The sequence below is a fragment of the Roseburia sp. OM03-7AC genome (assembly GCF_003462625.1).
GTDB lineage: Bacteria > Bacillota > Clostridia > Lachnospirales > Lachnospiraceae > Roseburia_C > Roseburia_C amylophila.
Map to the genome: position 1 here is coordinate 115,344 of NZ_QTZJ01000005.1, position 45,153 is coordinate 160,496.

The following is a 45,153-nucleotide window of genomic DNA, read 5'->3' on the forward strand; positions in this document are numbered from 1 at the left end:
TTGGGTCGAAGGCTCTTGTCCGTGGGAGTTTTCTTCCGTCTCCTGAGTCAGATCCGAAAAAGAATCATCCATCGGACTGATGTTTGAGATTGTATAGTAGAATAATGGATCCGGAAGTTCATCCTTATATCCATTATCGTTTAATATAAACTGGAAGGTTCTGTTACTGCTTCCCTCTGCATCACTATAGGTTAAGAGGGAGGCCGTTACAAGATAACTTCCGTCCTCTTGTGCAATCCAGTCGTCAAGCTGTGCCTGCACCGTCGTATCCTCACCATAAGGCAGCTGAAATGCCCCTTTATCTATAATGTAACTCTTACTTTCATTCTCATAGCGGATTGCAGTAAACTTCCTGCCAGAAGAAAGGTAAGTAAAAGTGCGCCTTTTCTTCCTCTTTTCGTGGTTCTCATCATGCATTTCTCCTTCCGTATACATAAGTTGCAAAATAAATGATGGCTGCTACAATCACAATCATCGGACCTGTTGCAACATTGGTAAAATAGGAAATCAGCAAGCCGAGCAATCCCGAAAACAAGGAAAAGATAACAGAAAATAAATGATATTCCCGCATGTTGACCGAAATATTCCGGCTTGCTGCTGCCGGAAGAATCAGCAGTGCATTGATGATCAAAATTCCAATCCATTTAATGGAAAGCATTACAATTAATGCAATAAAAATTGCAAAAATATTTTCTATCAGCTTCACCCGGATTCCCCGGCTCTTTGCCAGTGCCCGGTGCAGGCTTACTGCATTTAACTTATTAAATGCCATGCCCCAGAAAATCAGTGTTGCTGCAAAAATCAGAATCAGATAAATAATTTCCTTTTTAGAGATGCTTAAAACATCACCTACCAAAAGGCTGGAATATTTGCTGAAATTGCCACCTTTCGATAAGATGGCCAGTCCCACAGCAATACACGCTGAAGAAAAAACGGAGATAATCGTATCTCTGGATGCCGATGCTTTACTGCTGATATAGTTTAGTAATAATGCAAAAATTACTGCAAAAATAATCATGGATAAGGTCGTATCTGCAACTCCCATCACAACGCCAAGAGCAATTCCCGTCAATGCAGAATGACCTAATGCATCTGAGAAAAATGCCATTTTGTTATTTACAATCATGGTTCCAAGGATTCCAAACAATGGTGTGATAATCAGGATTGCGATAAATGCATTCCGCATAAATCCATAAGACCACCACGCGGTAAAAAATTCTATCATCCCCGCACCTCCATATCTGTAAATACCTGTTTAAAAGCATCACTGTCATAGACTTCCTTCGGTGTTCCCTGGGTCAGCACTTTGCCATCTATGAGAACCACATGGTCTGCATATTTTCTTACATAATCAAGGTCATGGGAAATCAGTAAAACTGCCAGGTCAAAATTTTCCTTCAGATATTCGATATTCCGGTAAAATAACTCCATACCATTCTGGTCAATACCAGACACCGGCTCATCCAAAAGCAGCAGATTCGGTTCATCCATCACTGCCATGGAAAGAAGTACACGCTGTAATTCCCCACCGGAAAGATTACATACCTGCTTGTCAATCAAATGCTCGGCTTCAAACATTTTTAAGCTTTCTTTGATTTCCTGATATAGCTTTTTGCTCTTATATAAAAATACCGGCCGGTTGGACTGATAGCTTGCAATCATATCATAGACACTGACCGGAGTGGATTTCTCGATATTTAGATTCTGTGGTACATAACCAATCTTAAGCTTCTGGATATGACCATTTTCCCGGTCCTTAAATTCAATGCTTCCCGTGTGTGGAATGTCATTTAAAATAGCCCGGATCAGAGTTGATTTTCCTGCTCCGTTCCGACCAATCAGTACCGTCAGTGTTCCACAATGAATATGCAGATTCACATCTGACAATATCTGCTGTTCTCCAATAGTAACACCCAGATGGTTAATCCGGATACAATGCAGTCCACATGGTTTTACTATTTTTCTCATTCTGCAAAAGCCTCCTTCAGCAGTTCCATATTATGTCTCATTGCATCAAGATAGCTGTCCTTTTCATACTCCCCGCGGGTTAAGGTATCAAGATAACATACTTTCGCATCGGTCTCCCGTTCTACCGTATCTCCCATATCTTTGCCATAGAGTTCTTCTGCCAGCACCACTGATATATCATTCTTTTCAATGGCTCCCATCACATCTGCCACTTCACCGGCACTGACCTGACGCTCCTCATCCAAATCCATGGTATAGGAAATCTCCATATCGTAGTCCTCTGCCACATAGGCATAGGCTTCATGGAAAATAACAATATGCTTTCCTGCTAATTCTTCCTTTAAGGACTGCTGCTCTCTCTCTAAATCCTCAAGCTTTGCCAGATACTCCTTTGCATTGCTTTCATAGGCATCCTGATGCTTCGGATCTATCCTGCAAAGACCTTCTAAAATATTTTCCACCTGCTGTTTATATAACGCAATGCTCATCCATGCATGGGCATTCACATCTCCGTGATTGTGCCCATCTTCATGAGTATCCTCGGTATCTCCGTGGATATGCTCCTCTGCAGCATCTTCATGGGCATCTCCGTGAGCATGTTCCTCTCCTTCATCCTCTTCGGACAAAAGATTAAGTCCCTCGCAGGCATTTACAATGGAAAGATTCTTATAATCTGCTGCCACATCCGATAAAAAAGATTCGATTCCGCCACCATTTACAATAAACACATCTGCACCGGAAAGGAGCTTCATGTCTGCCGGAGTCAGCTGGTAATCGTGAAGGCAGCCGGTCTGCGGCTCACTGAGATTCTGCAAATCCACACCCGGAGTGTCTCCGATGACATTCATTGCTGCAATATACATCGGATAAAAGGATGTTACTACCGTAAGTTCACTATCCTGCTGTTTTGTCTCTTCTTTTACATATAATTGTGTCAGTCCTGCACCAGTCAATAAAAGTACCAGCAGAAGAACCGTTACAAATACATATTTATTCTTCATAGCCAACAGCCTCATCCATAATCTGCCAGATTTCTTCCCTGCCCTGCTTGGTTACTGCAGAAAACGGAACAATTACCGTCCCAGGTTTTACTTTCAGACCTTCTTTTACTGCCTTGATACATTTTGGCACCTGGCTTCTCTTCAGCTTGTCCAGCTTGGTTGCCACAATAACCGGATCAAAGCCCTGATGGATAATCCAGTCATACATCAGTTTATCATTGGCAGACGGGTCATGCCTGATATCAATTAATAAGAATACCCGGCGCAGCTGCTTTGAGGTATGCAGATAATTTTCAATCATTTTACCCCATTTTGCTTTCTCACTCTCTGCTACTTTCGCATAACCATATCCCGGCAAATCCACCAGATACATGGCATCATTGATATTATAGAAATTAATGGTCTGTGTCTTTCCCGGCTGTGCAGAGGTTCTTGCAAGGGATTTCCGGTTCATCAGTGCATTAATTAATGATGACTTTCCAACATTGGATTTTCCTGCAAATGCCACCTCCGGCAATGTATTCTCCGGAAGCTTACTGGTAACACCACACACCGTTTCCAAGTTTACTTCTTTTATAACCATTTTCTGCTCCTTTACTACTCTTTTACAAAAGCAACCTTTAAGATATCTTCGATGGTATCTGCATAGACAATTTCTAAATCCTTTTTAATCTCTGCTGAGAGTTCCTCAATATCTTTTTCATTTTTTCCCGGCACACAGACTGTCCGGATACCGGCATTTTTCGCTGCTAATGTTTTCTCTTTTAATCCACCAATCGGAAGCACTCTGCCGCGGAGGGTAATCTCTCCTGTCATGGCAACATCAGCACGCACCTTTTTCCCGGTAATGGCAGAAAGCATTGCGGTTGCCATGGTAACACCGGCGGACGGTCCATCCTTTGGTACGGCTCCTTCCGGAATGTGGATATGTATATCATGTCTGGTAAAGAAATCGTCCGGTATCTGATACTGCTCACTGACAGAACGGATATAACTGATTCCAGCCTGTGCAGACTCTTTCATGACATCGCCAAGCTGTCCTGTCAGTTTAAATTCACCTTTTCCCGACATTACATTTACTTCGATTTCTAATGTATCACCACCGACACTGGTCCATGCCAGTCCCCGGACAATACCAACCTCGTCCTTCTCATTCTTCTTATCAAAGGTATATTTCTCTTTGCCAAGATAATGTTCTAAGTTCTTTGTGCTTATAGTAACTTTCTTTTTCTTGCCCTCGTAAATCTCTCTTGCTGCTTTTCTGCAGATTTCACCGATTTTGCGTTCTAAGTTACGCACACCGGCTTCTCTTGTATAGCTGCGAATCAGCTGCTCAATTGCACCATTCTGGAATGCAAGCTCTGATTCCTTTAAGCCATTTTTCTCAATCTGCTTTGCTATAAGATGCTCTTTTGCAATGTGAGCCTTTTCATTTTCCGTATAACTGCTTACCTCAATCAGCTCCATACGGTCTAACAGAGGTCTTGGTATTGTCTGCACGGAATTGGCTGTCGCAATAAACAATACCTCAGACAAATCTACCGGAAGCTCCACATAGTGGTCCCTGAAATGGCTGTTCTGCTCATTATCCAATACTTCCAGCAGTGCAGAAGATGTATCTCCCTTATAATCACTGCTTACTTTATCAATCTCATCTAAAAGCATCAGCGGGTTCTTTACTCCGGCACTCTTTAAACCATTGATAATTCTGCCCGGCATTGCCCCCACATAGGTCTTTCTGTGTCCACGAATCTCTGCCTCATCACGGACACCGCCGAGACAGATTCTGACATACTTTTTATTCAATGCTTTTGCCACAGAACGGGCAATGCTTGTCTTGCCGGTTCCAGGAGGTCCCACCAGACAGATAATTGGACTTTCTCCTTTATGAGTCAGATTCCGGACTGCTAAGAATTCCAGCATACGCTCTTTTACTTTTTCCAGTCCGTAGTGGTCTTCGTCTAAAATTTTCTCTGCATTAGCTAAATCTTTATTATCCTTAGAAGCCTTATTCCATGGCAGTTCCAGTAATGTCTCAATATAGCCTCTGCTGACTGCACTTTCCGAAGAACTGGATGCAATATTCTTAAAACGCTCAATCTCTTTTTTAATTCTCTCTTTAACCGTCTTATCTGCCTTCAGTTTCTTTACTTCCTCTAAAAAGTGTTCCGCATCTGACTGTGTATTATCCTCACCTAGTTCTTCCCGAATCAGTTTCATCTGTTCCCGCAAAAGATATTCCTTCTGATTCTTATCCACGCGTTCTTTCACCTTCGCCTGAAATTCATTTTTCAGGGAAATAACTTCTACTTCATTCAGCAGAATTGCCATTAAAGTCTCATACTGGGAAGTGAGATCTACTGCCTCTAAGATTTTCTGTTTCTGGGTATAATAAAGCGGCAGATTGTATGCAACCTGCTGCATCAAAGTTCCAACGTCCTGCTGTTCTTCTACCTGACGTAAGAATTCTTTGCTCATATGTCCATTGGCTTTTTGATATTTCAGTACGGTTTCCCTGATACAGCGAAGCATTGCTTCCTTCGCTTCCGGCATCAGTTCTTCCTCTTCTGCCGTTTTTTCATCAAAAAGGATGACCTCTGCCATCAGATACTTCTCCTGTGACAGAAAAGAGGCTAACTCGCCTCTTTCCAATCCTTCTACCAAAACACGCACGATTTCATTTGGCATCTTTATTACCTGCTTTACTTCAGCAATAACACCAATCTGATATAAATCATCCCTGGCCGGCTCCTCTACGGAAGCATCCTGCTGTGTAATCAGGAATATTTTCTGGTCTCCAACCATCGTCTCTTCTATGGCATGAATGGAACGGTCCCTGCTAATATCAAAATGAGCCACCATTCCCGGCAGAATGGTCATTCCACGAAGTGCAACTGCCGGTAAATGAATTACTGTCCTGCTCATCTTTTTCTCCTCTTATTTATGCGTTATGATATTCTATCTCCGCTTTCTTGTCTTCTACCGTTTCTTTTGTAATGGTGCATTTTACAATACTCTCATCAGAAGGGATCTGATACATTAAATCCATCATGGTATCTTCCATAATTGCACGAAGTCCACGGGCACCGGTCTTACGGGCTAAGGATTTCTCTGCAATTGCTTCTACTGCATCATCTTCAAATTCCAGCTCTACGCCGTCAATTTCAAACAGCTTCTTATACTGCTTAATCAGGGAATTCTTCGGCTCCTTTAAGATACGGATTAACGCTTCCTTATCCAGCTGCTCTAAGGATACATTTACCGGAACACGTCCGATAAACTCCGGAATCAGACCGAATTTAATAAAATCTCCCGGCAGTACCTGCTTTAAGACTTCGCTCAGATTACGCTCGGTACGGTCTGCAATATCTGCGTTAAAGCCGATGGATTTCTGATCCATACGCTGCTCGATAATCTTCTCTAATCCATCAAATGCTCCACCACAGATAAATAAAATATTCGTAGTATCAATCTGGATTAATTCCTGCTGTGGATGCTTTCTTCCACCCTGTGGTGGAACGGAAGCCACAGTTCCCTCTAAGATTTTTAATAATGCCTGCTGTACACCTTCACCGGACACATCTCTGGTAATGGATACATTTTCGGATTTCTTCGTAATCTTATCAATCTCATCGATGTAAATAATACCGCACTGGGCGCGCTCGATATTGTAATCTGCTGCCTGAATCAGTTTCAGAAGGATATTCTCTACGTCTTCACCGACATAGCCTGCTTCTGTTAATGTGGTGGCATCTGCAATGGCAAACGGTACATTTAAGACTCTTGCCAGTGTCTGTGCCAGAAGGGTCTTACCGGAACCGGTCGGTCCTAACATCAGAATGTTACTCTTCTGCAATTCCACATCATTCATATCTACATCAGAAGTAATTCTTTTATAGTGATTATATACGGCTACAGAGAGGACTTTTTTGGCTTCGTCCTGACCGATTACATATTCATCTAAAAATTTCTTCATCTCTTCCGGTTTAATCAGGTTGATTTCTTCTAAATCTTCCTTTCCTTTTCCGGAAATCTCCTCATCTTCGAATTCCTCCTCTATGATTTCTGCACAAATGTCCACGCATTCATCACAGATATATGCACCGTTTGGTCCTGCAATCAGCTTGCGTACCTGATCCTGTGATTTTCCGCAAAAGGAACATCTGATTTTGTCCTCGCTATTTCTTCCTGCCATCTTTCCACCTCGATTATTTCCATTTATCTTTTCTAAATCCTTCGTAAAAAAGGTAAAGGCTGCCCGTAGTCGAATTCCGCATATGTGCTTCGGATAATCCGCCCAGAGACAGCCTCTTTCTTATTTCTCTTATCTTGCTGTAATTACACCGTCAATCAGGCCATACTCCTTTGCCTCTTCTGCGGACATATAATAGTCACGCTCTGTATCTGCGGCAATTACATCATATGGCTTTCCGGTATTTGCAGCTAAAATCTCGTTCAAACGTTTCTTGGTCTTTAAGATATTCTCTGCTGCAATCTGAATCTCAGTTGCCTGTCCTTTTGCTCCACCGGAAGGCTGATGTATCATAATCTCTGCATTTGGTAATGCAAATCTCTTTCCTTTTGTTCCACCGGACAACAGGAATGCACCCATGCTGGCTGCAAGTCCGATACAAATTGTAGATACATCACATTTGATATACTGCATGGTATCATAAATTGCCAATCCGCCTGTTACAATTCCACCCGGAGAATTGATGTATAACTGAATGTCTTTTCCCGGATCTTCGGACTCTAAGAATAAAAGCTGTGCCACTACCAGACTGGCTGTGGTCTCATTTACCTCTTCACCAAGGAAAATAATTCTATCCTTTAATAATCTGGAGTATATGTCGTAACTACGCTCTCCTCTGCTGGTCTGTTCAATGACATAAGGTACTAAACTCATATGATAACCTCCATTTCTACCATACATTCTGCTGCAACTTTATCTCTGGTTCAAGTGGTTTGCGTAAAACAGACCGACCTGATTCCAAGTCAGTCTGTCTCTTTACGTGCTTCTCTTATGCTTCTGCGTTAGCTGCTGCTTCTGCTTCTTTTTCTTTTTTAGTCTTAGCTTTTGCTCTTTCTTTTACATTGTCCATGATGAACTGAACTGCTTTTTCAATTGCAATATCACGTTTCATGGATTCTTTCTCGTCATCGCCAACATACTCTTTGAGCTTATCCGCTTCCATTCCGTATGCTTTTGCCATCTTCTCGATTTCAGCATTTACATCATCTTCTGTAATCTCGAAGTTTTCTTCTTTTGCAATCTGTTCTAATACTAAGCTGCTCTGGATTCTTGTTAATGCTTCCGGACGAACCTGCTCTTTCATCTTGTCCATAGTCATTCCAGAGAACTGCATATACTGGTCAAAGCTTAATCCCTGCTGGGCAAGTCTCTGAGCGAATTCCTGAATCATATTCTGTACCTGGGATTCAATCATTGCATCCGGGATTTCCATCTCAGATTTTTCGATAATCTTCTTGATTGCTTCATCCTCTTTGGTACGTTTTGCATTGTTCTCTTTGGTCTCTTCTAAGTTCTTCTTCACGCTCTCTTTGTATTCTTCTAAAGTTTCGAATTCAGAAACATCAGATGCGAACTCATCGTTTAACTCTGGAAGTTCTTTTGTCTTAATCTCGTTAATCTTAACTTTGAATACTGCTGGTTTTCCAGCTAAGTCTTCTGCATGATATTCCTTCGGGAATGTAACGTTTACTTCTACCTCATCGCCAGTGTTCTTTCCTACTAACTGATCTTCAAATGTATCGATGAAGGAATGGGAACCGATCTCTAATGGATGATTCTCTCCTTTTCCACCTTCAAATGCGACACCGTCTACGAATCCTTCGTAGTCGATAACTGCTGTATCACCTTCTGCAACAGGTCTGTCTGTTACAGTTACAGTTCTTGCATTGTTATTTCTTTCTCTCTCTAATGCTTCTGCAACTTCTTCATCAGATACGGATGTGTCAATCTTTGTTACAGTTACACCATTATATTTGCCAAGTTTAACTTCTGGTCTCTTTGCAACTTCTGCTGTGAAGATGAATGGTTTTCCTTTTTCTAACTGAACCACATCAACAGTTGGCTGGGAAACGATATCTACACCGCTCTCATCGATTGCTGCCGGATAAGCTTCCTGCATCATGATATTTGCAGCATCTTCATAGAAGATTTCCGGACCATACATTTTCTCTACCATAGCCATTGGAACTTTTCCTTTACGGAATCCAGGGATGCTGATTTTGTTTTTCTGCTTATTGTATGCAGCTTTCAAAGCCTCTGCCACTTTATCTTCTGCCACTTCAATTGTAAGCTTTACCATATTTTTCTCTAAATTTTCAACCTGTACACTCATTCTTGTTTCTTCCTCCTTATAACTATATATAAAATATACATGTACAAATATTTTCTTATCTTACGACTGCTCCCCTAAAAATAGGCATACTTAGAGCTACTAACAGTCATTTAGAGATTATAACACACCGTTTGTAAAATTACTAGCTTTTTTTTCGGTACAAGATTTCAATTGGTGACAGTCATGTAAAAAGCCCCCGGGAAATGCACTTTCGCGCTTTTCCCGAAGGCTTTTTGTCTTTCTTCTTATTTAGACATCTGCTCTTCCTGTCTCATGATCATTTTCTTAACCATTTCTCCACCGATAGAGCCAGCCTGTCTGGATGTCAGGTCACCGTTGTATCCCTCTTTTAAAGGTACTCCGATTTCAGATGCAACCTCCTGTTTAAAACGGTGCATTGCCTCTTTTGCCTGTGGCACTGCCATCTGGTTACTTGAATTAGAACTGTTTGTTCCGCTCATTTGTTTCTACCTCCATAGTTTCTTCTCTTTGTTATCTATTTTCAGATAAGCTTTTGTTAGTTGCTTATCCTGTTTTTAGTATGGCTTCCAGAGAATAAATTATGTTGGTAAGTTCTGGTTATTTTTATTTAAAATACATGATATTTGCTTCCATCGCATCAATATCTGCCTGTGGATCCAGCCACTTTACAATAGCCATGGCAAATTCAATGGCTGTTCCCATGCCCCGGCTGGTAACGATGTTGCCATCTACTGCAACTTTTTCTGCTCCGACCCTGGCTCCAAGAAGCTTTTCTTCAAAACCCGGATAGCTGACTGCATGTTTACCCTCTAATATTCCATTCTCACCCAATACGCTTGGTGCAGCACAGATTGCTGCAGTAAGTTTGCCGCCTGCAGCATAAGATGTAATCACTTTCTTTACAATTTCATGCTTTCCGAGATTTAAGGTTCCAGGCATTCCGCCCGGCAGTACAATTCCATCATAGCTGTCAAAATCAGCTTCCTCTGCCAGTACATCTGCTGCAAACGTAATTCCGTGGGCTCCTGCCACTTCTTTCTTTCCGGTAATGGAAATCATATCAATCGCAATTCCTGCTCTGCGTACCACATCCACTACGGTAAGTCCTTCAATCTCTTCACAGCCATCCGCCATAAAAATTCCGATTTTCTTCATGTTATCTTCCTCCTGTTTTCTATTCTCTTCTGATATTACATTTTCTGATATTAAATTTTCTAACACGAAATTTTTCAATGCTGTCTCTTATGTTAGCATGGTTACTGCGCTTTTTCAATTCCATGGTTGCAGTGGATTTTAAAATATTTTACAATAAATGTATCATTATTTTCCTGACTATATGGAGGCTATTATGGAAATTGAACGTAAATATTTAATTGATGAGATTCCTTTTGATTTAAAAGACTATTCCTGCAAAGTCATTGAGCAGGGGTATCTCAATACGGACCCTGTAGTGCGGGTGCGCCGCTCCAATGACAAATATATTCTTACTTACAAAGGCTCCGGTCTTATGGTGCGGGAAGAATATAATCTTCCTCTGAATGAAGAGGCTTACCGGCATCTGATTCAAAAAGCAGATGGTATTATCATTTCCAAGAAGCGCTATCTGATTCCATTGACTGGCAGGCTGACCATTGAGCTTGATATTTTCGAAGGAGACCTTGCTCCGTTAAAATTAGCCGAAGTGGAATTTGAAACAAAAGAAGAAGCTGAATCCTTCCTTCCACCGAAGTGGTTTGGGAAAGATGTCACCTTCTCCTCTGATTATCACAACAGCACTTTGAGTCGTGTGGGACTGCCTACCTAAGGCGGGTAGTCTCATAACGGCACATGGTTGCCACGCACTGCTTTAACTGTATATAACGGCCGGTTAAATCTCCTTCCGGAATCACCACATCCAATACTACGGAAAAATCATTAATCAGACGGTCTGTAATATCATTTTCCATCTCATTTAAAATCTTATATTTCTCCTCATAAGTATCTGCATCTAAGAAACGCAGCAGGAACGGATTCGCCTGTTCTTCGGATTCTGAAGTTTCCTGCGGCTGGGCTGTTGCCTGCGGCTGTGTTGTCTCCTGACTAACCTTTACCGCTTCCTGTGGAGTTGCTTCTTCCTGCAGTTTTACTTTTTCAAATCTGTATTTCTGCTCTGCTGCCGGATATTTCTCATGATCAACTTCGCTTACAAACATGGCAAGCGGTCTTGCATATACTTTATAAGCTCCGTAAAGTGCCTGATAAATCACCAGTTCTTCTCTTGTTTCGCTGTGTGTTGCTATGGCTACAATCTGATATAATTTTCCTTTAAAATGTCTGTAAATCTCCCCGGTTGCCGGTCTTCTGTCTTCCATTGCTGTCATCCTCCACTTATCTATGCTCTTTACTGTAATTCAAAACGGTTTAACATTTCAATTCCTTCTGCCACAAAATCTCTTTCAAAATTCAGATTGCCGCTGAAGCCAGTTACCATCAGCTCCTGCACTTTCTTCATATTATCACTTTGTGGAATATCATAAGTAAATTCCATCGGTTCTATTACTTCCATGGCAGACATTTCCTCTGCCGCTGCAGACTGATATTTTTCCGCCAGCCGGTTCTTTAACTGCTGCTGTGCCTGCTGTCTGTTCATCTGCGGATCAGGTGCCTGCTGATACATGGGATGCGGCTGGACTGGTGCCTGCTGATATGCCCGTTGTGGCTGGTTCATGGTCTGCTGATATGTATGCTGCTGGTTTGGCACCTGCTGATATGTACGCTGCGGCTGGTTCATCTGTGGACGATATATCTGCTGTGGCGGCCGCCCCATAGCCGGATTATTTCCACGCCTGTTTTGATTATTGCTTTGCTTTACACTCTGGGACAAAGCAACATATATGATAATAATGATAAATACAACAAAAAGTCCCATATAAAAACCTTCCTTTTTCTTTCCGAGTTTTTCTTTTCAAGTTTATCCTATTACTTTATTATACTCAAACAAACCAGCTAAGACAACAACTCATTCTATAATTTTTTCTTGCTGTCAGACTGTCTTTTCGTTGCTTTGACACAATCACAGGACTGTCTGTCGAGTACGGATGCAGATAAAGCCTGCAAAGGACACTACCTTTCTCCATTTGGCAATGGACAAAACGGAGTAGAATTACTATAATAGATAAATAAGAGTTATCGAAAATTATTTAAATCAGGAATAGGAATTTTATTATGTTTGGGAAATTTGAAAAACGTATGTCCGGTACACAGATGATAGCGCTTGGTTTTCTATTGCTCATCTTTATCGGAACCATACTTCTGATGCTTCCGGTTTCCAGCCGGAATGGTGAATGGACTCCATTTATAACTGCCCTTTTCACCTCAACCAGTGCTACCTGTGTAACCGGACTGGTTCTGGTTGACACCTTTACCCACTGGAGCATTTTCGGACAGCTTGTTTTATTAGTTCTGATTCAGATTGGTGGTCTTGGTTTTATCACCATTGGTATTACTGTTTCTTTGATGTTACGCAAGAAAATCGGGCTGAAACAGCGTGGTCTTATTAAAGAAAGTTTAAACACCCTTGAAATCGGCGGTGTCGTGCGGCTTGTCCGCCGTGTCATCGGAGGCACATTTCTTTTTGAAATGTCAGGTGCATTCATTCTTACACTGCGTTTTCTGAAAGACATGGATGTTTTACATGCCATCTATTATGGTATCTTCCATTCTATTTCAGCTTTTTGTAATGCAGGATTCGATTTAATGGGGCGTTACAGTCCATTTTCATCCATTACCAGATTCTACAATGATCCTGTAGTAATTCTTACCATCAGTGCCCTGATCCTGATTGGTGGTATCGGTTTCTTTGTATGGAATGACCTTAGGGAACACGGGCTGCATTGCCACCACTATGCTCTGCAGACCAAAATGGTTTTAAGTGCTACTGCAGTCTGCCTCTTTGGCGGCACGCTGCTCTTTTATCTTTTTGAGCATAACCGCTTATTTGCCGGTATGAGTTTCGGAGAACAGCTTTTGAATTCTTTCTTCTGTACTGTTACCCCACGAACTGCCGGTTTTAACGCTGTTGATAATGGTGCGTTAAGCGAAAGCAGTAAATTTCTTTCTATTGTATTTATGTTTATCGGTGGTGCCCCGGGTTCTACCGCCGGCGGTGTAAAGGTTACAACCATATTTGTTCTATTGTTATCCGTACGTTCCACCTTAACCCGTACTACCGGAACAAATATTTTCGGACGCAGACTGGAAGAATCTGTTATCACCAAATCAGTCGTCGTCCTTATGTTCCAATTGACGCTGGCACTCAGCGCCACACTGGCAATTACTGCTATTTCCGGTTATCCAGTCATTGATGTGGCTTTTGAAGCATTTTCAGCTCTTGACACTGTCGGAATGTCAACCGGTATTACAAGCAGCCTTAGTACCAGCTGTCATATCATTCTAATTCTGTTAATGTATTTAGGACGACTGGGAAGCCTTTCCTTTGCCTTATCATTTACGGATAAGAAAAGGATTGCGCATGTGATGCAGCCGGTAGAAAAAATCAATGTCGGTTAATATCAAATATCTTGATTATACTAGGAGGATTCTATGAAATCATTTTTAATTATTGGACTGGGCCGATTTGGCACTCACCTTTGCAAAGACTTATCCAAACTGGATAATGAGATTATGGTTGTGGACGAGAATGAAGCCGTAATGGAAGATGTTCTCTCTTTTGTCACCAGTGCAAAAATTGGCGACTGCACCAATGAAAAAGTACTTGCCACTTTAGGTGTTGGCAATTTTGACGTCTGCTTTGTCTGTATCGGAAGTAATTTCCAGAGCAGCTTAGAGATTACAAGCCTGCTTAAGGAAATGGGTGCCAGATATGTCGTCAGCAAAGCAAACCGTGATATTCATGCCAAATTTCTGCTGCGGAACGGTGCTGACGAAGTTATCTACCCTGACCGGGATATCGCTGAAAAAACTGCAGTCCGTTTCTCTGCCGACCAGGTCTTTGACTACTTTGAATTAGGCGGTGGCTTCTCCATTTATGAGATTCCGCCATTACCAGAATGGATTGGAAAGAGTATTAAGGATCTAAATTTCCGTGCCTGCTATCATGCCAATATCATCGGTATTAAAACAGATGGTGTCATGAGCCTGCTGCCGGATGCCAATTATATTTTTAAAGACACGGACCATCTGATGATATTAGGCCACAGAAATGACATCGATAAAATTTTAAAGAAACTGTAAAACTACAGAAAACATGCTTTACAAGTCCAGCGTTTTCCCACTACCCGCATAAGCATTGAAAGAAGAGGTATCCGATGCCCGAATCATCAGATACCTCTTCTTTCTCATATTCTGCTACAATATTGTTCCTAAGGCTCCTCTGCCTCACTGATTTCTAAATATGCTTTTACAACCTGTACCAGCTTCTCATAACTTAAGGATGTAGTGTCCAGACAGAAATCGTAATTTCTGGCATCGTTCCACTCCCTGCCGGTATAGTATTTGTAATAATCTGCGCGATACTTATCAATGGTGTCTATCTTCTTTTCAATATCCTTCTTAGTTCCACCATTCTGCTGCATGACACGTTCAATGCAGTCCTTACGCGGTGCGTAGAAAAACAGACTCTTTACATAATCACAATCTTTTAAAACATAATCCGCACAACGTCCGATAATAATACAGGACTCTTCTTTGGCTACCTCACGGATAATTTTCGCCTGATAGTTAAAGAGATTGTCGTTGGATACAAACTCATCACTATCCGGTGGAAGCACTTCCCCATGATATGCTTTCTTCGCAATACGAAACAGTGGCATCTTACGCAGTTTCTCATCTGCCTCTCCAAACAATGCCTCATTGATTCCGCTTTCATCAGAAGCCATTCTTATTAACTCACGGTCATAGCAATGAATTCCAAGTTCTTCTGCCAGCTTCTTACCCAGCGTTCTTCCGCCGCTTCCATAACTTCTTGCAATGGTTATTACCGTATGTTTCATATTTAACACCTACTCTCCTAAATATGCCTTTTTAATAGACTCATTATTCATAAGCTCTTTGGCATCACCGCTCAATACAATTTTACCTGTTTCCAGTACATATGCACGGTCTGCAATCGATAATGCTTTCTTTGCATTCTGTTCTACCAGTAGAACAGTTGTACCGGATGCAGATATTTCTTTGATAATGTTAAAAATCTCTTCTACAAAGATTGGAGACAATCCCATGGACGGCTCATCCATAAGGATGATCCTCGGCTTACTCATCAACGCCCGGCCCATGGCAAGCATCTGCTGTTCGCCACCACTTAAGGTTCCAGCCAGCTGATTCTTACGTTCCTTTAATCTTGGAAAGCTCTTGTATACACGCTCTAAAGACTCTGCAATTTCCTGCTTATCTTTTCTGGTATATGCACCCAGCTTTAAGTTCTCATATACAGAAAGCTCTGCAAATACACGTCTTCCTTCCGGAACATGTGCCATTCCCATGGATACAATCTTGTGTCCCGGAACCTTGGTGATATCTGTTCCTTCAAAAAGAATGCTTCCCTTTTTGGCACTGAGCATCCCGGTGATTGTCTGCAGTGTAGTTGTCTTACCTGCACCATTGGCTCCGATTAATGCAATGACTTCTCCTTCATTGACATCAAAGGAAATCCCTTTAATTGCCTGAATCACGCCGTAATATACTTCCAAATCTTTTATTTCAAGCATTGCCATTTTATCATCCCTCCTATTCGCCCAGATATGCCTTGATAACCTGTGGATTATTCAATACGTCACTGGTATTTCCGCTTGCCAGTACCTGGCCGAAGTTCAATACAGTCAGTTTCTCACAGATACCGGATACCAGTTTCATATCATGTTCAATCAGAAGAATGGTCATATCAAATTCATCCCTTACAAAGCGGATGGTATCCATTAATTCTTTGGTTTCATTTGGGTTCATGCCGGCTGCCGGCTCATCTAAAAGCAGAAGTTTTGGTTCAGTTGCCAGTGCTCTTGCAATCTCCAGTTTACGCTGTTTACCATACGGAAGATTGGATGCCAGATAATCTGCTTCATCCTCAAGACCAAATACCTTTAACAGCTCCATTGCCTTTTCATTCATCTCTGCTTCTACTTTAAAATACTTCGGAAGTCTTAGAATTCCGGTTAAAGTAGAATAAGTATGATGATTATGCAGTCCGACTTTTACATTATCCAGCACGGACTGGTCTTTAAAAAGGCGGATATTCTGGAAGGTTCTTGCAATTCCGGCTTTATTAATATCTATGGTTTTCTTTCCGGTAATATCTTTTCCATCCAGTACAATGCTTCCATCATCCGGTTTGTATACACCGGTAAGCATATTAAATACGGTTGTTTTACCTGCACCGTTCGGTCCAATCAGTCCGTATAACTGACCTTTTTCAATCTGCATTTCAAATCCATCTACCGCCCGGAGTCCACCGAAGGAAATTCCAAGATTCTTTACTTCTAACATTGCCATCTTATTGTACCTCCTTCGTTTTCTTTGCAAATAAATTCTTCAAAGAATGTGTCTGTCTCCAGGTAATTGCTGCCGGTGCCCAGTTAAAGAGCATCATTGCAATCAGAACTACCGCATAAATCAGCATACGGTAATCACGCAGTCCACGCAATACTTCCGGAAGCATGGTCAGTACTACGGCTGCAATAATGGAACCACGGAAGCTTCCCATTCCACCGAGTACGACAAATACCAGAATCATGATGGACATATTGTATCCAAAGTTTGCCGGCTGGGCAATCAGGCTGGAAAGGTTATGTGCATAAAGCACTCCGCCTGCTCCCGCGATTGCTGCAGAAATGGTAAATGCCATCAGTTTAAACTTTGTAATATTAATGCCAACGGATTCTGCTGCAATACGGTTATCACGGATTGCCATGATGGCACGGCCGCTTCTGGAATTAACCAGATTAAATACTACAAACAATGCAACCAGAATCAAAATAACACCGATTAAGAAAGTAGACTGTCTTGGTGTTCCGGTGATTCCCTTTGCACCATCGATAATCATTTCTCCGGTTCCCGACATATTAAGAGACTTGCTGTCATTGATTGCAAAATGCAGACCGTTTTCATCTTTGCCTACATAAAGAACATTGATGACATTCTTGATAATCTCTCCAAATGCCAGGGTTACGATTGCAAGGTAATCGCCTCTTAAACGAAGTACCGGAATTCCGATTAAGAATCCAAAGAATGCTGCAACAGCAGTTCCGATTAATAAAGCGATGATAAAACGCAGGGTTGGATTCATCGGTGAATTTTCCATGCATCGGGTAAAGAAAGCACTGGAAAATGCGCCGACACACATAAAGCCTGCATGACCAAGACTTAATTCACCCAGATAGCCTACACAGAGGTTCAATCCGATTGCAACGATAGAATAAGTACAAAGTGGTACCAAAAGTCCCTGCATCAGACTGGACATGCTTCCAGTTGCTACCAGAATCTGTACTACGGCAAAAATGACGATTACCATAGCATATGTAATCAAATTACTCTTTGTTGTCTTCTTCATTGTTTTTAAATTCATTTTACTCATTTCTGCCACCTACACTTTCTCATGGATTGGCTTACCAAGAATACCGGTAGGCTTAACCAATAACACGATAATCAATACGGCAAAAACGATAGCATCGGAAAGCTGTGAAGAAATATAAGCTTTTCCTAAGATTTCGATAATACCAAGAAGAATTCCTCCGATAAATGCTCCCGGAATGGAACCGATTCCACCAAATACAGCTGCAGTAAATGCTTTAATACCAGGCATAGATCCGGTATATGGAGTCAGTGTCGGATATGCTGAACACAATAACACACCTGCAATTGCTGCAAGTCCGGAACCAATTGCGAAAGTAAGTGAAATTGTCCCGTTTACATTTACCCCCATAAGCTGTGCTGCATCCTTATCCTCGGATACTGCCAGCATTGCCTGTCCTGCTTTTGTCTTTTTAATAAAAATCATCAGGCCAATCATGATAACAATACATGCCAGGACTGCCACTACCGTAACACCGGTTATGGTAATTCCGCCAATCTTGATATTCTGCAATGGAACCACAGAACTAAAGGATTTGGTATCTGCGCCAAATATCAGTAATGCAATATTCTGCAGCAAATAGCTGACACCAATTGCGGTAATCAATACTGCCAGTGGAGATGCCTTACGCAAAGGCTTATATGCCACTTTTTCAATTATCACGCCAAGCACAGTGCAGACTACAACTGCAAGGATTACGCTCAAAAGCGGGTTCATGTTCATGCCGCTCATTGTCATAAATACGACATAGCAGCCAATCATGATAACATCACCATGGGCAAAATTCAGCATCTTAGCAATTCCATACACCATGGTGTAACCCAGTGCAATGATTGCATAGATGCTGCCAAGGCTGATACCGTTGATTAAATACGTTATGAATCTCATAACAACACCTCTTGCTTTCTCTTAGAATATATACCTCTATAATACATAAAAGGGGCTGCCATTGGCAACCCCTCTTTGGCTTATCTGATAAAATACATTACATTCCTACGTATTCACCATTCTGAATTACAACCGCTTTAGGATCTTTGTTTACTTCACCAGTTGCTGACCATGTCATTCCGCTACCTGTTGCACCATCAATGTTGACTTTTGTAATTGCGTCTTTCAATAAATCACAAATATCAGAAGCACTCATATCCGGTGTTGCATTTGCTTCTTCCAATGCTGCTTTGATTGCATAAATTGCATCATAAGCATCCGCTGCAAACTGGTTTGGTGTATCTTTATATTTCTCTTCATATTTAGAAACGAAGTTTGCAGTTTTTTCATCTTTCGAATCTGCTGCAAACGGTGTTAATAACATAAGTCCTTCTGCTAAAGAAGTATCAAAGTTCTTAACACCTAAGATTCCGTCCATACCGTCGCATCCGAAGAATGTCGGTGCATATCCCATAGAATCTGCCTGGGTTAAGATAATAGATGCTTCTGTATAGTAGATTGGAAGGAATACCAAATCTGCTTCTGCATCTTTTGCTTTCTGTAACTGTGTAGAAAAATCTGTCTTGGAATCTGCAGTAAATGCTTCTTCTGCAACTACCTCAAAGTTCTGGTTTGCTGCTTCTTCTACGAATTTTGCTTCGATACCTGATGAATAGATATCTGAACTATTGTAAATAATTGCCACTTTCTTGGCAAGGTTATTCTCACCAATATACTGTGCGGATTTTGTTCCCTGTGCAGGGTCTGTAAAGCATACCTGGAATACATTGTCGTTCTTGATTACATCTGTAGATGATGCAGATGGTGTAATCTGGAACATATTATCTGCTGCAGTTAAATCTGCCACAGATACACAAGGACCTGTTGTAACAGTTCCCATTAATACCTGCATACCCCAGTCTTTTAAGGTGTTGTATGCGTTTGCTGCTTTTTCAGGGTCTCCCTGATCATCCTGGAAATTATATTCAATCTGATGACCGTTAATTCCACCGGCTTCATTAATCTCATCGACAGCAATCTGTGCACCGTTCTGAACGGCTGTTCCGTAAATTGCTGCATCACCGGTAACCGGTCCAATTCCTCCGATATAGAATGCATCTTCATTTTTTGCTTCTTTTGAGCCACAACCTGCAAGGCATCCAACTGCCATCGCTGCGACCAGTATTACACTGACTATTTTTTTCTTCATAATAGTTCCTCCTTTAACTCCTAGGTTTCATGTGCCTTATCTTACTACATGAAAATTTGAAAAGCAATACTCATTTTCCCTGCTACTCCTTGATTTTTCTAGGTTTTTCATATGCTTTGCCGCGTTAAAGTGCTAAAGGTGCATTGATTTTACTAGGTTGATTTATTTTAATATATAACCATAGGTTATATATCGCATTCCAAACCGGTATAGTTTAAAACTGCTCATAAATAAACGCCGGTGCTGCAGAATCCTTTGCCAGCATAAAATGCATCCATAGAATCATCAGCAGCAGGTAAAAGAAAATCACTTTACCAAGAAATACTGCCTTCTCATTCTGTCTTATCTTTCCGATAAAATTCATAAATCGCTTCATTTAAATCTACCAGTCCTTTCAATGCTGGATGGGAATTATCCTCAAAGTAATACTCCGTATATTCATTTCCACTTAAATCGGCACACTGCACACCATAATCTTCTGCTATGCATCTTATCTTTTCATAAAATGTGCTCCGCTCTTCTGCCGTCAGCTCCGTATAATCATACCAGTATCCATTAAAGGGAAGGATTACTACCAAAGGCTCGATTCCCTCCTCCCTGCAAATTGACAGAAAACATTCCAAATCCGAAAATTCCATGGAATCTAAGGTGTACTTCGGATTCTTATGTTTTCCATTGGCAATCAGCGTCTGGTACGTTCCTTTATATACACTGTCAAACATGCCATAGTCGTTGCCATCCGAAAGCTTATGTCCTTCTGTTTCAGCTTCCTTTCGAAGCTGCTCCCAGGTAGCCTGTGACAGCTTTGCACCACTTTCCTTGCTCCTATGATTGCTGATTCCATCCATCAGTGCCTCTGCCATCACTTTATAATTATTCTTTTCTTCCAACAGTATCTTATGAAAATCTGCTTTTTTCTGCTCCAGCCAGCCTAGTTGTTCTGCTGTATTATCATCCTTCGGCTGATACCATTCCCGGTCCTTTTTTACTCTTTCTGACATGGTTTCATTATCTGCCATGATATTTTGCAGTCTGCCATTGATATAATCCTTGGTTTCCTGACTGATATCCGGATTTTCCAGCAATGCAATATATTCTTCTTCTGAAAAAGCAGCTTCAAACGCCGTGGATTTTACTCCATTTTCTTTAAACCACTGGGGCGAAACGATTAATACTGCCTTCTTATTGGCTGCCTGACTGCCCACCGCACCCAGTGTAATGGCATGGGTCAGGCTCTGATACCCTGCTTTTCCTACATAAATGGGATCCATATCCGCGCCATCAAAAATCGTATCTCCATGGAATCCACTGCCCTGTCCATGCCGCAGCTCCGAAGAGCCGAATATCAGCACTGCATTTTCATCGGCTGCCATCTTCTTTAATGTACTGCCGCTTTGGGATTTTGCATCACTGACCCAGGTGCCTGCTTTTCCCTCTGCCGAAAAACCTCTGCCGCTGTATAAATGCAGTCCCACTATCGTAAGTGCGCATAACAGCAGCGAAACTGCAAATGCTTTTATCGTTTTCATGCTTACTTCTCCTGTGCTTTTGCTTCTACCAGCGCGATAATTTTCTCCGGTGTATCCATATCCTCTCTTGTTACTTCCGATGGTGAAATTACAACACCAAGGTTATCCTCAAGTTCCACCAGAAGTTCTACAAAACTTAAGGAATCCAGTAAATCCTCTGCAAAAAGATTCATCGTAAGGTCTTCCCGGATGCTGTCATCCTCACATACTTTTTCAATAATATCCAAAATCTTTTCTTTCATCTTATAATCTCCTTTTTCTCTTTCTATTTTTCTTTGCAAATGATTCTGCATCTAAAATTTTTCTTCTATATATAAGCTGGGATAACCTAAATTGTAATAAAATGTCCTGAGAAAATCAGGAAGCCAAACATCACCAGATTTAATGTGATTCCCCATGATGCCAGTGCATACCAGGTTTTCTTCTTATATTTCTTATAGAACTTCGACTTCTTCTGATAGATTTCCGTAACTGCCAGCAATATGCCATGATAGAGTCCGTACAAAATATAATGCACCGTCAGACCATGCCACACACCCATCACCAGCATATTGATAAGAAAGCCTGCTGCTGCACCGTTTAATCTGCTTTTAAACCATTTTTTGTGCATGGATAACATCATAAATCTGGAAAAGACAAAATCCCGAAACCACTCGGACAGGGAAATATGCCACCTTGCCCAGAATTCTTTCATATCCCGGCTGATAAACGGTTTCTTAAAGTTATCCGGTACGCAGATGCCAAGCATATAGCCGGTTCCCACTGCCATCAGACTGTATCCCGCAAAATCAAAAAACATATAAAAACCATAGCTGTATGCATAACAAACCATATTCCCTGCTGTCCGGTTCATGAACTGATTCATAATCTGATAGAAGAAATCCGCAAATACGAATTTATATGCTGCTCCTAAAACAAGCTTCTGTAAACCAATTCCAAACCGCTCAAGATATTCTCTTCTTCCCGGCACATTATGATAATCCTCCAAGAATCTTCTGCTCCGGTCAATGGGTCCGCAGCTAAAGGTTGGAAAGAAGATTAAAAATGCTGAAAAATCAAGGATTTTCACCTCTTCTATGGTGCCATCATAAAGTTCAATGATAATCTGCACCACCCGGAACGTAAGGTAAGAAATTCCGGTAAACTGAAAAAGATTCATCTCCTTTAACCATGGAAGGTCACATAGTTTACATAATGCAAGTGGAAGGATGGAAAGCAGCACAAAACTGCGATAAAATGCTGCCTTTCTTCCATATTTCTTTCTTATGCATTCATATCCTCTGACCAGCATCCATTCAATCAGAAAGTATCCTGCGAAATACGCAAGCGCCGTCAGATTTCCGCCTAACACGCAGACAACCATTACACCGGATACGATAAGGTTATACCAGCGCAGGCTCCTTTCCATACAGCCAAGAATCAATGCGAAAAGCAATAACAGAATCAATGTGCCAAAGAATGGTGCTCCGCTGTAAAAACTCATTCTGCCAGACCTCCAAGATATTTTCGGTCTGCCTTGCCATGGTTATTCATTGGCATGGTTTCGATATATTTTATTTTCTTTGGAATCATATAAACCGGAAGGAATTCCTTCAGACCGTTTTTTACCTGTCTTGAAATCTCAGATGCTTTCTTTCCTGCCATCTGTGCTCCTGTCACAAATGCCGTCAGGCTCTTTACCTTTCCTTCTTCCAGATTCGGCACTACGACAGCATGGTCAATCTGAGGAAGTCTTACCATGTTATTCTCAATATCTTCAATTTCAATGCGGTATCCATGCAGCTTCACCTGCAAATCAATTCTTCCATTATAATAAAGCTGCCCGCCTTTTAAATATCCGGCATCTCCGGTCTTATAACCCCGGTAAGCTTTTCCATCACGGATACAATGGAAAAATGCCTTCTTTGTCAAATCTGCTCTCATATAATAACCACAGCTTACCGTATCTCCGATAATAACAATCTCGCCCTGTTCTCCTTCCGGCAACACTTTTCCGGCTTTATCCCAGATTTCGATATAAGTTCCTGGCTTTTCATGACCTACCGGAAGGGATTTGCCCCGGGCAATGGTCTCCTGCAATAACTTCTCTGTTATAGTCACATCTGTGACTGCCACCGTAGATTCTGTCGGACCATAAGTATTGATGATAACTGCCTCTGGAAAACGTTCCTTTAACTTCTCTACCGTAGCTGTAGTAAGCACTTCCTCGCAGAATAAGAAAAGTTTTAAGGCTTTGATCTTTTCCCCACAGAAATTTCGGTCTGCCAGACACATATCTGCAAAAGACGGTGTGGATACCCAGATTTCTATTTCTGACTGTTCTAAGAAGCCCAACATCTCACTATAGTCACTCTGCATCTTCTTATCCATGGTATAAAGCGTTCCGCCACAAACCAGGGAAGTATATAAATCCATTACCGATAAATCAAAAGAAAATGGTGCCTGATTCATAAAATGGGCACCGCCCTTTTCTTCCATGGTGCTGCCTAACTGCACCGACCAGTCAAGATAATGGCTGAGGCAGTCTCTTGTAATCTCTACGCCCTTAGGCTTTCCGGTGCTTCCGGAAGTAAATATGATATACCATACTTCATCTCTGGTCAGAGGCTGCAGCACATCGGTCTCGTTTGTCTCCTGTTTTACGATTTCTTCTATCTCATCTTTTCCGATTTCTGTTCCAATTTCTGTCTGATAATCACCTTCTACCACAAAGGTCAGTTCCGGTTCTACGCTTAATACGGTCTCATCCACCCGGCTTACCGGAATGCAGATATCCTGCGGCACATAGCTTCTACCTGCCTTGGCACAGGCAAGGAAGCATACCACCATATACGGGTTCTTATGTCCATATACAATAACCGGCCGCTTACGGTCCTGGCTGTTCTTTACAATCCATACTGCAAGCCGGTTGGAATATTCTTCTAACTCCTCATAAGTCAACTTTTGTTCTCTGCTTTGCACTGCACACCGCTTCGGATGTGTCAGGGCAGTTTCTCTGATGTTCTTTAAAATATCCATATCATCCCTCTTTTCTTTTTTCTAGGGACAACTATAGCACAATAAAATCACAAGAATATCACAGTTACGAATTCTTAAAGAACATTAATCTTTGCTTAGGCAGTTCTTAAAGAAATCTAAAACTTTCTACTTGGTTAATCTGTCTCAACAAAGTCCTACTGCTTTATGAAATACTTTCTTCTCCCACTGCGTTATGCTATACTGTGTTTGAAATTTATTCCTGATAAAAGGGAAATAGACAGAAAGAGAGGATTCGATGATGTTAGAATTCAGATATGACACTCAGCTTTTAATTGAAGGGGAAAATCTTGACGAGGATGCAATTAATGATTACTTTACTGAAAATTTCAAAGGAGACTGCCTTCTGGCAGTTGGTGATGAAGAACTGATTAAGATTCATTATCACACCAACGAGCCTTGGAAGGTCTTAGAATACTGCGCAGGTCTTGGTGAAATCTATGACATTGTAGTGGAGGATATGGACCGTCAGGCACGGGGGCTTCAGGGTTAATCTACACTTGACATGAACTATATTTCTATATTATTATAGTTCTTGTCTTGCGGGCATGGCGGAATTGGCAGACGCGCTAGATTTAGGTTCTAGTGGGAGACCGTGCAGGTTCAAGTCCTGTTGCCCGCAGTCCAACCACAAAAACGGTTCAGGATAATTCCTGAACCGTTTTTATTCTACTTCCCAGTCTCACAGATTGAAGATAGATTTAAACTGTCATAAATCACATGGCTTTCTTCTTCTGAAAAATCCCCACGTAATGTCAGAACGAAATCACTATATTCCGTAATCATGCGGGCATAGGTAATCGTATAGCCGCTGTCTGCTGTTTGACTGGTAATGGTCAGTGTCACACCATCTGCTGTGGTATAAGTACCGGTGCTGTCATAAGCTTCTTTAAAAATATAATCATCCTCATTTGTTATATCCGATACTTCATACTGGATAGACACCGCCTGACTGTCTCCCTTCCGGTAACTGGCAAAGAATGCTCCCCGGGAAAATGTGTCTGCATCCCTGGAATCATAACAAAGCTGACAGGCTTTTTCACTCCAGAGTGTTGGATAATTTGCTTCTATATAAGAAAGGTCAATGCCAATATTATGGTCTTTAAAAGCATCGCTTAATTTCGGATAGACATAACCCACCTCTATTTTGCCATCAATCTTTTCTTCTGCCTTCAAGCTCCATAGATCATCCTTGGTTCCTTCGGTAACGGTTCCAACGAAATCAGAAGTTTGAATAAGTTCCTCTGTCCGGTCTGTCACCTTGCTGTCTGCAAAATCAAGATTTTCTCCTGAAAATTCTTCATAATGAATCGTTGTCTCTGTGGCATTTTCCATAAATTCCGTTTCATTATCAATAATCGCAATCTGTTTTTGTGCAAGGATCCGCTCTGCCGCATATACACCACAGCCGGTGACTAAAACAAGAAGTGCCACAGCTGCTGCTGTCTGTGCCATTTTCCATGGTTTCTTCGTTTCCTTCTTCCGCATAGGTACAACCTCCTTTTGGGTTGACTGGTTTAAAATCCTCTCGTTGAGTTCTTCCGAGGGAATATCAGTTGCTATAAGGGAGTTGTGTAATAAATCATCTAAGGTTGGTTTCATATGATAAAATCCTCCAATTCCTGCTTCAGATATCTACGTGCACGCATCAGTTTACTTTTCACATTACTGATAGAGAGGGACAGCTTTTCTGCAATCTCAGCCACTTTGAAATCTTCCATATAATATAAAAGAATCACGATGCGAAGCTGCTCCGACAATTTGTATACAGCCTTCCACACGGCTTCCTGCTCTTCTTTGCTTACCATATGCTGCTCTAAGTTTTCATCTGCCGAAAATGCTTCCAGTCCCTGCTCCTTCGATAAGGGAATCTCCGCTGCAATCCTCTTTCGCCAGGCAAATTTCCGCTTCCGGTTCTGCCAGAGCTTTATGGTAATTCCAAGCAGATAGCTTTTGACATTTCCCTCTTCCTTCCAGTCCTCCTTCTCACACATTGCAAGAAAGGTATCCTGATAGAGTTCTTCTGCCTGTTCCCGGTTCTGTGTCAGCCGGATACAAAAAGAATAGATGTCCGTTCCGTATGCCTCAATGTAATGTTCCAGTAATTGTTTGTTCATGTTTCCATTCTCCCAGACCGCGCCGTCATTTGTTTTGGGATGTTTCCCTTACACCTATATATTGTAATAACAGAAGAAACGGTTGCAGTGAAAGTTATTTTTTATTCTCCCACATGACGAATCCGCTCTACCAGAGTGCCATCTCCTTCCATAAATCTGCCTGCTGCCAACGGTACGAAAATGCACAGTGCAAACAGTGTCACTATCATGACAACCACCGGAATGACAGGAATGGAAAATGCTACCTTATGATAATTCATCCGCTGAAACAACAGCACATCAATGCCAAGTCCCACCGTTGCCGTCAGGAAAAGCGAAATTCCCGCATAATACATCCCTTCTGTCAAAAGCAGCCTGCGCTGTTGTTTTCCGGTCATGCCAATGCTTTCTAATATTGCAATTTCCCGCCTTCTGCCGGATATACTGCCAAGCTCTGTATTGATATAATTCATCACACCGATAAACCCTAAAACTATAGCGATTCCCATTCCTAGCTGCCACATCTTCCGTTCTGCCGGCTTCTGCTCTTTGATACCCTTTAACTTGCTGCTCCAGGTAATATTTTTTGCATCCTTAGATTCCTGTATCAGCTCTTTGACTTTCTTTTCTGTTTCCTTATCGTATTCCTCGTCATAAATCACCGATACCTTGTATGTCCACAGGCTCTCTGCCTTATCCTCTAAAAAAGAGTCACTGACTAAAATCATAATCGTCGGTCCCATGGCAGTCGGACCGAGATACGGACTGTCATCCTCCTGTATTCCCGCAACAGATAAACTTACCTCGCTGGGTCCACGATATGGGCTGTCATCCTTCTGCAGTCCTGCAACAGATGTGCTGTATTTCTTTGTTTCCTGCCCCGGAAAATAAAAGCTTATTTTCTTATTTTTGACATCCGCATTGGTATATCCCATATATTGCTGGCATAAAAGGCAGCTTTCCCCTTCCAGAAATGATTTTTCATCAATTGCCGTTTCGTTCTGCTGATTGATATAATGAAATGTTTTTTCATCGATTCCCACCACCAGTGCCATGAAATGTTCCGGATTCTGCTGATATTCTTCTCTTACATCGTCATATTTTATATACATCCACTGGTCATAGAAATCACGCATCCACTGATCTGAAAAATCCGGCTCCCAGGGTACGACGATTGTACTGTAATTTAATTTGTGGATTTCCTTTACTCCATCTATTTTTGAAAGTTTATCACAAAATGTGTCATCGAAAGGCTGTTTCCAGTCTGATGTATCAGCCACCATACTCTTATTGGTCAGTTCCATATCAGCATCCATATATTGTAACTCTGCCGTCCGTTTGCTCTGACTTCCCGCCAGTGTTACCACACATAGAAATACAGTCAGACTGGTTGATAGTGAAAGGATGACAAGGATTGTTTTCTTCTTCATCCGGCACAGCTGCTGCCATGCCAGACGGTAAATAATATTTTTCCCGGTTCGTCTTTTCTTTCCGGTATAGACTACCTTCGAAGTCTGATATCCCAGTGCCTCCATGACAGAAATGCGCTCTGCTACTCTTACCGGCTTACGGCTGGCAAGATAGACCGTCACTGCCATAATAGCAATCGTCAGCACCAGAAATTCCGGTTTTATCGTTACAGCCATCTTTTCTGAGCGAAGTCCCAGCACCCGGATTGTTCCGGGAATTACAAGATAGGACGTCAGAAATCCTAAAACTATTCCCATTAAAATTCCGATTCCACTTAGAATAATCTGCTTCTGCCACAACAGCCGGTGCATCTGGCTTTCTGTCATTCCCACAGCACGAAGCAATCCATAATAACGGATATTATCTTCTATGGATAAATACATGATATTGTAAATCAGTAAATAGGCACTGAGGCAGGTTAACATAATGATTCCTATCATTCCAAGAAAAATTCCCTTTACCTTATCACAGTCCCATGTTGTCTGAATGTTCTGCTTCCGTTCCAGATTTAATTCTTCTTTCAGACGGTTCTCTATCCGGTCTGATGCAAACCAGAAGCGATATTGATAGTAGAGAATGCCACAGCCATAGTCTGCCTGACTGTAGCCTGCCTGTTCAAATACATCTTCTGTCACGAAACAGTTGGCCGTTTCTTCATAGTCATCTATAATACCCGTAATTTTCATAGGCTTTTCTACCTGGGTTCCATCTTTCTTCTGATAGCTTAAAAGCAGCGTATCTCCAATTGTAAGATTTTCCAACTTCCGCTTTTCCAATAGCGTCTTTGTAACCATCACCTCATCGGATGTCTCAGGATACCTTCCCTCCTGATGTAGAATGCCTGGCTGATGCATTTTCTCCCGGTAATTTTTATCCTCATATATGATAGAAATATTCTTTTCACCAATGCTTCCCAGCATAAATTCTGTAATTCCAACTACCTCAATACCAGGATCTGCTTTTACCGTCTCTTCCTGCTCTTTTGTGACTCCGCCCATCAGAATTCCATCATAGAGTTCCCCCACAGAATGCAGCCGCCAGACATACTGCATATGCATGTAGGAAGCCCCTGTCTGCATAACCGTAAACAGCATCAGCACCGCCAATACAATTGCCACAAGATACAGGCTGTTTTTCTTTCTGTTGCTCCTTATGGAACGGACTGCCATCTTACGGATGACAGCCTGATTATTATTTTTAAGCATAGAGCTTTCGTTCCTTCCTGATTTTCCCATCTTCCATGTATACAATCCGGTCTGACAACTGCGCCACGTCCATGTCATGGGTAATCAGAATTGTAGTCTGCTGATATTTTCGTGCCACTGTTTTTAACAATCCCATAACATCATGGCTGGTCTGTGTGTCAAGATTTCCCGTGGGTTCATCCGCTAAGAGAATAGCCGGCTTATAAGATAATGCCCGGGCAATTGCTGTTCTCTGCTGCTGACCGCCAGATAACGTACCCGGCAGTGCATCCCGCTTATCTTCTATTTTCAGTTGCCTTAACAATTCTTCTATATATGCCTTGTCCACATAACCTCCATCCAGCTCGATGGGCAGCACAATATTCTCATACACACTCAAATCAGGAATCAGGTTATAGCTTTGAAATACTACACCAACCTTCCTTCTTCGAAAGACTGCCTGCTCTTCCCTCGTCATTGACGCAAGGCTTTTCCCATCAACATAGACTTCTCCGGATGTTGGCACATCCAATGCTCCTAACATATGCAGCAGCGTACTTTTCCCGCTTCCGGACTTTCCGGTGATTGCCACAAATTCTCCCTCTTTTACGGTAAGGTTCACTCCATCTAAGGCTTTTACTGTATGGGTTCCCAACGGATAATATTTCTTTAACTCCTCTGTCCGTACTACTTCTTTTATTTCATTGGCAGATAAATGCAAAATTCTGCCCCCTTTCCACTTTCTGAATGCACTTCCATATAGCCGTCCTGCATCGTCACAATCTTTCGTGCCAGATACAGACCAATCCCGATTCCATCCTCATCATGGACTTCCGGTTCCCGGTAAAACCTTTGAAAAATCTGTGCCTGATGTTCCGCAGAGATTCCCCTTCCGGTATCCCGGATGCTGATTTTTCCAAAAACCTCCTGTTCCATTACTGAAATATAGATGCTTCCCCCTTTTGGAGTATATTTCACTGCATTCTCTAAAAGATTAAAAATTGCTTCCTGTGTCCACTTGGCATCGCAAAACAGTTTCAATGTCTCCGGGCAGTCCACATGGACAGAAATCTCTTTTGCTTCCGCTCCCGGTACCACTGCCGCAACCGCTAGTCCTAACACTTCAAAAATCTTTGTGTCCTTTTCACATATTTCTATGATTCCGGTTTCCAGGCGCGAAAGCTTCACCAGACTCTGCATCAGGAAATCCAGCCGTTCTGTCTGTTTTATCAGCTTTCCAATACACTCCTGCCGCCGCACCTTATCTTCCTGTTCCTCTTCTAAAATTTCCAGATATATTTTAATATTCGCCATTGGCGTTCTGCCCTGATGGGAAATATCAGAAATCAACTCTTTTATCTGTTCTTTTTCCTTATGGCTCTGTCGGTTCTTCCTGTTCCAAACATCCATAAGCTCCTGCAAATCCTGATAAATCTTATCCCAAAGGCTGTCCTTAAACTCCGCTTCATTTCCAATGTCTTCGCCTGCTTTCATCAGCGTCAGACACCGCTGTAGTTCTTCCGTAAAATCATAGATTTCCTTCTTCTGCCGATACAGTCTGACTAGAAGATAACTTATCACAATGCCACAGCCAGCTATTATTCCTATCGCAACCATTGATATCCCATCCCATATACATTTGAAATATATTTGTGTTCCGCATCCTCTATCTTTCCACGGAGCCGGTTCACATTGACTGCCAGTGTGTGTCGGTCCACATATGCTTCATCACAGTCCCACAATTGCTCTAACAGCACATTATAAGAAAGCAGCTGTCCTGCATGTTCAATAAATAAGCGTAACATCCGAAATTCCGTAGGTGTTACCATGCACTCTTTCCCCTCTATTTCTACCTTGACCCGGTCAAAGTCTATCCGCAGATATCCATCTTCATAAATATTTCTTGGATTTTCCGTCTCCCGTTTTAAAATGACCGCTATCTTCTTTAGCAGAATATGTATGGAAAATGGCTTTGTCACATAATCCTCTGCTCCCAGTTCATACCCGGATAATACATCTTCTTCCAAATCTCTTGCCGTAAGAAACATGGTCTTCACTTTCCTGCGCTCCATAATCCATTTACAAAAGCCAAAGCCCTCTCCATCCGGAAGATTTACATCCAGTATCATAAGCGAATATTCCTGCTGCAAACCCGCAAGCTTTGCCTCCTGAATGGAATAGGCACTTTCTGTCTCATACCCTGCCTGCTGCAGTGCAAAGCAAATTCCCTGGTTCAGTTCCCGGTCATCTTCCACTACTAATATTCTATCCATCTTCCCTAAACATCCTTTTTCTTATCTGTTGTCATTCGTTTTTTTCTTTCCTACTTTTCCCCGGTTCATTCCTATGTCTCATTATACAAATGCTTCCTACGTCGCGCAACGAATAGATTGTCACAGTTTTGTGATAAATGATTGAGGATAGAAAAAAGCAGGAATTACACTTTCATAATCCTGCTTTCTACTTTATCAATATTTCTTTGTCAATATTTCTTTTTCAATCTTCTGTTATTCTGTTACTTTTTCAATCCTTCCGGAATCGGTCTTCTTTTTGCGCTGAATTCACTTACATCAATCCGAATCACATTGACAATGGATACCAGTTCTTCATTAAAAGTAAAATCGCCTCCGGTCTGGCATTTCATCAAAATGGAAAGTGCCTGCATTTTCTCATTTACATCCTCTACGATAACAGCTTTCCCTTTTCCCATAACACAGGAATAGGAATTACCATACTGACATGCCACCTTTCCTTCAAATGGCACCACATCACACTCCATTTCAAAGCATACCTTCGGATTCTTCTCTATCAAATCATACTTATAACCCTTCTTTGCTCCATGAAGGTAAATCACCATTTTCCCATCTTCATAGGTATAGCCGTAATTCATCGGTAACACATAAGGCTGGTCACCATCCACAAGTCCCACATGCACAATCTTGCAGGCATCCATAATCTTAAGGATTTCATTTATATCTGTTACTTCACGTTCTCTTCTTGTCATGCTTTTTCTCCTCCAAGTACATCAAACATATCTTTCTTTTCTTCTATACACTGTAATAAAACTGCTAAATATTCGTCTTGTTCATTAAACTCTAATTCCATTTCTCCATTTGGATCATAACCAAAAATACTTTCATACTCTTCTCTTGCTTTTTTTAATTCACCTGTTTCTTTCCCATAATACATTGTTTCACCATTCCTTCCAATCTTTATATATTTCTCCAAAGATTTTTGAAAGCCTTCCTAACACCTCATTGTCTTAATCATAAAGCATTCTACCTAATTACGCAAACGCTTCTTTTTCTCCTTTTGAAGATGAAATGAAGACGAAGATATTCAAAATCCCTCTTAAAAATAAAATAAAGATAAAAATGTCAGCCTCTTAGTATTATTTTTCTTTACTCTTCTCATCGGACTTTACATTTCCGTGCTGTTTCATTCTTCCCACAACCCCCGCATTAATAGCGGCTTTACAGATATTTTTTCGTACAAAAAAACGTCATTCATATGAATGACGCTTTTCACTGTTAATGAGACATCGGGGATTCGAACCCCGGACAACTTGATTAAAAGTCAAGTGCTCTACCAACTGAGCTAATATCCCATACATATTTAGTTCGATAAGTGCTCTTTCCAAATCCTTTTGGAATCCTTCAAGATACATCACAGCTTAACTGGGCTAGTTGGATTCGAACCAACGTATGCAGCAGTCAAAGTGCTGTGCCTTACCGCTTGGCGATAGCCCATCAATTTTACAAAAGATGCTCTAACCATCGCATCAAGGTGGATACAGGGATTCGAACCCTGGGCCTCCAGAGCCACAATCTGGCGCGCTAACCAACTGCGCTATACCCACCATAAGATTCCGGCCATCAGGCGGTCTCTCTTCCCTCTCGGGAAAATGTGCTCGAAGGGATTCGAACCCCCGACCCACGGCTTAGAAGGCCGTTGCTCTATCCAGCTGAGCTACGAACACATATCTAATTTTCCAATTAGAAAGCGGGTGATGGGAATCGAACCCACGTATCCAGCTTGGAAGGCTGGTGTTCTACCATTGAACTACACCCGCATGAAGTCGGGGTGACAGGATTCGAACCTGCGACCTCCTGGTCCCAAACCAGGCGCTCTAGCCAAGCTGAGCCACACCCCGTCAACGCTATTTAAATTTCTTTTTCCGTGACGCAAGACATATTATATTATAGCATATACCAATTGTCAACATTTATTTTCAAATTTTTTCAAAAAATTTTTACAACTCCGAATCTTGCCCCAATTTATAAAGGTTTTTTGGGTTTTTCTTCTTCAGAAAGGTATTTGAGCTGATAGTCCGGAGTACCATTTGCGTCGATTTCCATCACGATATAAGACGGCAGATGTCCATCCTGACGAGGATATGATGTGCTGCCCGGATTCAATGCCACTACACCATGATCCTTTTCTATAAGCGGTCTGTGGGTGTGTCCGAACATTACAATATCCATGCCTCTTCCCCTTGCCTCTTTCTTGATATCCTCCAGACCGGCAGAAACATAATAGTAGTGTCCATGGGTAATCAATGCCTTTAATCCTCCGATTTCAATTTCCTTTTCTTTCGGAAGTTCAGAGAAAAAGTCATTATTTCCTGCCACAATGTCCAGTGGACATCCTGCCAGTTCCGCAATATAGTCCTCATAACCTTCTGCATCTCCCAGATGAATCATACGGTCAAAAGGTCTTTCTTTTTCCATAATCGTTATCAGATTTTCATGTTTCTTATGGGTATCACTTACTATCAATACTCTCATCTTTTATCTTCCTTTATGATAAACCTTTTCCCATGAGTGCTTCTTTCATTGCGCGTAATGCTTTTCCACGATGGCTCATTTCATTCTTCTTATCCGGTGGCAAGCTTGCTGTGGAGCAGTTATATTCATCCACATAAAAGATTGGATCATAGCCAAATCCATTTTCACCCTGAGGCTCAAATCCAATATATCCCTCAATTGTCTCACGGGTTACCAGTGTTTCTTTATCCGGTAATACAGCCGCAATTGCACATACAAAGCGTGCGGTCCGCTGTTCCTTTGGTACTCCATTCAGACGATCCAAAAGATTCTGGTTTTTTATGGTATAAGAGGTATCTTCTCCCATATAACGGGCGGAATATACACCCGGTTCCTTATTCAGATAATCAATTTCCAGACCAGAATCATCAGCTAAAACAATAGCATCTGTATATGCTGCCACAGCTTTTGCCTTAATCAGTGCATTTTCTTCAAAAGTAGTTCCATTTTCTTCAATATCCACGCTGATTCCGGCTTCTTTCATAGAAAGAATCTCTACATCAAGATCCGATAAAATCATGCGGATTTCTTTCATCTTGTCCTTGTTTCCTGTTGCAAATATTATTTTATTCATCTTAATATCCCTCCTGGAATGCCCGGTAAATTGCATTATAAATTGCCTGTGCTGCCTCTTTCTGATATGATTCATCATTCAACCGGTTCAGTTCATCCTGATTTGTCATAAAGCCTACTTCTATCAATGCTACCGGCATCTCTGCTGTTCGTATAATATAAATCTCGTGTCCTTTTACAATTCCCTTACTGGTACTTCCTAACGCCGCTGTCATTTCTTCTAAGCAAATCTGGGCTAACTGCATACTTCCATTTTCCTCAGATGCCTTCTCTTCATCATACATGACTGCTGTTCCGTTGATACTGGACATTCTTCCGCTCTTGGTAGAATTATTATGTACGCTGATAAAGAGGTCTGCCCCGGCTTTGTTTGCCATATCTACACGCTGTTCAAGACTTGGATTGCTGTCATCCGTTCTCGTATAGTAGACTCCGACGCTCTCATCTCCTGCTTCATCAAATAATTCCTTTACTTTAAGCACTATAGCAAGGTCAATATCTTTCTCATTAATGCCCTGCTTTGTAGCTCCCGGTGCATTTCCACCATGTCCTGCATCTATTACCACAACTTTATCATAGACTTCATGTGGTGTCAAAAAATCCATATAAATATAATGCTCGTCAGATGTCTTTTGTAATTCCACCACACTATCTAAAGAGATCTCAATTACACCATATTCCGGCTCACTTTCATAAGTCAGATTATCTATATGATAGCTCTTTCCTATCATTGGATAGTTATAAAGATAATTCTCATCTGCTCCCGGAATTTTAATGGTAATGGTCTGGGTCAGATAGTCATTTTCTACGCTGACATCTTCCGGTGTCACATTTTCCGGTAATGCAATACGAAGCTGCTGATCAAAGCTGATGCCCTCCTGGCTGTCTACATTTGCCGTATTATACTGCAACATTTCCAGCGCATCCATATTTTCCTTGCGCTCGATGGCTTCCTGTGCCCGAAGTTCCCTGTTTTCCTCTGCCCGGATATGAAGTTGTGGAAAAAACAGCAGCGTTCCTGCCACAATAATGCTTATGGCAGTGATCATCACGGTAGCTGCTTTAATAACTTTCTCTTCCATCCCGCTCTGACTTACCTTTCTTTTGCATATGCTTTTATACAAAGATTTGCAGACTGGGTTTCTTCTACATTTTCCCAGTTCTTGCCGTTGGTACTGATATATCCCTCTCCATCGGAAAGATCTACGTTTCTGGTTGATTCATCTGCCTTATATTCAATTGCCATTGGATGCACGGAATCCGGAGTCTTTATCATCAGTACAATGGCAAATTTTTCACCTTTGTCCACTGCAATTTTCTTATCAAAAGTAACGGTATAAAAGCCTGCATTATCAAACTTTCCGGAAGCTACTTTCTGCCGTTTGGACAGACTTTCCCTTCCATCATAGTCCTTTACTACATATACTTCATATTCCGTATTTTTCCCGGTTGCATAGAAGCCTGCTGCCTCTAAATTCTCATTGTTTTCCGCTGTATATACATTTGCTCCGTAAATGGTATCACGGTTGTATCCCAGCTGACCGACCCAGCCACATAAATCGGACTGATAAATCATATCATAATTATCGGTATCTTCTACTCCGGTATAAACCAGATTGTGAATTCCTACATTGGTATCATAATAAGAGACATAGAATACTCCATTGTCTCCAAAATCTTTTCCCCAGCTGTTCTGGCAGATAAATGCACCGTCTCCCTCTAAATCTCCCGGGAAATTCTCTTTCGCATAACTGTCATCCCAGCCAATAATTGCCACATCATGATTCGGCTTTTCTGAACCAACATAGCAATAAGAATTGGTCTCCTGATTAAAATATTCGGAACGGCTGTTGACATTCTGCAGTGTACTGTAAATAGAAGTCTCGACTGCACCATATTTAAAAACTGCCTCTTTAATCTTCTCCAAATCCTTGCTTTCAATAATCTGCGCTTCCTGCACATGTTTGACTGGAGCTAAATTCTTTGTCAGCTCACCGTCATATGGGTCGTCCTTTTCCAATACCGGTCCCTGCCATGCAGTCAGATATGCCAGGCTCATAGTATACTCTCCACCATCATTCTGTCCTAAGCCAAAACTGTTTCCAAGGCTCATGTTATCGGTTGAAAATACATCATTTTCTTCCGGAAGCAGCATGGATTCCAGTGCTGCCAGGGAAGATGCAGCCCAGCAGGTTCCCTTATTTCCCTGGTTCTTCACCTGCGGTGCTCTTCCTCTCTCCCGCAAGTCATAATGAGATGGCAGAATGCTTGTCTCAGAAGAAGTATTCACCACCACTGCTTCATTTTTGTTAACATCCCAGGCATAAGAATAACCAAGCTTCGAAGCAATGACTTCTGCCGGCACATAATAACGATCATCAATCCGTGTCAGTGCGGAAGAAAATTTCTCCTTCTCATCATTTATCCGTACTTCCTGGTCATCTAAGCTCATCCACAAGCTGTCTGAATATTTTTCTATCAAAAGAGCCGTGTCATCGTAAAGATGCACGCTGCAGTTATAACTGTCCCGAATCAAGTCCAATGGTACCATCAGATTCAGATTTTCATCCATATAGATTCCATTGTGCTTGTTGGTATATACTTTATTATCAATCGCTACCGTAAGATTCTTCTCATTGATGCTTTTTGCAATCAGAGGGTTCCAGTCGCTGCTCTGCAAATCTGCACCACGGAACTGTCCGATTTCTTCGGTTACACCCTTCAAATTGGCAAATTTCAGTATCAATGCAAGAACTAAAAGTAACGTGAATACTACATATCTCTTAGAATAACGTACTTTTTCCCTCACTCTTTTGTCCCTTTCCGTTTTGGTGGCTTCGGTCCCATGAACTGATAGAAATATGTCTTTAACATTCCATTATAAATCTTGCGGTTTTTATCCGGTTTTCTTCCGATATCCTTTGGTGCATTCTCATAGCTGGTAATCAGGTACATAGACCATGAATCCAGCCTTCTGTATGCCTCACCAATTGTCCTGTATAATTCCGGCAATGCTGCCTTTTCTTCCAGCCGCTCACCATATGGCGGATTGGATATGATAAATCCGTATTTTTTCGGATGGTTCAACTGGCTTACCGGTCTCTGCTGGAAATGAATCATGCCATCCACACCGGCACGCTTTGCATTTTCTCTTGCTGCACGCACAATTTCTTCATCAATATCATATCCCTGGATATCCACCTTAATATCGGTATCCACCATTTCCTGGGCTTCATTTACTGTATCATACCAGAGCTGACGCGGTATCAGGTTTGTCCACTGCTCTGCTAAGAAACTACGGTTCATGCCCGGTGCTATATTGGCTGCAATCATTGCTGCTTCAATCGGAAATGTCCCACTTCCGCAGAATGGATCTACTAATATTCTGTCCTTATTCCATGGAGTCAGCATTATCAATGCTGCTGCAAGGGTCTCTGTGATTGGTGCCTTACTGGTAAGAGTCCGGTAGCCTCTCTTATGTAAAGATTCTCCGGAGGTATCTAATGCTGCCATTACTTCATCCTTCAACAGGAAAATTCGTACCGGATAGGATGCACCACTTTCTTCAAACCAATTGGTATGATATTTCTGTTTCAGCCGTTCTACCATTGCCTTCTTAACAATAGACTGGATGTCTGACGGACTGAACAATTTACTCTTTATGGAAGAAGCCTTGGTGACCCAGAATTTACCATTTTCAGGAATATACTCTTCCCATGGAAGTGCCTTGATTCCTTCAAATAATTCATCAAATGTCTCCGCTTTAAATTTTCCTACCCGAAGCAGCACACGCTCCGTTGTACGCAGGAAAATATTTGCACGGCAGATTGCCTCTGCATCACCAATGAAAGTCACTCTTCCATCTTCCACCTCTGAGATTTCATATCCCAGATCATATATTTCTTTTTTCAAAACTGATTCTAAGCCAAAATGACATGGCACTGTTAATTCGTATGTTTTCATATGTTCTTTCTCCATTATCACTACTATCTTATCTGTTCTAAATGACACTGTCAATGTTCTTTTCTATCCATTTAGTGCATTTAGGCCTCCAATCAGAGTATATATCTGATATCCCTGCCGCGTCAGTCTTTTTGCTGCATACATACTTGTATTTCCATACTCACAACACAGCAGTATCTTGCGATTTTTCGGCAACTTATGCTCCCAGTGTTCTATCTCATCATAAGGATAACAGTGGGCATTTCTCAAATGAAATACCTGAAAATCCTCCCTGCTTCTCAAATCAACAATATATATCTGTGGATCATCTTTTAGTTTCCATAATTCCGCTACACTGATAGCCGTAAATCTCATATGCCATCTCCCCCAAAAATCTCCTGACTTTTTCTGCTATAAAAAACAGATTACAAAGTGTTCCTTGTAATCTGTTTCTTATTTTAATATATGCAGTTTTTCAATAAGATTGACCTAGTAATTACATTTGTTGGATGTCTTGTTATCCGCCTTATTATCACTTCTGTTGCTGGTCTTATTGCCTGCTTTGTTGCCGGTTTTGTTATCCGCATTTTCAAAATCATTATCAGCATTCATTGTGCGGTTTACATTGCTTGTTTTGTTTTTTGCATTATCTGCATTTTTTGCCATAATATCGCCTCCTTTTTTATCAGATACTTTTTCTTTTGATTCTCTGATACAGTGATATTATTTCTTAATTTCTTCTTATTATTCTCATTTGCATTGCATTTTAAAAACTTTTATATTATAATTTTTTTCGTATAAGAATTGTTTTTTTATACAGTTATACCCCTTATTAATTATTTATACTCCCCTCAAGAAAGCCACAGGAATCCTAAGATTCATGTGGCTTTCTTATTTACGCGAGTAGCGAGAAAAATCTGAGAGAAAAGAAGGAGCCAAGCTCGCTTGAGCAAACTTCTTTTCTACTCAGATTTTGCGAGCACCGCGATAGCTCGCAAAACGTATTTCTCGTAGTTATTGTTCTTTACATATTATAGAAATTCATATTTTCCTGCAGTTCCATATTCATCTCGCCGCCGTTCTTCTCATATCTGGTACGGAATCCATCGATATGACGCAGTTTACGTTCCTGGAATATTTTAAACCGGCTGATCATATCCTGATACATCGGGTTTGCCTCTAATGCATCCCTGTATTTCTTGGCAAACGGACAATAACGGAACAGAATATCCCTTGCTACACGGTTCAGGCGGAAACTGCCGCCTGCCTCGTATTTAATCCATCCAATATAATCAGAAATAAATACTTCACGATAGTTATTCTTTGACTTCCAGAGTGTATTCTTAATCTTCTCCTTTGCCTCTGTGGATAAATCACGGTTTTTCCGATAGTACTGGATATAATCACAATATTCTGAAGTTAGGGATTTCTCTGTAATATCATTCCAACGCATTCCCTGTATCTTACGGCACATTTCCCAACGGAATCTTCCGCAGGTCTCTATCATCATATCCTGCAGGCTGTAGATAGTCATAACCGGGAAAACAAATCGGGCGGATGTATCACGTTTTACTCCGGCAGTCTCCTGCCACATCATTGCTTTCATTCCCACATTCGGCATCAGAATAACATCTGGAAATACTTCTTTTTGCACCGGTTCAGCATTTACACCATGCATCGGATCTGAAAAAATCACTTCACGGTAGAACAACGAATAATCAACTTCACGGACTTTTTTGATTGCCTCCTCAATCCGCTCTGCAGTCACCAGCATCTTCTCTGCTTCCTGCACCATGTCATGCTTGCTCAGAATCGGACAGAAGGTACTTACTTTTCCATAAGTTGCCCGGTTCGTTGACACAAACATATTATTCATCTCATATTTGGTCTTTTCCCAGCAGTCTGTTTTCAACCGCTCCATTCCTGCTGCATCCAGCTTACCCATCCGCTTCTGCTCTGCCAGATATCCATTATAATCCAGGTCAAATTCATTCCGGCTTGGTTCATTCTTTCCTTCATAGATGCTCTTTAGCCACTCAAACATGGTATAGACATGGTCGCTTTTACACTTGAACAGTTTATCTGTCAAATCATAAAGTTCATTAGCGGTATCTTCTCCTACCATTCCCACATCCATAAATCCAAAATTCAAAAACATCTGAATAACCGGGTCTAGGTCATCCGCATCTTTCATGGCATGCTTAAATACATTTTTATAAGTAGCATAGAATAATGCTGTCAACTCTTTCCGAAGTTTTCTCGTTTTCTCATCATTATCAAAATTATCCGGAATTGCATCATATTCATGCATTTTGCTTCGAATTTTATGTACATCCTCTGCTGCCACTCCTGCATATTCTAAGATATGTACCAGACAGTCCTCTGTTTCTTCTTCCTCTTCTCCATCGGTTTCCGCATATTCCTGTTCCAGTAAATCTTCCGTTCCCTGAACCAGCTTATCCTCTGCCTGCGGCTTTGGTACTTCACCAATCAGTTCTCCTGCAAAGTTATATATTGCATCTGCCTTTATCTTTATATTGCTAAAATCATAAGTCTGATATTCCGTAATTCGTTTGTCCCGTTCTCCTGCATCTCCCAGACGGTTGTCCTTGATAAACTGTAACAATGGCTCTATTGCCTGTCGTATTTCCTCGATGTCAGCTCCACTTGCTGCTGCACGGGCTGCCATGTCAAAATAAAGCTGTAATAAATCCATTCGATTGGTATCCAGATACAGATTTACATGCTCCTGTAAATATTCTTTTGCATGGTCAATCTCTCTTACCGCTTTGCACATAGCTCTTGCTGCCTGCATAATCTGTCCCGTCAGCAAATCCTCTTTCTGCTGAAAGAAATCCATAGTTCCACTATTCCCAAGTTCTGCCAGTTCATGGAAATAATCCGCTTCCCATTTCGGTGCCATATTGGTTCTTACATAAGGCTGCAGGCTCTCTATTCTCCGGAAACTTTTCTCCTGAATGCAATATTTTCTACATAACTCCTGATATTTCTGATACATTGCCAGTGCAAAGCTATAATATTTTTCTGTACTGTTTTGAAATCTCTGGTTTCGTCCAAGCATATGGTCTGCCTCACGAATTGCCACAGATAAAAATGCTGCTGCATATTTCGGCTGACTGATAAATATCTTACCAAAGTCCTCCGGAGCATGATAATGAAACGGATAAAGTGTTACATCATCCGCTGCCACATAATCTGCTATATATTCTTCTTCTGCACAATCCATCAGACCTATTATATTACCGCTTCCAATCTGCACTTCTTCCAGCTTAGACACCTGTCTCACTGTTCCATGAATTACCATATACAGTGCATTTACCGCTGTTCCATGCTTGATAAAGCATTTCCCTGCCGGGACCTTAATCATTGCCATAACACAAATTCCTCTGTTATTTCTATATTAAAATTACTTTATTATACTTGCTTATTAAAATCTTTTGTTCATACCCATTGCTATAAATAAAAAGAAAATGATTGCTACCGGAAGCAGAACCGGAAGTAAAAATGCAACTACCTGTGCAAGCAGAATTATAAGCAAAATTACAAACAGAAATACTGCCGCTAATATAAGCCAGATTCGAATTTTAATCTTCTTAAAAGAATACTCTCCGGAAGCTGTTTCCTGCCCATCCATTCCCTTTTGTGGTTCTGCTGTAGTTTTCTCTGCCGTTGCATTTTCTGCATCAATTATGCTTTTTGCAAGAAGTCTTGGATTTCCTAATTCTGCAATTACTTCAGCCTCCGTCTTTCCTTTATGAGATTCTGTAAGAATATATTCTTCATAATAGCGGAGATTATCATTCACCGCCTGCTGGCTTACCCTTCCCTGCAAAGCCTTTCTTAATTCTGTTAGGAATTCCTCTCTTGACATTTATTTTCCTCAACTCTTCTATTCCATTACTTTTTTGTTTTATTTTTTTATATAGTAGGAATTAGTTATTCTTCCGCTATAAATCAAATAATCAATTCCTACGCTTGTGCCAGAACTGCTCTCACGTTTAATCCAGTCTCCGTCACGCGTATAAGTTCCTTCCGATACATCTCCATTATCATCCTGTACATAAGTTCCATCCGCTTTAAAGGTAATGGAATATACCACATTATTACTATTCTTAAATGTACAGGTAGCATCAAAAGTATCTCCATCCGGTATCTCACCTTCATATAAATAATCTTTTGCAATCAGGTATTTTCCCTGTTTTACAAGATTCTGTACATCGCCACCATCGGAGGTCAGTGTAAGCTTATTTCCATCCATGACAAATGTTCCTGATGCCAGCTCTACTGCCTTGTCTCCCACACTGATATTCTCTTTATAAGTATTATTCTTTTCATTAAATGTAATTTCAAAAACAGTCGATGAATTATCGCTTGACATAATTTCACATGAATAAGTTCCAAGACTTCCACTATCCTTTGTCTTTACAGCAATTACCGCTACAATGGCTACTACTATAATAAGCACTGCTGCAAGAACTGATGTAAGCTTTGCATTCGCCTTTTTACTCTCATTCTTCATTAATAAATCAGTCCTCTCTGAAAAGATTTTTCACTTCTATATCATATATTTTTTATGCAAAACTGTCAAGAAAATGTAGTTATTGCAAACATTTTTCGCCATTCTGATAGAAATTCTCCATCATCTCCCTGGTAAGACTGATTTTATCATCCATGCCTGCAACCTGTTCTCTTGGTACCCATTCAGCCAGTGAAAGTTCATTCTTATCTAAAGTAATGGCATCTGTTCCTTCCACTCTGGCATAAAATCCCATCAGAAGATTGGAATCAAAGCCCCATGGCTGACTCTTATAGTATACAATATCCTTTACTTTCAATCCTACTTCTTCCATGACTTCCCTGCGAACTGTCTCTTCCGCAGTTTCGCCAATTTCTGTAAAACCTGCAATCAATGCGTATTTCTTATATTCCCTGTCTGAATATTTTGTCATCAATATTTTATTATCGTATATTACTCCCACAATTACTGCCGGAGCAATTTTCGGATAAACCATATTGCCACAGCATGCACAACGCATCATCCGCTCCTTCGTATCCGGCTGCAATTCCTTTCCGCATCTGCCACAATAACGGTTATCCCGATACCACACATACAAATGATATGCCGTTGCCGCAGCAAAACAATCTTTCTTTGAAACTGTTTCCCGCAGGCTGCGAATCGTAACCCATTCCATATTTCCAATATTATGGTTCTGCTTTTTGCTCTGCCTATTGACCTGCTCATCAAGCTGCTTTTCTACCTCTTTTTCTGCTTCTTCCTTTGTCCATACATTCAGCAGATAATACTGTACATCATCAATAGAAAACAGATATTGCAATCTTTTGTTACCGAATCCGTCAGCCTCTTGTTCTGTCTCTTTTATAAGTTCTTTTGAAAACTCTTTTATATAGAAGAAACTGATTTTAGAATCTTTTTTTACCAGGAGTTTATTTCCCGAAAATAAAAATACGATATCCTTATCCCGGCATTCTCTCTGTTGATATTCATTGTGAAATTTCATTGGTGCAATATCCTGTATCATACCTGCGCCACCCTTTTTTATATAATAAAAAGACCCCAAATCTCTGCTAAACAAAGATTCAAAGTCCTTTTTCCACGTGCGTGAGAAGATTCGAACTCCCGACACCTTGGTCCGTAGCCAAGTGCTCTATCCAGCTGAGCTACACGCACATATTAAATTATTACATACCATCGGTATGAATGCCCGCGACCGGAATCGAACCGGTACTGTGTCACCACAACAGGATTTTAAGTCCTGCGCGTCTGCCAGTTCCGCCACGCGGGCATATGGGACCTACAGGGCTCGAACCTGTGACCCTCTGCTTGTAAGGCAGATGCTCTCCCAGCTGAGCTAAGATCCCAAAACGACCCAAGCGGGACTCGAACCCGCGACCTCCGCCGTGACAGGGCGGCGCTCTAACCAACTGAGCCATTGGGCCAAATAAATTTAAAATAAAAGTGGACCTTCGGGGACTCGAACCCAGGACCGACCGGTTATGAGCCGGTTGCTCTAACCAACTGAGCTAAAGGTCCATATAAAGCCGATGATCGGACTCGAACCGATAACCTGCTGATTACAAATCAGCTGCTCTGCCAATTGAGCCACATCGGCGTATGCCTTCTGCAGACTATGAACCCAGCCTTTCAGCCAATCTTGCAGTTTACAATCCATGAGTTTTCACCCAAGTGACTCCGACGGGAATCGAACCCGTGTTACCGCCGTGAAAGGGCGATGTCTTAACCGCTTGACCACGGAGCCATATATTATTTATCAATGTTGATAAAAAAACTCCCCGAGTAGGGCTCGAACCTACAACATCACGGTTAACAGCCGTGCGCTCTACCATTGAGCTATCGAGGATTATGAATAGGCTATGCTATTTTATAACATACCTTCAAAACTTCATACAGGAATCCGAAAACTTTATTTCTAAGATGGTCATC

At 41.3% G+C, this 45,153-nt stretch carries 48 protein-coding genes and 15 tRNA genes (2 of these 63 running past the window's edge); 6 read left to right on the forward strand and 57 right to left on the reverse strand.

Annotation, left to right across the window (positions count from 1 at the left end; translation table 11 throughout):
- Nucleotides 1-80 carry the final stretch of a DNA polymerase Y family protein gene (locus DXB39_RS10860; protein ID WP_117841698.1) on the forward strand. The gene continues 1,240 nt to the left of window position 1, outside the view, so only the last 80 of its 1,320 coding nucleotides appear in the window; the start codon falls outside the window, past its left edge; it ends in the stop codon at nucleotides 78-80.
- Here the strand turns inward: DXB39_RS10860 and DXB39_RS14675 are convergent.
- The 11 genes from DXB39_RS14675 to DXB39_RS10910 all read right to left on the reverse strand — a co-directional run.
- Nucleotides 1-417, reverse strand: partial view of a hypothetical protein gene (locus tag DXB39_RS14675; protein ID WP_117841697.1) — the 5' portion only. The gene continues 15 nt to the left of window position 1, outside the view; the window shows 417 of its 432 coding nt (coding positions 1-417); the start codon lies at nucleotides 415-417; its stop codon lies beyond the left edge, outside the window. The genes DXB39_RS10860 and DXB39_RS14675 overlap by 95 nt on opposite strands.
- Entirely contained in the window at nucleotides 410-1,225 is an 816-nt protein-coding gene (locus DXB39_RS10865; RefSeq protein WP_117841696.1) for a metal ABC transporter permease, read from the reverse strand. The genes DXB39_RS14675 and DXB39_RS10865 overlap by 8 nt, the downstream gene beginning before the upstream one ends.
- On the reverse strand, nucleotides 1,222-1,968 hold the full coding sequence (locus DXB39_RS10870) for a metal ABC transporter ATP-binding protein (RefSeq protein ID WP_022243439.1): 747 nt from the start codon (nucleotides 1,966-1,968) through the stop codon (nucleotides 1,222-1,224). Before DXB39_RS10870 ends, DXB39_RS10865 begins: the two co-directional genes overlap by 4 nt.
- Entirely contained in the window at nucleotides 1,965-2,969 is a 1,005-nt protein-coding gene (locus DXB39_RS10875) for a metal ABC transporter substrate-binding protein (protein WP_117841695.1), read from the reverse strand. The genes DXB39_RS10870 and DXB39_RS10875 overlap by 4 nt, the downstream gene beginning before the upstream one ends.
- Nucleotides 2,959-3,552 (reverse strand): ribosome biogenesis GTP-binding protein YihA/YsxC, encoded by a 594-nt coding sequence (yihA, locus tag DXB39_RS10880; protein WP_022243441.1) that lies wholly within the window; start codon nucleotides 3,550-3,552, stop codon nucleotides 2,959-2,961. The genes DXB39_RS10875 and yihA overlap by 11 nt, the downstream gene beginning before the upstream one ends.
- 14 nt (nucleotides 3,553-3,566) lie before the next feature.
- The gene (gene lon, locus DXB39_RS10885) at nucleotides 3,567-5,894 is read right to left on the reverse strand and encodes an endopeptidase La (RefSeq protein WP_117841694.1); all 2,328 of its coding nucleotides are present in this window, start codon (nucleotides 5,892-5,894) and stop codon (nucleotides 3,567-3,569) included.
- A 16-nt stretch (nucleotides 5,895-5,910) separates the two neighbouring features.
- Nucleotides 5,911-7,164, reverse strand: a complete 1,254-nt coding sequence (gene clpX / locus DXB39_RS10890; protein ID WP_022243443.1) for an ATP-dependent Clp protease ATP-binding subunit ClpX — start codon at nucleotides 7,162-7,164, stop codon at nucleotides 5,911-5,913.
- A gap of 129 nt (nucleotides 7,165-7,293) precedes the next feature.
- Nucleotides 7,294-7,875 carry an ATP-dependent Clp endopeptidase proteolytic subunit ClpP gene (gene clpP, locus DXB39_RS10895; protein ID WP_022243444.1) on the reverse strand — a complete coding sequence of 194 codons (582 nt, stop codon included), beginning with the start codon at nucleotides 7,873-7,875 and terminating at the stop codon, nucleotides 7,294-7,296.
- 115 nt (nucleotides 7,876-7,990) lie between these two features.
- Nucleotides 7,991-9,334, reverse strand: a complete 1,344-nt coding sequence (tig, locus tag DXB39_RS10900) for a trigger factor (RefSeq protein ID WP_117841693.1) — start codon at nucleotides 9,332-9,334, stop codon at nucleotides 7,991-7,993.
- A gap of 245 nt (nucleotides 9,335-9,579) precedes the next feature.
- Nucleotides 9,580-9,795, reverse strand: coding sequence for an alpha/beta-type small acid-soluble spore protein (locus tag DXB39_RS10905; protein WP_022243446.1), 216 nt, complete (start codon nucleotides 9,793-9,795; stop codon nucleotides 9,580-9,582).
- Nucleotides 9,796-9,919: 124 nt separating this feature from the next.
- On the reverse strand, nucleotides 9,920-10,471 hold the full coding sequence (locus DXB39_RS10910; RefSeq protein WP_117841692.1) for a DJ-1 family glyoxalase III: 552 nt from the start codon (nucleotides 10,469-10,471) through the stop codon (nucleotides 9,920-9,922).
- Nucleotides 10,472-10,664: 193 nt separating this feature from the next.
- Between DXB39_RS10910 and DXB39_RS10915 the strand changes: the two genes are divergently transcribed.
- A complete protein-coding gene (locus DXB39_RS10915; protein WP_117698534.1) occupies nucleotides 10,665-11,120 on the forward strand; it encodes a CYTH domain-containing protein in 456 nt (151 codons plus the stop codon).
- Here DXB39_RS10915 and DXB39_RS10920 read toward each other — a convergent pair.
- On the reverse strand, nucleotides 11,113-11,667 hold the full coding sequence (locus tag DXB39_RS10920) for a DUF1653 domain-containing protein (RefSeq protein WP_117841691.1): 555 nt from the start codon (nucleotides 11,665-11,667) through the stop codon (nucleotides 11,113-11,115). The genes DXB39_RS10915 and DXB39_RS10920 overlap by 8 nt on opposite strands.
- Nucleotides 11,668-11,696: 29 nt before the next feature.
- Complete coding sequence (locus tag DXB39_RS10925; RefSeq protein ID WP_117841690.1) at nucleotides 11,697-12,224, reverse strand: hypothetical protein; 528 nt, start codon at nucleotides 12,222-12,224, stop codon at nucleotides 11,697-11,699.
- A 296-nt stretch (nucleotides 12,225-12,520) separates the two neighbouring features.
- Between DXB39_RS10925 and DXB39_RS10930 the strand changes: the two genes are divergently transcribed.
- Together DXB39_RS10930 and DXB39_RS10935 are read left to right on the forward strand one after the other, a co-directional pair.
- Complete coding sequence (locus DXB39_RS10930; RefSeq protein WP_117841689.1) at nucleotides 12,521-13,864, forward strand: TrkH family potassium uptake protein; 1,344 nt, start codon at nucleotides 12,521-12,523, stop codon at nucleotides 13,862-13,864.
- Between the two features lie 33 nt (nucleotides 13,865-13,897).
- Entirely contained in the window at nucleotides 13,898-14,548 is a 651-nt protein-coding gene (locus DXB39_RS10935; RefSeq protein WP_117698530.1) for a potassium channel family protein, read from the forward strand.
- A 128-nt stretch (nucleotides 14,549-14,676) separates the two neighbouring features.
- Here the strand turns inward: DXB39_RS10935 and DXB39_RS10940 are convergent, their stop codons facing one another.
- The 11 genes from DXB39_RS10940 to dltA form a co-directional block, all read right to left on the reverse strand.
- Nucleotides 14,677-15,306 (reverse strand): cytidylate kinase-like family protein, encoded by a 630-nt coding sequence (locus DXB39_RS10940; RefSeq protein ID WP_117841843.1) that lies wholly within the window; start codon nucleotides 15,304-15,306, stop codon nucleotides 14,677-14,679.
- 9 nt (nucleotides 15,307-15,315) lie between these two features.
- On the reverse strand, nucleotides 15,316-16,026 hold the full coding sequence (locus DXB39_RS10945; protein ID WP_117698529.1) for an ABC transporter ATP-binding protein: 711 nt from the start codon (nucleotides 16,024-16,026) through the stop codon (nucleotides 15,316-15,318).
- A gap of 13 nt (nucleotides 16,027-16,039) precedes the next feature.
- Nucleotides 16,040-16,798 (reverse strand): ABC transporter ATP-binding protein, encoded by a 759-nt coding sequence (locus tag DXB39_RS10950; RefSeq protein ID WP_022243456.1) that lies wholly within the window; start codon nucleotides 16,796-16,798, stop codon nucleotides 16,040-16,042.
- A 1-nt stretch (nucleotide 16,799) separates the two neighbouring features.
- Nucleotides 16,800-17,879: a branched-chain amino acid ABC transporter permease gene (locus DXB39_RS10955; RefSeq protein ID WP_117841842.1), complete on the reverse strand. Its 1,080-nt coding sequence runs from the start codon at nucleotides 17,877-17,879 to the stop codon at nucleotides 16,800-16,802.
- Between the two features lie 9 nt (nucleotides 17,880-17,888).
- A complete protein-coding gene (locus tag DXB39_RS10960) occupies nucleotides 17,889-18,764 on the reverse strand; it encodes a branched-chain amino acid ABC transporter permease (protein ID WP_022243458.1) in 876 nt (291 codons plus the stop codon).
- Nucleotides 18,765-18,861: 97 nt separating this feature from the next.
- A complete protein-coding gene (locus DXB39_RS10965; RefSeq protein WP_117698526.1) occupies nucleotides 18,862-20,013 on the reverse strand; it encodes an ABC transporter substrate-binding protein in 1,152 nt (383 codons plus the stop codon).
- Nucleotides 20,014-20,227: 214 nt separating this feature from the next.
- Nucleotides 20,228-20,377 carry a teichoic acid D-Ala incorporation-associated protein DltX gene (locus DXB39_RS10970; RefSeq protein ID WP_117698525.1) on the reverse strand — a complete coding sequence of 50 codons (150 nt, stop codon included), beginning with the start codon at nucleotides 20,375-20,377 and terminating at the stop codon, nucleotides 20,228-20,230.
- Nucleotides 20,346-21,542: a D-alanyl-lipoteichoic acid biosynthesis protein DltD gene (gene dltD / locus DXB39_RS10975; RefSeq protein WP_117841688.1), complete on the reverse strand. Its 1,197-nt coding sequence runs from the start codon at nucleotides 21,540-21,542 to the stop codon at nucleotides 20,346-20,348. The genes DXB39_RS10970 and dltD overlap by 32 nt, the downstream gene beginning before the upstream one ends.
- A 2-nt stretch (nucleotides 21,543-21,544) precedes the next feature.
- Nucleotides 21,545-21,784: a D-alanine--poly(phosphoribitol) ligase subunit DltC gene (gene dltC / locus DXB39_RS10980; protein WP_022243461.1), complete on the reverse strand. Its 240-nt coding sequence runs from the start codon at nucleotides 21,782-21,784 to the stop codon at nucleotides 21,545-21,547.
- Nucleotides 21,785-21,870: 86 nt separating this feature from the next.
- Nucleotides 21,871-23,025 (reverse strand): D-alanyl-lipoteichoic acid biosynthesis protein DltB, encoded by a 1,155-nt coding sequence (gene dltB / locus DXB39_RS10985; RefSeq protein ID WP_117841687.1) that lies wholly within the window; start codon nucleotides 23,023-23,025, stop codon nucleotides 21,871-21,873.
- Nucleotides 23,022-24,560, reverse strand: coding sequence for a D-alanine--poly(phosphoribitol) ligase subunit DltA (gene dltA / locus DXB39_RS10990; RefSeq protein WP_117841686.1), 1,539 nt, complete (start codon nucleotides 24,558-24,560; stop codon nucleotides 23,022-23,024). The genes dltB and dltA overlap by 4 nt, the downstream gene beginning before the upstream one ends.
- A 259-nt stretch (nucleotides 24,561-24,819) precedes the next feature.
- On the opposite strand from dltA, the gene DXB39_RS10995 reads away from it, so the two are divergent.
- Both DXB39_RS10995 and DXB39_RS11000 read left to right on the forward strand, forming a co-directional pair.
- Nucleotides 24,820-25,071: a kinase to dihydroxyacetone kinase gene (locus DXB39_RS10995; RefSeq protein ID WP_117841841.1), complete on the forward strand. Its 252-nt coding sequence runs from the start codon at nucleotides 24,820-24,822 to the stop codon at nucleotides 25,069-25,071.
- 49 nt (nucleotides 25,072-25,120) lie between these two features.
- A tRNA-Leu gene (locus tag DXB39_RS11000) sits at nucleotides 25,121-25,200 on the forward strand.
- A gap of 47 nt (nucleotides 25,201-25,247) precedes the next feature.
- On the opposite strand, the gene DXB39_RS11005 is transcribed toward DXB39_RS11000, so the two are convergent.
- From DXB39_RS11005 to DXB39_RS11160, 33 genes are all read right to left on the reverse strand, one after another.
- Complete coding sequence (locus DXB39_RS11005) at nucleotides 25,248-26,066, reverse strand: hypothetical protein (RefSeq protein ID WP_117841685.1); 819 nt, start codon at nucleotides 26,064-26,066, stop codon at nucleotides 25,248-25,250.
- Nucleotides 26,067-26,176: 110 nt separating this feature from the next.
- Nucleotides 26,177-26,695 carry an RNA polymerase sigma factor gene (locus DXB39_RS11010; RefSeq protein WP_117841684.1) on the reverse strand — a complete coding sequence of 173 codons (519 nt, stop codon included), beginning with the start codon at nucleotides 26,693-26,695 and terminating at the stop codon, nucleotides 26,177-26,179.
- 101 nt (nucleotides 26,696-26,796) lie between these two features.
- Nucleotides 26,797-29,349, reverse strand: coding sequence for an ABC transporter permease (locus DXB39_RS11015; protein WP_158565990.1), 2,553 nt, complete (start codon nucleotides 29,347-29,349; stop codon nucleotides 26,797-26,799).
- Complete coding sequence (locus DXB39_RS11020; RefSeq protein ID WP_330416519.1) at nucleotides 29,342-30,049, reverse strand: ABC transporter ATP-binding protein; 708 nt, start codon at nucleotides 30,047-30,049, stop codon at nucleotides 29,342-29,344. The genes DXB39_RS11015 and DXB39_RS11020 overlap by 8 nt, the downstream gene beginning before the upstream one ends.
- The gene (locus DXB39_RS11025; protein WP_117841682.1) at nucleotides 30,025-30,945 is read right to left on the reverse strand and encodes a sensor histidine kinase; all 921 of its coding nucleotides are present in this window, start codon (nucleotides 30,943-30,945) and stop codon (nucleotides 30,025-30,027) included. The genes DXB39_RS11020 and DXB39_RS11025 overlap by 25 nt, the downstream gene beginning before the upstream one ends.
- Nucleotides 30,933-31,601, reverse strand: coding sequence for a response regulator transcription factor (locus DXB39_RS11030; protein ID WP_117698517.1), 669 nt, complete (start codon nucleotides 31,599-31,601; stop codon nucleotides 30,933-30,935). The genes DXB39_RS11025 and DXB39_RS11030 overlap by 13 nt, the downstream gene beginning before the upstream one ends.
- A gap of 242 nt (nucleotides 31,602-31,843) precedes the next feature.
- Nucleotides 31,844-32,332, reverse strand: coding sequence for a pyridoxamine 5'-phosphate oxidase family protein (locus DXB39_RS11035; RefSeq protein WP_117698516.1), 489 nt, complete (start codon nucleotides 32,330-32,332; stop codon nucleotides 31,844-31,846).
- Nucleotides 32,329-32,517, reverse strand: coding sequence for a hypothetical protein (locus DXB39_RS11040; protein WP_118057256.1), 189 nt, complete (start codon nucleotides 32,515-32,517; stop codon nucleotides 32,329-32,331). Before DXB39_RS11040 ends, DXB39_RS11035 begins: the two co-directional genes overlap by 4 nt.
- A 345-nt stretch (nucleotides 32,518-32,862) precedes the next feature.
- Nucleotides 32,863-32,935 (reverse strand) — tRNA-Lys (locus DXB39_RS11045).
- Between the two features lie 70 nt (nucleotides 32,936-33,005).
- Nucleotides 33,006-33,077: transfer RNA gene (locus DXB39_RS11050), tRNA-Gln, on the reverse strand.
- A 36-nt stretch (nucleotides 33,078-33,113) separates the two neighbouring features.
- Nucleotides 33,114-33,187, reverse strand: a tRNA-His gene (locus DXB39_RS11055).
- A 46-nt stretch (nucleotides 33,188-33,233) separates the two neighbouring features.
- Nucleotides 33,234-33,307 (reverse strand) — tRNA-Arg (locus DXB39_RS11060).
- A gap of 22 nt (nucleotides 33,308-33,329) precedes the next feature.
- Nucleotides 33,330-33,400, reverse strand: a tRNA-Gly gene (locus tag DXB39_RS11065).
- Between the two features lie 6 nt (nucleotides 33,401-33,406).
- Nucleotides 33,407-33,481: transfer RNA gene (locus DXB39_RS11070), tRNA-Pro, on the reverse strand.
- 124 nt (nucleotides 33,482-33,605) lie between these two features.
- Nucleotides 33,606-34,115: a metallophosphoesterase family protein gene (locus tag DXB39_RS11075; RefSeq protein ID WP_117841680.1), complete on the reverse strand. Its 510-nt coding sequence runs from the start codon at nucleotides 34,113-34,115 to the stop codon at nucleotides 33,606-33,608.
- 13 nt (nucleotides 34,116-34,128) lie between these two features.
- Nucleotides 34,129-34,728 carry an XTP/dITP diphosphatase gene (locus DXB39_RS11080; protein WP_022243474.1) on the reverse strand — a complete coding sequence of 200 codons (600 nt, stop codon included), beginning with the start codon at nucleotides 34,726-34,728 and terminating at the stop codon, nucleotides 34,129-34,131.
- Nucleotide 34,729: 1 nt separating this feature from the next.
- Nucleotides 34,730-35,809 carry an N-acetylmuramoyl-L-alanine amidase family protein gene (locus tag DXB39_RS11085; protein ID WP_117841839.1) on the reverse strand — a complete coding sequence of 360 codons (1,080 nt, stop codon included), beginning with the start codon at nucleotides 35,807-35,809 and terminating at the stop codon, nucleotides 34,730-34,732.
- Nucleotides 35,810-35,820: 11 nt separating this feature from the next.
- Nucleotides 35,821-37,536, reverse strand: coding sequence for a lectin like domain-containing protein (locus DXB39_RS11090; RefSeq protein WP_117841679.1), 1,716 nt, complete (start codon nucleotides 37,534-37,536; stop codon nucleotides 35,821-35,823).
- Nucleotides 37,533-38,690 (reverse strand): THUMP domain-containing class I SAM-dependent RNA methyltransferase, encoded by a 1,158-nt coding sequence (locus DXB39_RS11095; RefSeq protein ID WP_117841678.1) that lies wholly within the window; start codon nucleotides 38,688-38,690, stop codon nucleotides 37,533-37,535. Before DXB39_RS11095 ends, DXB39_RS11090 begins: the two co-directional genes overlap by 4 nt.
- A 63-nt stretch (nucleotides 38,691-38,753) precedes the next feature.
- Nucleotides 38,754-39,044: a rhodanese-like domain-containing protein gene (locus tag DXB39_RS11100; RefSeq protein ID WP_117698510.1), complete on the reverse strand. Its 291-nt coding sequence runs from the start codon at nucleotides 39,042-39,044 to the stop codon at nucleotides 38,754-38,756.
- Between the two features lie 114 nt (nucleotides 39,045-39,158).
- On the reverse strand, nucleotides 39,159-39,335 hold the full coding sequence (locus DXB39_RS14785) for a hypothetical protein (protein WP_158561539.1): 177 nt from the start codon (nucleotides 39,333-39,335) through the stop codon (nucleotides 39,159-39,161).
- A 358-nt stretch (nucleotides 39,336-39,693) separates the two neighbouring features.
- Nucleotides 39,694-42,063: a Crp/Fnr family transcriptional regulator gene (locus DXB39_RS11105; RefSeq protein ID WP_117841677.1), complete on the reverse strand. Its 2,370-nt coding sequence runs from the start codon at nucleotides 42,061-42,063 to the stop codon at nucleotides 39,694-39,696.
- A gap of 54 nt (nucleotides 42,064-42,117) precedes the next feature.
- Nucleotides 42,118-42,561, reverse strand: coding sequence for a DUF1700 domain-containing protein (locus DXB39_RS11110; RefSeq protein ID WP_117841676.1), 444 nt, complete (start codon nucleotides 42,559-42,561; stop codon nucleotides 42,118-42,120).
- Between the two features lie 39 nt (nucleotides 42,562-42,600).
- Nucleotides 42,601-43,209, reverse strand: a complete 609-nt coding sequence (locus DXB39_RS11115; RefSeq protein ID WP_117698507.1) for a hypothetical protein — start codon at nucleotides 43,207-43,209, stop codon at nucleotides 42,601-42,603.
- 79 nt (nucleotides 43,210-43,288) lie between these two features.
- Nucleotides 43,289-44,230 carry an NAD(+) diphosphatase gene (gene nudC, locus DXB39_RS11120; protein WP_117841675.1) on the reverse strand — a complete coding sequence of 314 codons (942 nt, stop codon included), beginning with the start codon at nucleotides 44,228-44,230 and terminating at the stop codon, nucleotides 43,289-43,291.
- Between the two features lie 75 nt (nucleotides 44,231-44,305).
- Nucleotides 44,306-44,379 (reverse strand) — tRNA-Arg (locus tag DXB39_RS11125).
- Nucleotides 44,380-44,410: 31 nt separating this feature from the next.
- A tRNA-Leu gene (locus DXB39_RS11130) sits at nucleotides 44,411-44,494 on the reverse strand.
- Nucleotides 44,495-44,497: 3 nt separating this feature from the next.
- Nucleotides 44,498-44,570, reverse strand: a tRNA-Val gene (locus DXB39_RS11135).
- A gap of 4 nt (nucleotides 44,571-44,574) precedes the next feature.
- Nucleotides 44,575-44,648 (reverse strand) — tRNA-Asp (locus tag DXB39_RS11140).
- 20 nt (nucleotides 44,649-44,668) lie between these two features.
- Nucleotides 44,669-44,742, reverse strand: a tRNA-Ile gene (locus DXB39_RS11145).
- 6 nt (nucleotides 44,743-44,748) lie between these two features.
- Nucleotides 44,749-44,821, reverse strand: a tRNA-Thr gene (locus tag DXB39_RS11150).
- Between the two features lie 75 nt (nucleotides 44,822-44,896).
- Nucleotides 44,897-44,968: transfer RNA gene (locus tag DXB39_RS11155), tRNA-Glu, on the reverse strand.
- Nucleotides 44,969-44,998: 30 nt separating this feature from the next.
- Nucleotides 44,999-45,070: transfer RNA gene (locus DXB39_RS11160), tRNA-Asn, on the reverse strand.
- Nucleotides 45,071-45,153: the final 83 nt, after the last annotated feature.

What these genes read in the sequence shown, in the direction of transcription:
- DXB39_RS10865 (WP_117841696.1), bottom strand. Translation starts at nt 1,225, where the DNA reads ATGATAGAATTTTTTACCGCGTGGTGGTCTTATGGATTTATGCGGAAT.
- DXB39_RS10870 (WP_022243439.1), bottom strand. Translation starts at nt 1,968, where the DNA reads ATGAGAAAAATAGTAAAACCATGTGGACTGCATTGTATCCGGATTAAC.
- DXB39_RS10875 (WP_117841695.1), bottom strand. Translation starts at nt 2,969, where the DNA reads ATGAAGAATAAATATGTATTTGTAACGGTTCTTCTGCTGGTACTTTTA.
- yihA (WP_022243441.1), bottom strand. Translation starts at nt 3,552, where the DNA reads ATGGTTATAAAAGAAGTAAACTTGGAAACGGTGTGTGGTGTTACCAGT.
- lon (WP_117841694.1), bottom strand. Translation starts at nt 5,894, where the DNA reads ATGAGCAGGACAGTAATTCATTTACCGGCAGTTGCACTTCGTGGAATG.
- clpX (WP_022243443.1), bottom strand. Translation starts at nt 7,164, where the DNA reads ATGGCAGGAAGAAATAGCGAGGACAAAATCAGATGTTCCTTTTGCGGA.
- clpP (WP_022243444.1), bottom strand. Translation starts at nt 7,875, where the DNA reads ATGAGTTTAGTACCTTATGTCATTGAACAGACCAGCAGAGGAGAGCGT.
- tig (WP_117841693.1), bottom strand. Translation starts at nt 9,334, where the DNA reads ATGAGTGTACAGGTTGAAAATTTAGAGAAAAATATGGTAAAGCTTACA.
- DXB39_RS10905 (WP_022243446.1), bottom strand. Translation starts at nt 9,795, where the DNA reads ATGAGCGGAACAAACAGTTCTAATTCAAGTAACCAGATGGCAGTGCCA.
- DXB39_RS10910 (WP_117841692.1), bottom strand. Translation starts at nt 10,471, where the DNA reads ATGAAGAAAATCGGAATTTTTATGGCGGATGGCTGTGAAGAGATTGAA.
- DXB39_RS10915 (WP_117698534.1), top strand. Translation starts at nt 10,665, where the DNA reads ATGGAAATTGAACGTAAATATTTAATTGATGAGATTCCTTTTGATTTA.
- DXB39_RS10920 (WP_117841691.1), bottom strand. Translation starts at nt 11,667, where the DNA reads ATGGAAGACAGAAGACCGGCAACCGGGGAGATTTACAGACATTTTAAA.
- DXB39_RS10925 (WP_117841690.1), bottom strand. Translation starts at nt 12,224, where the DNA reads ATGGGACTTTTTGTTGTATTTATCATTATTATCATATATGTTGCTTTG.
- DXB39_RS10930 (WP_117841689.1), top strand. Translation starts at nt 12,521, where the DNA reads ATGTTTGGGAAATTTGAAAAACGTATGTCCGGTACACAGATGATAGCG.
- DXB39_RS10935 (WP_117698530.1), top strand. Translation starts at nt 13,898, where the DNA reads ATGAAATCATTTTTAATTATTGGACTGGGCCGATTTGGCACTCACCTT.
- DXB39_RS10940 (WP_117841843.1), bottom strand. Translation starts at nt 15,306, where the DNA reads ATGAAACATACGGTAATAACCATTGCAAGAAGTTATGGAAGCGGCGGA.
- DXB39_RS10945 (WP_117698529.1), bottom strand. Translation starts at nt 16,026, where the DNA reads ATGGCAATGCTTGAAATAAAAGATTTGGAAGTATATTACGGCGTGATT.
- DXB39_RS10950 (WP_022243456.1), bottom strand. Translation starts at nt 16,798, where the DNA reads ATGGCAATGTTAGAAGTAAAGAATCTTGGAATTTCCTTCGGTGGACTC.
- DXB39_RS10955 (WP_117841842.1), bottom strand. Translation starts at nt 17,879, where the DNA reads ATGAGTAAAATGAATTTAAAAACAATGAAGAAGACAACAAAGAGTAAT.
- DXB39_RS10960 (WP_022243458.1), bottom strand. Translation starts at nt 18,764, where the DNA reads ATGAGATTCATAACGTATTTAATCAACGGTATCAGCCTTGGCAGCATC.
- DXB39_RS10965 (WP_117698526.1), bottom strand. Translation starts at nt 20,013, where the DNA reads ATGAAGAAAAAAATAGTCAGTGTAATACTGGTCGCAGCGATGGCAGTT.
- DXB39_RS10970 (WP_117698525.1), bottom strand. Translation starts at nt 20,377, where the DNA reads ATGAATTTTATCGGAAAGATAAGACAGAATGAGAAGGCAGTATTTCTT.
- dltD (WP_117841688.1), bottom strand. Translation starts at nt 21,542, where the DNA reads ATGAAAACGATAAAAGCATTTGCAGTTTCGCTGCTGTTATGCGCACTT.
- dltC (WP_022243461.1), bottom strand. Translation starts at nt 21,784, where the DNA reads ATGAAAGAAAAGATTTTGGATATTATTGAAAAAGTATGTGAGGATGAC.
- dltB (WP_117841687.1), bottom strand. Translation starts at nt 23,025, where the DNA reads ATGAGTTTTTACAGCGGAGCACCATTCTTTGGCACATTGATTCTGTTA.
- dltA (WP_117841686.1), bottom strand. Translation starts at nt 24,560, where the DNA reads ATGGATATTTTAAAGAACATCAGAGAAACTGCCCTGACACATCCGAAG.
- DXB39_RS10995 (WP_117841841.1), top strand. Translation starts at nt 24,820, where the DNA reads ATGTTAGAATTCAGATATGACACTCAGCTTTTAATTGAAGGGGAAAAT.
- DXB39_RS11005 (WP_117841685.1), bottom strand. Translation starts at nt 26,066, where the DNA reads ATGCGGAAGAAGGAAACGAAGAAACCATGGAAAATGGCACAGACAGCA.
- DXB39_RS11010 (WP_117841684.1), bottom strand. Translation starts at nt 26,695, where the DNA reads ATGAACAAACAATTACTGGAACATTACATTGAGGCATACGGAACGGAC.
- DXB39_RS11015 (WP_158565990.1), bottom strand. Translation starts at nt 29,349, where the DNA reads ATGCTTAAAAATAATAATCAGGCTGTCATCCGTAAGATGGCAGTCCGT.
- DXB39_RS11025 (WP_117841682.1), bottom strand. Translation starts at nt 30,945, where the DNA reads ATGGTTGCGATAGGAATAATAGCTGGCTGTGGCATTGTGATAAGTTAT.
- DXB39_RS11030 (WP_117698517.1), bottom strand. Translation starts at nt 31,601, where the DNA reads ATGGATAGAATATTAGTAGTGGAAGATGACCGGGAACTGAACCAGGGA.
- DXB39_RS11035 (WP_117698516.1), bottom strand. Translation starts at nt 32,332, where the DNA reads ATGACAAGAAGAGAACGTGAAGTAACAGATATAAATGAAATCCTTAAG.
- DXB39_RS11040 (WP_118057256.1), bottom strand. Translation starts at nt 32,517, where the DNA reads ATGTATTATGGGAAAGAAACAGGTGAATTAAAAAAAGCAAGAGAAGAG.
- DXB39_RS11075 (WP_117841680.1), bottom strand. Translation starts at nt 34,115, where the DNA reads ATGAGAGTATTGATAGTAAGTGATACCCATAAGAAACATGAAAATCTG.
- DXB39_RS11080 (WP_022243474.1), bottom strand. Translation starts at nt 34,728, where the DNA reads ATGAATAAAATAATATTTGCAACAGGAAACAAGGACAAGATGAAAGAA.
- DXB39_RS11085 (WP_117841839.1), bottom strand. Translation starts at nt 35,809, where the DNA reads ATGGAAGAGAAAGTTATTAAAGCAGCTACCGTGATGATCACTGCCATA.
- DXB39_RS11095 (WP_117841678.1), bottom strand. Translation starts at nt 38,690, where the DNA reads ATGAAAACATACGAATTAACAGTGCCATGTCATTTTGGCTTAGAATCA.
- DXB39_RS11100 (WP_117698510.1), bottom strand. Translation starts at nt 39,044, where the DNA reads ATGAGATTTACGGCTATCAGTGTAGCGGAATTATGGAAACTAAAAGAT.
- DXB39_RS14785 (WP_158561539.1), bottom strand. Translation starts at nt 39,335, where the DNA reads ATGGCAAAAAATGCAGATAATGCAAAAAACAAAACAAGCAATGTAAAC.
- DXB39_RS11105 (WP_117841677.1), bottom strand. Translation starts at nt 42,063, where the DNA reads ATGGCAATGATTAAGGTCCCGGCAGGGAAATGCTTTATCAAGCATGGA.
- DXB39_RS11110 (WP_117841676.1), bottom strand. Translation starts at nt 42,561, where the DNA reads ATGTCAAGAGAGGAATTCCTAACAGAATTAAGAAAGGCTTTGCAGGGA.
- DXB39_RS11115 (WP_117698507.1), bottom strand. Translation starts at nt 43,209, where the DNA reads ATGAAGAATGAGAGTAAAAAGGCGAATGCAAAGCTTACATCAGTTCTT.
- nudC (WP_117841675.1), bottom strand. Translation starts at nt 44,230, where the DNA reads ATGATACAGGATATTGCACCAATGAAATTTCACAATGAATATCAACAG.